The sequence below is a fragment of the Providencia sp. 2023EL-00965 genome (assembly GCF_033550225.1).
Lineage (GTDB): Bacteria > Pseudomonadota > Gammaproteobacteria > Enterobacterales > Enterobacteriaceae > Providencia > Providencia manganoxydans.
This window is the reverse complement of the sequence record NZ_JAWUEH010000016.1, coordinates 1-57,671: the sequence shown is the minus strand read 5'-3', so window position 1 is coordinate 57,671 and position 57,671 is coordinate 1. Positions and strand designations below refer to the sequence as shown.

Annotated in this window: 48 protein-coding genes, 7 tRNA genes and 1 other RNA gene (1 of these 56 running past the window's edge); 44 read left to right on the top strand and 12 right to left on the bottom strand. The window is 41.7% G+C overall.

From position 1 onward, the window contains the following. Positions 1-142, top strand: partial view of a nitrogen regulatory protein P-II gene (gene glnB, locus SC428_RS17995; protein ID WP_004921424.1) — the 3' end only. The gene continues 197 nt to the left of window position 1, outside the view; 142 of the gene's 339 nt are visible here — the last part of the coding sequence; the start codon falls outside the window, past its left edge; it ends in the stop codon at positions 140-142. A gap of 410 nt (positions 143-552) precedes the next feature. On the opposite strand, the gene hmpA is transcribed toward glnB, so the two are convergent. Further along, positions 553-1,752, bottom strand: a complete 1,200-nt coding sequence (hmpA, locus tag SC428_RS17990; protein WP_070930048.1) for an NO-inducible flavohemoprotein — start codon at positions 1,750-1,752, stop codon at positions 553-555. Between the two features lie 351 nt (positions 1,753-2,103). Here hmpA and glyA point away from each other — a divergent pair, with 351 nt between their 5' ends. Beyond that, positions 2,104-3,357 (top strand): serine hydroxymethyltransferase, encoded by a 1,254-nt coding sequence (gene glyA, locus SC428_RS17985; RefSeq protein WP_140186428.1) that lies wholly within the window; start codon positions 2,104-2,106, stop codon positions 3,355-3,357. Positions 3,358-3,428: 71 nt separating this feature from the next. Continuing rightward, positions 3,429-4,580, top strand: a complete 1,152-nt coding sequence (locus SC428_RS17980) for a 3-phenylpropionate MFS transporter (RefSeq protein WP_283125703.1) — start codon at positions 3,429-3,431, stop codon at positions 4,578-4,580. Between the two features lie 100 nt (positions 4,581-4,680). On the opposite strand, the gene suhB is transcribed toward SC428_RS17980, so the two are convergent. After that, positions 4,681-5,484, bottom strand: coding sequence for an inositol-1-monophosphatase (gene suhB, locus SC428_RS17975; RefSeq protein WP_070930050.1), 804 nt, complete (start codon positions 5,482-5,484; stop codon positions 4,681-4,683). Between the two features lie 125 nt (positions 5,485-5,609). On the opposite strand from suhB, the gene trmJ reads away from it, so the two are divergent. The 23 genes from trmJ to rluF all read left to right on the top strand — a co-directional run bounded on the left by trmJ (position 5,610) and on the right by rluF (position 34,216). Then, on the top strand, positions 5,610-6,341 hold the full coding sequence (gene trmJ, locus SC428_RS17970) for a tRNA (cytosine(32)/uridine(32)-2'-O)-methyltransferase TrmJ (RefSeq protein ID WP_070930051.1): 732 nt from the start codon (positions 5,610-5,612) through the stop codon (positions 6,339-6,341). 209 nt (positions 6,342-6,550) lie between these two features. After that, entirely contained in the window at positions 6,551-7,048 is a 498-nt protein-coding gene (iscR, locus tag SC428_RS17965; RefSeq protein ID WP_070930052.1) for a Fe-S cluster assembly transcriptional regulator IscR, read from the top strand. 106 nt (positions 7,049-7,154) lie between these two features. After that, complete coding sequence (locus SC428_RS17960) at positions 7,155-8,369, top strand: IscS subfamily cysteine desulfurase (RefSeq protein ID WP_070930053.1); 1,215 nt, start codon at positions 7,155-7,157, stop codon at positions 8,367-8,369. Between the two features lie 24 nt (positions 8,370-8,393). Further along, positions 8,394-8,780, top strand: a complete 387-nt coding sequence (iscU, locus tag SC428_RS17955) for a Fe-S cluster assembly scaffold IscU (protein ID WP_070930054.1) — start codon at positions 8,394-8,396, stop codon at positions 8,778-8,780. 161 nt (positions 8,781-8,941) lie between these two features. After that, positions 8,942-9,265 (top strand): iron-sulfur cluster assembly protein IscA, encoded by a 324-nt coding sequence (iscA, locus tag SC428_RS17950; RefSeq protein WP_140180323.1) that lies wholly within the window; start codon positions 8,942-8,944, stop codon positions 9,263-9,265. A 138-nt stretch (positions 9,266-9,403) separates the two neighbouring features. Next, positions 9,404-9,925 carry a co-chaperone HscB gene (gene hscB, locus SC428_RS17945; protein ID WP_283125705.1) on the top strand — a complete coding sequence of 174 codons (522 nt, stop codon included), beginning with the start codon at positions 9,404-9,406 and terminating at the stop codon, positions 9,923-9,925. An 11-nt stretch (positions 9,926-9,936) separates the two neighbouring features. After that, positions 9,937-11,787, top strand: a complete 1,851-nt coding sequence (gene hscA / locus SC428_RS17940; protein WP_283125706.1) for a Fe-S protein assembly chaperone HscA — start codon at positions 9,937-9,939, stop codon at positions 11,785-11,787. Positions 11,788-11,789: 2 nt separating this feature from the next. Continuing rightward, on the top strand, positions 11,790-12,125 hold the full coding sequence (gene fdx, locus SC428_RS17935) for an ISC system 2Fe-2S type ferredoxin (protein WP_070930058.1): 336 nt from the start codon (positions 11,790-11,792) through the stop codon (positions 12,123-12,125). 23 nt (positions 12,126-12,148) lie between these two features. After that, on the top strand, positions 12,149-12,349 hold the full coding sequence (gene iscX / locus SC428_RS17930) for a Fe-S cluster assembly protein IscX (protein WP_070930059.1): 201 nt from the start codon (positions 12,149-12,151) through the stop codon (positions 12,347-12,349). A 158-nt stretch (positions 12,350-12,507) separates the two neighbouring features. After that, positions 12,508-13,803 (top strand): aminopeptidase PepB, encoded by a 1,296-nt coding sequence (gene pepB, locus SC428_RS17925; RefSeq protein ID WP_070930060.1) that lies wholly within the window; start codon positions 12,508-12,510, stop codon positions 13,801-13,803. 101 nt (positions 13,804-13,904) lie between these two features. Continuing rightward, positions 13,905-14,363 (top strand): enhanced serine sensitivity protein SseB C-terminal domain-containing protein, encoded by a 459-nt coding sequence (locus SC428_RS17920; protein ID WP_140180329.1) that lies wholly within the window; start codon positions 13,905-13,907, stop codon positions 14,361-14,363. 409 nt (positions 14,364-14,772) lie between these two features. Next, on the top strand, positions 14,773-15,735 hold the full coding sequence (locus SC428_RS17915; protein ID WP_272581192.1) for an Rpn family recombination-promoting nuclease/putative transposase: 963 nt from the start codon (positions 14,773-14,775) through the stop codon (positions 15,733-15,735). A gap of 528 nt (positions 15,736-16,263) precedes the next feature. After that, a complete protein-coding gene (locus tag SC428_RS17910) occupies positions 16,264-21,312 on the top strand; it encodes an alpha-2-macroglobulin family protein (protein ID WP_283125707.1) in 5,049 nt (1,682 codons plus the stop codon). 75 nt (positions 21,313-21,387) lie between these two features. Further along, positions 21,388-23,709, top strand: a complete 2,322-nt coding sequence (pbpC, locus tag SC428_RS17905; RefSeq protein ID WP_283125708.1) for a peptidoglycan glycosyltransferase PbpC — start codon at positions 21,388-21,390, stop codon at positions 23,707-23,709. Between the two features lie 306 nt (positions 23,710-24,015). Then, complete coding sequence (gene ndk / locus SC428_RS17900; protein WP_070930065.1) at positions 24,016-24,441, top strand: nucleoside-diphosphate kinase; 426 nt, start codon at positions 24,016-24,018, stop codon at positions 24,439-24,441. 152 nt (positions 24,442-24,593) lie between these two features. Continuing rightward, complete coding sequence (locus tag SC428_RS17895) at positions 24,594-25,775, top strand: bifunctional tRNA (adenosine(37)-C2)-methyltransferase TrmG/ribosomal RNA large subunit methyltransferase RlmN (protein ID WP_318709386.1); 1,182 nt, start codon at positions 24,594-24,596, stop codon at positions 25,773-25,775. 195 nt (positions 25,776-25,970) lie between these two features. After that, positions 25,971-26,918 carry a cytoskeleton protein RodZ gene (rodZ, locus tag SC428_RS17890; protein WP_283125710.1) on the top strand — a complete coding sequence of 316 codons (948 nt, stop codon included), beginning with the start codon at positions 25,971-25,973 and terminating at the stop codon, positions 26,916-26,918. 163 nt (positions 26,919-27,081) lie between these two features. Continuing rightward, positions 27,082-28,203 (top strand): flavodoxin-dependent (E)-4-hydroxy-3-methylbut-2-enyl-diphosphate synthase, encoded by a 1,122-nt coding sequence (gene ispG, locus SC428_RS17885; protein ID WP_070930067.1) that lies wholly within the window; start codon positions 27,082-27,084, stop codon positions 28,201-28,203. Positions 28,204-28,416: 213 nt separating this feature from the next. Then, positions 28,417-29,709: a histidine--tRNA ligase gene (gene hisS, locus SC428_RS17880; protein WP_140180340.1), complete on the top strand. Its 1,293-nt coding sequence runs from the start codon at positions 28,417-28,419 to the stop codon at positions 29,707-29,709. Between the two features lie 10 nt (positions 29,710-29,719). Beyond that, the gene (locus tag SC428_RS17875) at positions 29,720-30,340 is read left to right on the top strand and encodes a YfgM family protein (protein WP_070930068.1); all 621 of its coding nucleotides are present in this window, start codon (positions 29,720-29,722) and stop codon (positions 30,338-30,340) included. A 33-nt stretch (positions 30,341-30,373) separates the two neighbouring features. Further along, positions 30,374-31,546 carry an outer membrane protein assembly factor BamB gene (bamB, locus tag SC428_RS17870; RefSeq protein ID WP_070930069.1) on the top strand — a complete coding sequence of 391 codons (1,173 nt, stop codon included), beginning with the start codon at positions 30,374-30,376 and terminating at the stop codon, positions 31,544-31,546. Between the two features lie 137 nt (positions 31,547-31,683). Next, positions 31,684-33,156, top strand: coding sequence for a ribosome biogenesis GTPase Der (der, locus tag SC428_RS17865; protein ID WP_318709376.1), 1,473 nt, complete (start codon positions 31,684-31,686; stop codon positions 33,154-33,156). A gap of 184 nt (positions 33,157-33,340) precedes the next feature. Beyond that, positions 33,341-34,216, top strand: coding sequence for a 23S rRNA pseudouridine(2604) synthase RluF (gene rluF / locus SC428_RS17860; protein WP_070930071.1), 876 nt, complete (start codon positions 33,341-33,343; stop codon positions 34,214-34,216). A gap of 79 nt (positions 34,217-34,295) precedes the next feature. Here the strand turns inward: rluF and SC428_RS17855 are convergent, their stop codons facing one another. Both SC428_RS17855 and hemF read right to left on the bottom strand, forming a co-directional pair. Beyond that, the gene (locus SC428_RS17855) at positions 34,296-35,456 is read right to left on the bottom strand and encodes a M4 family metallopeptidase (protein WP_283125711.1); all 1,161 of its coding nucleotides are present in this window, start codon (positions 35,454-35,456) and stop codon (positions 34,296-34,298) included. 290 nt (positions 35,457-35,746) lie between these two features. Then, positions 35,747-36,667: an oxygen-dependent coproporphyrinogen oxidase gene (gene hemF, locus SC428_RS17850; protein WP_283125712.1), complete on the bottom strand. Its 921-nt coding sequence runs from the start codon at positions 36,665-36,667 to the stop codon at positions 35,747-35,749. A 136-nt stretch (positions 36,668-36,803) separates the two neighbouring features. On the opposite strand from hemF, the gene SC428_RS17845 reads away from it, so the two are divergent. The 8 genes from SC428_RS17845 to cysM all read left to right on the top strand — a co-directional run bounded on the left by SC428_RS17845 (position 36,804) and on the right by cysM (position 44,118). Beyond that, the gene (locus tag SC428_RS17845) at positions 36,804-37,235 is read left to right on the top strand and encodes a GNAT family acetyltransferase (protein ID WP_070930074.1); all 432 of its coding nucleotides are present in this window, start codon (positions 36,804-36,806) and stop codon (positions 37,233-37,235) included. Between the two features lie 70 nt (positions 37,236-37,305). Continuing rightward, complete coding sequence (locus SC428_RS17840; protein ID WP_070930075.1) at positions 37,306-37,902, top strand: RpoE-regulated lipoprotein; 597 nt, start codon at positions 37,306-37,308, stop codon at positions 37,900-37,902. Between the two features lie 173 nt (positions 37,903-38,075). After that, positions 38,076-38,972 (top strand): Dyp-type peroxidase, encoded by an 897-nt coding sequence (locus SC428_RS17835; protein WP_070930076.1) that lies wholly within the window; start codon positions 38,076-38,078, stop codon positions 38,970-38,972. A gap of 254 nt (positions 38,973-39,226) precedes the next feature. Next, positions 39,227-40,249: a sulfate ABC transporter substrate-binding protein gene (locus tag SC428_RS17830; RefSeq protein WP_070930077.1), complete on the top strand. Its 1,023-nt coding sequence runs from the start codon at positions 39,227-39,229 to the stop codon at positions 40,247-40,249. Then, on the top strand, positions 40,249-41,079 hold the full coding sequence (gene cysT, locus SC428_RS17825) for a sulfate/thiosulfate ABC transporter permease CysT (RefSeq protein WP_140180350.1): 831 nt from the start codon (positions 40,249-40,251) through the stop codon (positions 41,077-41,079). Before SC428_RS17830 ends, cysT begins: the two co-directional genes overlap by 1 nt. Positions 41,080-41,097: 18 nt before the next feature. After that, positions 41,098-41,940 carry a sulfate/thiosulfate ABC transporter permease CysW gene (gene cysW, locus SC428_RS17820; protein WP_175442603.1) on the top strand — a complete coding sequence of 281 codons (843 nt, stop codon included), beginning with the start codon at positions 41,098-41,100 and terminating at the stop codon, positions 41,938-41,940. Between the two features lie 2 nt (positions 41,941-41,942). Then, complete coding sequence (gene cysA, locus SC428_RS17815) at positions 41,943-43,031, top strand: sulfate/thiosulfate ABC transporter ATP-binding protein CysA (RefSeq protein ID WP_140180352.1); 1,089 nt, start codon at positions 41,943-41,945, stop codon at positions 43,029-43,031. Between the two features lie 205 nt (positions 43,032-43,236). Next, complete coding sequence (gene cysM, locus SC428_RS17810) at positions 43,237-44,118, top strand: cysteine synthase CysM (protein ID WP_070930080.1); 882 nt, start codon at positions 43,237-43,239, stop codon at positions 44,116-44,118. Positions 44,119-44,194: 76 nt separating this feature from the next. Here cysM and crr read toward each other — a convergent pair whose 3' ends face one another. From crr to cysZ, 5 genes are all read right to left on the bottom strand, one after another. After that, complete coding sequence (crr, locus tag SC428_RS17805) at positions 44,195-44,704, bottom strand: PTS glucose transporter subunit IIA (protein ID WP_070930081.1); 510 nt, start codon at positions 44,702-44,704, stop codon at positions 44,195-44,197. A gap of 62 nt (positions 44,705-44,766) precedes the next feature. Continuing rightward, positions 44,767-46,494 (bottom strand): phosphoenolpyruvate-protein phosphotransferase PtsI, encoded by a 1,728-nt coding sequence (gene ptsI, locus SC428_RS17800; protein WP_070930082.1) that lies wholly within the window; start codon positions 46,492-46,494, stop codon positions 44,767-44,769. Positions 46,495-46,775: 281 nt separating this feature from the next. Then, entirely contained in the window at positions 46,776-47,033 is a 258-nt protein-coding gene (gene ptsH / locus SC428_RS17795) for a phosphocarrier protein Hpr (protein WP_008910625.1), read from the bottom strand. Positions 47,034-47,404: 371 nt separating this feature from the next. Beyond that, complete coding sequence (gene cysK, locus SC428_RS17790; RefSeq protein ID WP_070930083.1) at positions 47,405-48,358, bottom strand: cysteine synthase A; 954 nt, start codon at positions 48,356-48,358, stop codon at positions 47,405-47,407. 243 nt (positions 48,359-48,601) lie between these two features. Then, positions 48,602-49,366: a sulfate transporter CysZ gene (gene cysZ, locus SC428_RS17785; RefSeq protein ID WP_140180356.1), complete on the bottom strand. Its 765-nt coding sequence runs from the start codon at positions 49,364-49,366 to the stop codon at positions 48,602-48,604. A gap of 350 nt (positions 49,367-49,716) precedes the next feature. On the opposite strand from cysZ, the gene zipA reads away from it, so the two are divergent. The 4 genes from zipA to SC428_RS17765 all read left to right on the top strand — a co-directional run bounded on the left by zipA (position 49,717) and on the right by SC428_RS17765 (position 54,479). Further along, a complete protein-coding gene (gene zipA / locus SC428_RS17780) occupies positions 49,717-50,709 on the top strand; it encodes a cell division protein ZipA (RefSeq protein ID WP_070928814.1) in 993 nt (330 codons plus the stop codon). Positions 50,710-50,765: 56 nt separating this feature from the next. Further along, positions 50,766-52,781 (top strand): NAD-dependent DNA ligase LigA, encoded by a 2,016-nt coding sequence (ligA, locus tag SC428_RS17775; protein WP_318709357.1) that lies wholly within the window; start codon positions 50,766-50,768, stop codon positions 52,779-52,781. A gap of 231 nt (positions 52,782-53,012) precedes the next feature. Continuing rightward, positions 53,013-54,197, top strand: coding sequence for a NupC/NupG family nucleoside CNT transporter (locus tag SC428_RS17770; protein ID WP_283125715.1), 1,185 nt, complete (start codon positions 53,013-53,015; stop codon positions 54,195-54,197). A gap of 66 nt (positions 54,198-54,263) precedes the next feature. Then, on the top strand, positions 54,264-54,479 hold the full coding sequence (locus tag SC428_RS17765; protein ID WP_140180360.1) for a DUF3820 family protein: 216 nt from the start codon (positions 54,264-54,266) through the stop codon (positions 54,477-54,479). A 99-nt stretch (positions 54,480-54,578) separates the two neighbouring features. Here SC428_RS17765 and SC428_RS17760 read toward each other — a convergent pair. The 3 genes from SC428_RS17760 to gltX all read right to left on the bottom strand — a co-directional run bounded on the left by SC428_RS17760 (position 54,579) and on the right by gltX (position 56,369). Next, positions 54,579-54,654: transfer RNA gene (locus SC428_RS17760), tRNA-Ala, on the bottom strand. Positions 54,655-54,695: 41 nt separating this feature from the next. Further along, positions 54,696-54,771: transfer RNA gene (locus tag SC428_RS17755), tRNA-Ala, on the bottom strand. Positions 54,772-54,947: 176 nt separating this feature from the next. Then, complete coding sequence (gene gltX / locus SC428_RS17750) at positions 54,948-56,369, bottom strand: glutamate--tRNA ligase (RefSeq protein WP_070928811.1); 1,422 nt, start codon at positions 56,367-56,369, stop codon at positions 54,948-54,950. A gap of 473 nt (positions 56,370-56,842) precedes the next feature. On the opposite strand from gltX, the gene SC428_RS17745 reads away from it, so the two are divergent. The 6 genes from SC428_RS17745 to SC428_RS17720 form a co-directional block, all read left to right on the top strand. Beyond that, a tRNA-Val gene (locus SC428_RS17745) sits at positions 56,843-56,918 on the top strand. A 44-nt stretch (positions 56,919-56,962) separates the two neighbouring features. Then, positions 56,963-57,038: transfer RNA gene (locus SC428_RS17740), tRNA-Val, on the top strand. Positions 57,039-57,073: 35 nt separating this feature from the next. Then, a tRNA-Val gene (locus SC428_RS17735) sits at positions 57,074-57,149 on the top strand. A 42-nt stretch (positions 57,150-57,191) separates the two neighbouring features. Beyond that, positions 57,192-57,267: transfer RNA gene (locus SC428_RS17730), tRNA-Lys, on the top strand. A 161-nt stretch (positions 57,268-57,428) separates the two neighbouring features. Next, positions 57,429-57,504: transfer RNA gene (locus tag SC428_RS17725), tRNA-Lys, on the top strand. A gap of 44 nt (positions 57,505-57,548) precedes the next feature. After that, positions 57,549-57,671, top strand: a non-coding RNA gene (locus tag SC428_RS17720) — RtT sRNA; the annotation flags it as partial.

Below are 57,671 nucleotides of genomic sequence, written 5' to 3'. Positions count from 1 at the left end.
TGATGATATCGTTGAAAGCTGTGTTGAAACTATTATGCAAACAGCACAAACGGGCAAAATCGGCGATGGGAAGATCTTTGTGTATGATGTCGCCCGTGTGATAAGGATTAGGACAGGTGAGCAGGACGAGGAAGCCATCTAATCCTCGTCATACTTCGCACTACAGCGTTGTTGGCTACGCTCACTCGCCCTAGTCACATACTTATGTATGCTCCTAGGGTCTCTTTCACTTGCCGCCTAGCTGTAGCACGAATTATTTAGAGGATTTACCGCGTCATACATCGCGATATAGCGTTGTTGGTTACGCTCATTCGCCCTAGTCACATACTGATGTATGCTCCTAGGGTCTCCTTCACTTGCCGCCTAGCTGTAGCACGAATTATTTAGAGGATTTACCGCATCAAATTTGATGGAGTAGCGTTAGCCAATTCTTTATTTAAAACAAGCTATTTACTATTTCTCAGAAGGGAAAAAGCGGTAATGGTGTAAACACAAGAATGGGATTGATTAAAACTATGTTTACATGCAAAACCATTACCGCAAAATTGCCTATTAATTCAATGGCAGGGCTTTATGAGGGCCAAAGCATTCATAATGAATGTTATCTGCTGAAACACCCATCTCAATCAATTGCTTACCAATATATTGCATAAAACCCACTGGCCCACAGAAATAGAATTGCATATTTGGGATCATTAACCATTCTTTTACTGCTGATAAATCCATCAATCCACTGAATTGATAATCAAAGCCTTGCTTATCTTCAGGGCGAGGATGGTTAAACCATATCGCAGACTGACTATTTTTATGATGGGATAAATGCTTATTCACTTCCTGATGGAATGCGTGTACCGCACCATTTTCTGCTGCATGTAGCCAATTAATTTGTGCGTCATGGCCTTCGTGAGTTAATTGATTAAGCATGCTTAACATCGGCGTTAAGCCAACACCTGCTGAAATCAGGGTAACAGGGGTTTGATTATCAACATCAATGAAAAAATCACCACAAGGTGGGGCTAGCTGAACAATATCTCCTTCATTGAGTTCATGGTGAATATAATTAGAGACAACCCCATTTTGCTCGCGTTTAACCGCAATACGATAACTTTGACCATTAGGAGCGGTGGTGAGTGAGTATTGACGGATCTCTTGGTTAGCTAAGCTATCATCATTGATGTAAATGGTAATATATTGGCCTGGACGATAGTCTGCAACAGGTTGTCCATCGACAGGAACAAACTCAAAACTGGTGATCACATCGCTCTGTGCTTGTTTTACTGCAACACGGAATTCACGCAGTCCTTCCCATCCACCTTTTTTATCCGCATTTTGGCGATAAATATCTGCTTCGCGATGAATAAAAATATCAGCTAGCACCCCATATGCTTTGCCCCAAGCATCCAAGACTTCCTGACCCGGATCCAGTAACTCATCAATCGCAGCTAGCAAGTTTTCACCGACAATTGGGTAGTGCTCAGGTTTGATATTTAAACTTGCATGTTTTTGAGCAATTTTTTCAACCGCTGAAATTAGTGCTTCAGGGGTTTCAATATAGGTTGCGTATGCACAAACCGCATTAAACAACGCTTCACGTTGTGAACCATTGTTTTGATGAGTCATGTTAAAAATATCTTTGAGTTCAGGATGCTGTTTAAACATTCTGTCGTAAAAGTGTGCGGTCAGCTTAGGGCCTGTTGCCGCAATGGCAGGAATAGTAGATTTGACGATAGCGATAGTTTGTTGGTCTAGCATGGCAGACTCCCTTGAAAATTCTTCACTAGCAGATGAAATTTATAACATGTATTTTAAATGCAACTTATAACTTTTAACTCACAATGTAAATAGGTCTATTAAAAAAAGGCCTAAAAATAGAGTGTTTATTGATGTGATGATAAAAAAATAGCGTTTAATATCTTTACAATATGAATTTGTATGATTTTATTTTGATGCAACTTATGTTGATTTAGCGTCAATAAAATATATGCAAACGTTTGCGTATATTTTTTGTTTAGGGCTATCACCTCGAACAAAAAGAGTTTACACTGTGTGTTATTGCGTTAGTTTTATTACCAACTTATTGAATAGCTGAGGCAGGAGAAGCGGATGTTAAAGCGTGAAATGAATATTGCAGATTATGACCCACAACTGTGGGAAGCAATGGAGCAGGAAGTTGTACGTCAAGAAGAACATATTGAATTAATAGCTTCAGAAAACTACACCAGTCCACGAGTGATGCAAGCTCAAGGATCTCAGCTAACAAATAAATATGCAGAAGGCTATCCGGGGAAACGTTATTACGGCGGCTGTGAATATGTGGATGTTGTTGAGCAATTAGCGATTGACCGTGCAAAAGAGCTGTTTGGTGCGGATTATGCTAACGTGCAGCCACATTCAGGTTCACAAGCTAACGCTGCCGTTTATATGGCATTGTTACAACCAGGTGACACAGTTTTAGGTATGAACCTTGCACATGGTGGTCACCTAACTCACGGCTCTCCGGTTAACTTCTCAGGTAAACTGTATAACATCGTACCTTACGGTATTGATGAAAGCGGCAAAATCGACTACGACGATATCAAAGAACAAGCGTTAAAACACAAACCTAAAATGATTATCGGTGGTTTTTCTGCTTACTCAGGTGTGGTTGATTGGGCAAAAATGCGTGAAATCGCAGATAGCATCAATGCTTACTTGTTCGTTGATATGGCTCACGTTGCAGGGCTCATTGCTGCGGGTGTTTATCCGAACCCAGTTCCACATGCACATATCGTCACAACGACTACACACAAAACATTAGCGGGTCCGCGTGGTGGTTTGATCCTTGCAAAAGGTGGCGATGAAGAACTGTATAAAAAACTAAACTCAGCAGTATTTCCTGGTTCTCAAGGTGGTCCGCTAATGCATGTTATTGCAGGTAAAGCGGTTGCACTGAAAGAAGCAATGGAGCCTGAGTTTAAAGTTTATCAACAGCAAGTTGCTAAAAATGCGAAAGCAATGGTAGAAATTTTCCAGCAACGCGGTTATAAAGTGGTATCTGGTGGTACAGAGAACCACTTGTTCCTAGTTGATTTGGTTGATAAAAATATCACAGGTAAAGATGCAGATGCTGCGTTAGGCCGTGCTAATATCACTGTTAACAAAAACAGCGTTCCTAACGATCCTAAAAGCCCATTTGTTACCTCTGGTATTCGCGTTGGGACACCCGCTATCACTCGTCGTGGCTTCACTGAAGCAGACGCACGTGAATTAGCGGGCTGGATGTGTGATGTGTTAGATAATCTTAATGATGAAGCGACCATTGAGCGTATCAAGCAAAAAGTATTAAACATCTGCGCTAAGTACCCAGTTTACGCATAATTTAAGCTAGTGTTAAATTTACTTAAACCCGCTTCTGGCGGGTTTTTTGTATTGAAAAACAAGGAGGAATAATGGTAATCCCATCAACGCATTGGCTTGCGATTGACTATTTTACCTATTTTTTAGCTTACAGTATTTTCTTGCCGTTTTGGTCAATCTGGCTACAAGGGGAAGGTATTGATGCTGAAATGATTGGATTGCTATTGGGAATAGGGCTAGCTGCACGTTTTCTTGGTTCAATGTTTATCACACCGATGGTGAAAGATCCCTCAAAACTCATTACTGCGTTGCGAATACTGGCTGCACTTTCTCTGATATTTGCGATTGGTTTTGCTTTTGGATCGCATTGGGTATGGTTATTTTTTGTCATGATTGGGTTTAATTTGTTTTTTTCACCGATGGTTCCCCTTGGTGATTCATTAGCAGGGACGTGGCAAAAACAATTTCCATTTGATTATGGCAAAATTCGAGTTTGGGGTTCAATCGCATTTATTATCGGCTCTTCATTAATGGGCCATTATGCAAGTGTTTATGGCCATCAGTCCATCATGATTGGATTAATTATTAGCTGTTTGGCGTTGTTACTAGGCGCAATGCTTAAACCAATGGTTATGCCTGCGGGGGTATTTAAAACGGCAGGTGAGTCTAAAATTACCTTCAAACAGCTTATTGCAGATAAAAATATTATTCGATTTCTCGTTTGTGTCACCTTATTGCAGGGCGCACATGCTGCGTACTATGGCTTTGCTTCATTATTTTGGAAAGAAGCGGGGTATTCAGATTCAGTCATTGGTAATTTGTGGTCACTTGGGGTGGTGGCTGAAGTGGTGGTCTTTATGTTAAGTCATAAGCTATTCCGTCGTTGGAGTGCTCGCAACTTGCTATTGTTATCCGCTGTATGTGGCATTATTCGCTGGAGCTTAATGGGGGCTTTTACTTCACTTCCTGTGCTGATCGTTGTGCAAATATTGCATAGTGGCACGTTTACAGTTTGCCATCTCGCTGCGATGCGGTTTATTAGTTCACGTAAAGAAAACGAAATTATTCCGTTACAAGCTGTCTATTCCGCATTAGCAATGGGAGGCGGTCTAGCAATAATGACGATTGTGGCGGGCGCAATTTATAAACGTGTCCCTGATCAACATGGTGTTGTTTTTTATTTAATGGCATTGTTGGCAATACCTGCATTATTTATTCGACCAAAAGTTACTGCACAGTCATAAGCTGTTGTTATGGTGTTTTGCGATTACCAGTGCATTTATGACTTTATCAATAAAAAAGGCGCTGAAGGATTTCCAGCGCCTTTCAAGATGTATTGTTAGTTTAGCGTTTTAGCGCTTCAGATAGCTCTTCGCGCATCACGGATAGAATATCTTTAACAATTCGTGGGCTACCCGCAACGATATTACCTGAAGCCAGATAGTTATGGTTACCAACAAAGTCAGTCATAATACCGCCAGCTTCGCGCATGATCAGCTCACCACCTAAGAAATCCCATGGCTTTAAGCCAATTTCATAGTAAGCGTCAACACGGCCAGCAGCGACATAACATAAATCCAGAGCAGCAGAGCCTGTGCGGCGGAAATCTGCACAACTTTCAAACATTTTGCTCATGATATTCATAAAGACAACTGAATGTTGTTTTTGTTTGAATGGGAAGCCTGTTGCAACGATCGCGCCATCTAGTTCACGAGCGTCGGCGCCACGTAGACGGTAACCATTTAATTGTGAACCTTGACCGCGAACTGCGCTGAATAGCTCATTGCGCATTGGGTCGTAAACGACAGCAACTTCTGTGCGTCCCTTAATACGGACAGCAATAGATACAGCAAAGTGAGGGAAACGTTTTGTGAAGTTGGTAGTGCCATCCAGTGGATCGATTACCCATTGAATTTCATCTTCTTTACCTAATAATTCACCACTTTCTTCTGTGATGATAGTGTGATCTGGGTAAGACTTACGGATGACTTCGATAATCAAATGCTCTGATTCACGGTCAACGTTAGTCACAAAGTCGTTAGTGCCTTTTTGAGTGATTTGAACATTATCAGGCGTTTCATAGCTTTTAGCTATATGATTACCGGCCTTACGTGCAGCACGTATGGCGATGTTAAGCATCGGATGCATGGGCTTTTTCCACTGGAATGTTAAAGAACGAAAAACTTTGAGTGGGCGGATTATATAGATGTTCATCACAATAAGCAATTTTGTGTTAGACTCTTGCGATTATTTTTTATCAAAACGACTAAATCATGCTAGATAACATCCGCATCATCCTTGTTGAAACCTCACACACAGGGAATATGGGCTCTACTGCTCGTGCCATGAAAACCATGGGACTCTCCAATCTTTACTTGGTCAAACCACAAGTACAACCTGACTCACATGCAATCGCACTTTCTGCCGGAGCAAGTGATGTCATCGGTAATGCGACAATTGTTGAGACACTCGATGAGGCATTAGAAGGTTGTAAGTTAGTGATTGGTACCAGTGCTCGTTCTCGCACGCTTTCTTGGCCGATGGTTGCCCCACGTGAATGTGGTGAAAAATCGATCGCGCAAGCACAAACAGCACCGGTCGCTATCATTTTTGGCCGCGAAAGAATAGGGTTAACCAACGAAGAACTACAAAAGTGTCAGTATCATTTATATATCCCAACGAATCCTGAATATGGCTCGCTCAATTTAGCGATGGCTGTACAGCTGGTGAGCTATGAAATTCGTATGGCGTACCTAGCGATGGATGAAAAAAATACGCTTAATTCGTCAGTGGATGAGGTAGAATACCCGCCTTCAGAAGATGTTGAACGTTTCTATGTGCATCTTGAAAGTGTATTGAATGAATCTGGCTTTATCCGTAAAGCTCATCCAGGCATGATTATGAATAAGTTAAGGCGCTTATTTACACGTGCACATATTGAAACTCAAGAGCTACATATATTACGTGGCATTTTAACGTCGATGGAAAAATGGGCAAAAAAGTGAGTGCTACACTCTAAATGATCCGAGGTGCAACTAGGGACATAGAATAATTATGTAACTAGTGGAAGTCAGCGTATTCAACAGCGCTTCACCTTGAAGTATAACGTGTAAAACTCCGTGGATAATACCTGAGTGTTTTAGTCAGGTAAATAGTTGACTAAATTAGTCAGGAATGTCACAATTAGGCTATATTTTACCATGGAGTATATGTTATGAGACTCACTTCCAAAGGGCGTTACGCAGTAACCGCGATGCTTGATGTCGCGTTACACTCTCAGTCAGGTCCAGTACCTCTTGCTGATATTTCTGAGCGTCAGGGAATTTCCCTCTCTTATCTTGAGCAGCTTTTCTCGCGTTTACGTAAAAACGATCTTGTGGCGAGTGTTCGCGGTCCAGGTGGTGGTTACCTATTAGGGCGTGATGCAGACCAGATTTTCGTTGCTCAAGTGATTGCGGCGGTTGATGAATCTGTTGATGCAACGCGTTGTCAAGGTAATAAAGAAGGTTGCCAAAATGGTGATCGTTGCCTAACACATGCTCTGTGGCGTGACTTAAGTGACAGGATCACTAGCTTCCTAAGCAGTATTAGCCTTGATGAGCTGGTCAAAAATCAGGAAGTCATGGATGTTGCTGATCGACAAGATAACGAAAAACGTCGAGCTACATTAGGTGGTTTATCACCTGAAACTATTATCAATGTTCGTGCTTAATATAAAATAATTCTATAAATAGCAGTGGATGCAGTAGGCCATCAAATGAGGGTTACATGCGTCATTGGAAAATGAAGACAATTTTGTCTTTTGGAGTAAGTGAGCAATGAAATTACCGATTTATCTTGATTATTCAGCAACGACACCGGTTGATCCTCGTGTTGCTGAAAAAATGATGCAATGTCTAACTATGGACGGCAATTTTGGTAACCCCGCTTCGCGTTCCCACCGTTTTGGTTGGCAAGCAGAAGAAGCCGTTGATATTGCACGTAATCAAATCGCTGAGCTAGTGAATGCTGATCCACGTGAAATTGTATTTACTTCAGGTGCGACCGAGTCAGATAACTTAGCTATTAAAGGTGCAGCGAACTTCTATCAGAAGAAGGGTAAGCATGTTGTCACGTGTAAAACTGAGCATAAAGCAGTTTTAGATACTTGTCGCCAATTAGAACGTGAAGGTTTTGAGGTTACTTATCTCTCCCCGCAACGTAATGGTTTGATTGATCTGAAAGAACTCGAAGCGGCTTTACGTGATGATACTGTCCTTGTCTCTATCATGCATGTGAATAATGAAATTGGTGTCGTACAAGATATCGCCGCTATTGGTGAAATGTGCCGCAGCCGTAACATTATTTTTCATGTTGATGCGACACAAAGCGTCGGTAAATTGCCTATCGACTTATCTGCTCTGAAAGTTGATTTGATGTCATTCTCCGCCCATAAACTGTATGGCCCTATGGGTATTGGTGCATTATATGTGCGCCGCAAACCTCGTATTCGTATTGAAGCACAGCAACATGGTGGTGGTCATGAGCGCGGTATGCGTTCCGGTACATTACCTGTTCACCAAATCGTTGGTATGGGTGAAGCTTATCGTATCGCCAAAGAAGAGATGAGTGATGAATCCGCGCGTCTGCGTAAACTGCGCCTGCGTTTATGGAATGGTATTAAAGATATCGAAGAAGTTTACCTAAATGGTGACTTAGAAAATGGTGCGCCACACATTCTGAACGTCAGCTTCAACTATGTTGAAGGTGAATCATTAATGATGTCTCTTAAAGATTTGGCTGTATCCTCGGGGTCTGCATGTACATCCGCAAGCCTTGAACCTTCTTATGTTCTGCGTGCTTTAGGAATGAATGATGAGCTAGCACACAGCTCAATTCGTTTCTCCTTTGGTCGCTTTACAACCGAAGAAGAAATTGACTATGCAATCAAACAGATTCATGGCGCAATTGGCCACTTACGTGAACTGTCTCCATTGTGGGAAATGTTCAAAGACGGCGTAGATCTTAACAGCATCGAATGGTCTCACCATTAATCAGACAGCTTCAGGAGTTTAAAAATGGCATATAGCGAAAAAGTCATCGATCATTATGAAAATCCACGCAACGTGGGTTCATTCGATAATAACGACCCAAGTGTTGGCAGCGGTATGGTTGGTGCGCCAGCGTGTGGTGACGTAATGAAATTGCAAATCAAAGTGAGTGATGAAGGCATTATTGAAGATGCTCGCTTTAAAACTTATGGTTGTGGTTCTGCGATTGCATCCAGTTCACTGGTGACTGAGTGGATGAAGGGCAAAAGCTTAGATGAAGCAGAATCAATTAAAAACACAGCTATCGCAGAAGAGTTAGAATTGCCACCAGTGAAAATTCACTGCTCAATTCTGGCTGAAGATGCAATTAAAGCTGCCATCGCGGATTATAAAAGCAAACGCCAAGGCAAATAAGGCTTTTAACACAGGCCAACGAGCCGCATCAGGACTAATAAATAAATAAAACCTATGCGGCTACATTATAGGCCAGTATATACTCTAAATAATGATATTTTAGGGTGGGTACTAAGCGTAAAATAGTATCTGCCTTGTTTGTTTCTATAGTGAGGTTTGCAATGTCTATTTCTCTTACAGAAAGCGCTGCGCAACGTATTCAAGCTTTTCTAGCGAGCAGAGGTAAAGGCGAAGGTTTACGCCTTGGTGTTAGAACTTCTGGCTGCTCAGGTATGGCTTATATTCTCGAATTCGCTGATATGATCAATGAAGAAGATACCGTTTTTGAAGATAAAGGCGTGAAAGTCATCGTTGATGGTAAAAGCATCGTCTATTTAGATGGTACTGAACTGGATTTTGTCAAAGAAGGTTTGAACGAAGGTTTTAAATTTAATAACCCCAATGTCAGCAGTGAATGCGGTTGTGGGGAAAGCTTTCACGTATAATACTTTCTATATGCTCTGAGTGATTTATAACATGACGAGTATAGACAACATTTTGACCAATGCACTCTTCGTGACACTTTATAACAAGTCGTTTTCATGGATTTGCATTGGTATTTCAGTTCGAGAAACTAAATACTTATGGATTATTTTACTCTTTTTGGATTTACACCTAGCTATACGATAGACAGCGAGCAACTAGTTCAACGTTTTCAATCGTTACAGCGTCAATATCATCCAGATCGTTATGCAACCTGTACCGAACAGGAAAAAATGCAAGCCCTCCAACAAGCTGCAACAATCAACGCAGCTTATCAAGCTCTTCGTCATCCATTAAAACGTGCAGAATACATGTTGTTGTTACAAGGTATTGATATTAATAATGAACAGCATACGATGCATGACACCGCTTTTTTGATGGAACAACTTGAGCTACGTGAAGAACTCGATAATATCGAAAGCAACGCTCATGCTGCTGATTTGCTTGTGGATTTTATAAAAAATGTACAACAAATGCAAAAGACACGTTCGGCTATCATGGTGACGCAGCTTGATGAAGAGCAATGGGAGCAGGCCGCAGATACTGTGCGTAAATTACGTTTTCTTGACCGATTACAGCAGCAAGCTGAGCAGCTCGAAGAGCGATTACTGGACGATTTTTAAGAGAAATAATTATGGCTTTACTTCAAATCAGTGAACCAGGTATGACTGCTGCTCCGCATCAACGTAAGCTTGCTGCTGGAATAGATCTGGGTACCACCCATTCTTTAATTGCTACTGTACGCAGTGGCGAAGCTGCGGTATTGCCTGATCATGAAGGCCGTTATTTACTGCCATCAGTGGTGAATTATCAAGCTGATAACAAACAGGTGGGCTGGGAAGCTAAACAACGTGCAGAGCTTGATCCTGTGAATACGATTATTTCAGTGAAACGCCTACTGGGACGCTCATTGGTCGACATTCAAAAACGCTATCCTGATTTACCGTATCAGCTCACTGCGAGTGAAAATGGTTTACCATTTATGCAAACGGTCTGTGGGCAAGTTGATCCTATTCAAGTTTCTTCTGACATATTAAAAGCGCTTGCTAAAAGAGCTGAAGAGACGTTAGGTGGTGAAATGGATGGTGTTGTGATCACCGTTCCTGCTTATTTTGATGATGCCCAACGTCAAGGTACCAAAGATGCAGCTCGCTTGGCTGGATTACATGTATTGCGCTTGTTAAACGAACCAACTGCGGCGGCTATCGCCTATGGTCTTGACTCAGGGCAAGAAGGGGTGATCGCCGTTTACGACCTTGGCGGTGGAACCTTTGATGTCTCTATCTTACGTTTAAGTCGTGGTGTATTTGAAGTGCTTGCAACGGGCGGCGATACTGCATTAGGTGGTGATGATTTTGACCAAGTATTGGCGGAATGGATCGCTGAACAAGCGGGCATTGTTAGCCAAGGGGATCACCGTTTAAACCGTCAACTACTCAATGCGGCAACTGAAGCGAAAATTGCGCTGAGTGATACAGATAGCGTACAAATATCGTTGCCACAATGGCAGGGCGAAATTCATCGTGCACAGTTTGAGCAACTAATAGAAAAACATGTAAAGCGTACACTCATGGCATGCAGACGTGCGTTGAAAGATGCTCAAGTAGACGCCGAAGAGGTACTCAATGTTGTGATGGTTGGGGGGTCGACTCGTGTTCCATTAGTTAGAGATAAAGTGGGTGAATTTTTTGGTAAGTTACCTTTAACCTCAATTGATCCTGATAAAGTGGTTGCGATTGGCGCAGCAATTCAGGCTGATATTTTAGTAGGTAATAAACCAGATAGTGACATGCTACTACTGGATGTTATTCCGCTATCTTTAGGTCTTGAAACTATGGGGGGATTAGTGGAAAAAGTGATCCCACGCAATACCACGATCCCTGTAGCCCGAGCACAAGAATTCACCACATTCAAAGATGGCCAAACAGCAATGACGGTGCATGTGGTACAAGGTGAGCGTGAAATGGTTTCTGATTGCCGTTCACTTGCGCGCTTCGCCCTTCGTGACATTCCTGCTATGCCAGCGGGTGGTGCACATATACGAGTTACCTTTCAAGTTGATGCAGATGGTCTACTGAGTGTGAGTGCAATGGAAAAATCAACAGGTGTTGCCGCCTCTATTCAGGTAAAACCTTCATACGGTTTAACTGACACTGAAATTTCCAACATGATTAAAGACTCGATGTCTAATGCGCAAGATGATTTTAATGCGCGCCGTTTGGCAGAACAAAAAGTTGAAGCTGCCAGAGTGCTTGAAAGCCTGACTAGTGCATTAGAGCAAGATGCTAATTTATTGACTACCGACGAAGAGTCAGCGATTGATAATGCAGTCAATGCATTAATTGAAGCGGTAGAAGGTACAGACCCTACCACAATTGAAAATGCCATTAAACAACTGGATAAGCAAACACAGGGGTTTGCGGCTCGCCGAATGGATGCTTCTATTCGTCAGGCGCTGTCAGGCCATTCTGTGGATGAGATATAATTATGCCTAAAATAGTTTTTTTACCTCATACTGAATTATGTCCGGAAGGTGCGGTTGTTGATGCACTAGACGGTGAGTCAATTTTAGATGCTGCATTACGTATTGGTATTGAACTTGAACATGCATGTGAAAAATCATGTGCTTGTACAACTTGCCATTGTATTGTTCGCGAGGGATTTGATTCACTGGAAGAAAGTAGTGAATTAGAAGATGACATGTTGGATAAAGCATGGGGATTAGAGCCAGAAAGCCGTTTGAGCTGCCAAGCGAGAGTTTCAGATGAAGATTTAGTGGTCGAAATTCCTAAATACACGATTAACCATGCTCGTGAGCATTAATTCAACTGCACGGAGAAGCGAATATGAGCCTAAAATGGTCAAATAGCCGAGAAATTGGCGAAGCACTGTATGATGCCTATCCTGATGTGGATCCAAAAACAGTTCGCTTTACAGACATGCATCAATGGATATGTGATTTAGACGATTTTGATGATGATCCTCAAAAATCGAACGAAAAGATCTTGGAAGCGATTTTATTAGTTTGGCTGGATGAATTCGAATAACTATTCCGTTAAGTGAGTAAACCGGACTTGTAGTCCGGTTTTTCCATTTAATCAGCACTATATTGATATCTGTTTGACCGCGAATCGGTTAAGTTACTCATATCAGCGGGTAAAAATTGATAAAGTTACTCGCAACAATAGCTAAAGTGAGAGAAACGATGACAAAACAAATTATGCCAGTAATGATTTCATTTGAAGCAGCAGCACCGTGTTGGGGTGAAGGCGCTTTAATCAGCTCTGGTGATAAAGGGATCACTATCCACTTAAAACATCCGGGTAAGCTATGTGCGGTGCAAAGTGCGGGACGCAAATTAGATAGCCAAGGTATTCGCAACGTATCCCTTATTGGTGACGGTTGGGATCTGGAAAAAAGTTGGGCATTTTGGCAAGGTTTTAGAGCGCCAAAAGGGGCGAGAACGATTGAATGGCCAGTACTCGCCGATGCGGAGCGTAAAGAATTAGAAAACCGTATCCGTACCATTGATTGGGTACGCGATGTGATCAATGCGCCAGCGGAAGAATTGGGCCCTGAGCAGTTAGCACAACGTGCCATTGATTTGTTATGTCATGTGGGTGCAGAAAATATTAGCTATCGCATTATAAAAGGTGATGATTTAGTTGAACAAGGTTATGCGGGGATCCACACAGTTGGCCGTGGTTCAAATCGCCCACCGGCGTTGTTAGCACTAGATTACAACCCAACGGGGAATGCGAATGCGCCTGTATTTGCCTGCCTAGTAGGAAAAGGGATTACTTTCGATTCAGGGGGATACAGTATTAAACCTTCTTCCTCAATGAATTCAATGAAAGCAGATATGGGCGGAGCAGCAACATTAGTGGGTTCGTTGGCATTAGCGATTAAACGTGGATTGAAAAAACGTGTTAAATTGTTCCTTTGCTTAGCAGATAACATGGTAAGCAGTAATGCGTTTAAATTAGGCGATATTATTCGTTATCGTAACGGTAAATCTGTTGAAGTGATGAATACTGATGCAGAAGGTCGTTTAGTTCTTGCTGATGGTTTAATTGATGCATGTAAAGAAAAGCCATCCTTAATTATTGATGCAGCAACATTGACTGGGGCGGCAAAAACTGCGGTAGGTAATGATTACCATTCAGTTCTTAGCTTTGACGATAAATTTGTTGCGGAATTAATGGATTCCTCAGAATTGGAACATGAATTATTCTGGCGTTTACCATTAGCTGAGTTTCACCGTCAGCAATTGCCATCGGGTTTTGCTGATCTAAATAATATTGCTGCGCCATCTCATACCGCAGGTGCGAGTACCGCAGCGGCATTTTTATCTCATTTTGTTGAAAACTATCGCCAAAACTGGATCCATATCGATTGTTCTGCAACTTATCGTAAATCACCGGTGAGCCTGTGGGCTGAAGGGGCTACAGGGATTGGTGTTAGAACTATTGCGAATTTGTTAGTTAAAAAAGCAGGCTAAGCAGTATTAAAATCAATAAACAGGCATGAAAAGGGCGACTTTTTGTGCCTGTTTTTTTATTATAGTTGCCATCATTTTTATATTTCCTATAGGGCATCGATATGTCGCAGCAATCTGAAAATAATCATTTATCGAACGCTGACAATGAGATCGAATTTACTGAATTAACTATTCCCCAAGGTTCATCATTAAAGCTAAGTGCGCTAGAAAATGAACCCGCAGCATTGACTGAAGCATTAATAGCGTGTTTTAAACAACATAAAGTTGTACGTCGTGCTTTTATTGTGTCCGCTCAAGAAGAGAACCATGATAGTGGTGAAGCTATTTTAATGGTCGCGTTAGAGTTTGTTCCGGGGACTGAAAATATTGATGAAATTATTCATCAGGCTGGCACCTTAGCTTGTGATTACCTAGAAGATAATGAGTCTATTGATTTCTGCTTAGTCAATGAAGCAGAAAAAGGGATTAGCCATTTTATCACTGAGCATATTGAGCCTTTTTACCAACGTAAATTAGGCAGTTGGTTACGTGATACCATCCCAGTTAAAAATACCAAATAAATACAGTCATGGGTTCGGTAAGAACCCATTATCCCACCATCAGTTGTGATCCTCTATAAACGCCAAATTTAATTTTTTTCGGAGAAACTTTAGCGCTAAGTTAACTGAGCGATTAATGACTCTTTTATACTCCTAATGATACGCTTTTCGGGCAATGACAAGCAGTGGGGCACATCGTCTATACCCGTCATACTTCAAGTTACAGCGATGTCGATTACGTTCACTTATCGCCTAGCTGCAACTTGAATTATTTAGGGTATTTATCTATGGAAAATAGCGTTAGCAATAAATATTGCTGTATTACGAGATTAGCAGTCATTTGAAACACGATTACCCTTCTACAGTGATAACCTAAAGCAGCCACAAACAATATGCATTGTTGACTGGTTTGCGCAGATAAGGCTCAGTAATGAAGAAGGCACACAAACATTCAGTCCACGATGCAGCATTTAAAAGTTTTATGTCTCAGGTCGAGAATGCTAAAGATTTTTTTCACTTTCATTTACCAGAACACATTAGTACGTTATGTGATTTTAACACGCTCACATTAACGAACTCCTCTTTTGTCGATAAACAGTTACGCTCACGGTTATCTGATGTGTTGTACTCGGTGCAAACGACAGAAGGTGACGGGTATATTTACTTACTTGTTGAGCATCAATCAACTCCAGATAAGTTAATGGCATGGCGATTAATGCACTACGCTTTTTTGGCGATGAATCAACACTTGCAACAAGGGCATAAAGATTTACCGCTAGTTGTGCCTATCTTGTTCTACCATGGAGATACTTCTCCTTACCCTTATTCGCAACTATGGACAGATTGCTTCCCATTAGCGAGTGTCGCAAACCAGTTATATACAGGCTGTTTTCCTTTGGTTGATGTAACGGTGGTGGATGATAATGATTTTATCAATTTCCGTAAGGTGGCGATTATGGAATTGGTGATGAAACATAAACATTTGCGAGATAAAAATGAACACGTAATATCTTTAATAGCCCAAGCGATCAATCGCAACTATAATACTGATAGCGATGTCATCACTATTCTCAATTATTTATTTGCTACGATAGATACACCAAATGTTGAGGAAGTGGTTCAACAATTATGTGATCAGGTTGAAAAATATCAAGAGGCTATTATGAGTATCGCACAACGTTTGCAAGATAAAGGCATAAAAGTGGGCTGGGAGAAAGGGCATCAGCAAGGTCTAGAAGAAGGAATTGAAAAAGGAATCGAAAAAGGAATTGAGAAAGGTAAATATGAGGCGAATCTCGCTACAGCCAGAGCCCTTTTAAAAAATGGTATTAGTCTTGAACTCATCATGGAAAGTACTGGGTTAAGCCGAGAAGATCTTATTTCGCTACAATAATATGAATAGTTATGCTTTGTTTAGCTATTGCTAAGAAAGTAAGGTTTAAGCATAAGTTTTTGTTATGCAAGGCATAATTAAAATTACAGTCGGTATTGACTACATTTTTTCGCACTAGTCACATCGTTTTCTAGGGTTCTCTAGCGTCACACTCACTTGCTGCCTGCTAGCTAAACCCCGAGTTATTTTGAGTATAAATAGGATGCTTATGTGTTACTTGATTTAGAGGCTGAGTCTTTGTAACTGGCTTAATTATTTTAAGTGCAATGAATACAATATACAGGCTGTGAGTAATAATAATTTATTTAATTTAAAGAAATATAATAACTAATTACACAGAATATCACGCTATTTTTCCGTTTTGTCTGATAGGTGCTAGGTCCCCTCTCTGTTAAATTATACAACCGATTGATACAAACTATTTCAGTCTTCGCCTATTTTTATTATCAGGTCAAAATTTTTGTTGCTTTCAACATATTGATTGGAAGTACAGCTCAATAAATTTAACTATAAAAGGAAGAGTCGGTCATGAATCAACATTTTAGTTGGGCTTCATTGGCGGGTTTAAAAACAAAAAAACGTTATATTGCAGCGGCTCTTGCATCTGTCATTGCATTAACGGGTTGTGATAATACAGACGATACAAGCAAAAAAGAAACCAATGTCGCGACTGAAAAAAATTCAGCGGCAGAAAATCAAACTAAGACCGCACCAGTTGCGGCAGAAAACAAAACGGCAGCGAAACTTTCAAAAGAAGAGATGATCAAACGCTATGCTGGTAAAGATGTGACCATCCTCGATGCATCTGAACTGCAATTAGACGGTGCCAGCGCAATGGTGGTGACTTTCTCTGTGCCTCTAGAGCCAAACCAAGATTTTAGTCAGTTTTTGAATCTCATTGATGTAAAAACAGGAAAGCTAGATGGAGCATGGGAACTCTCTGATAATCAGATGGAGTTACGCTTTCGCCACTTACCTCCTTCAAGAGAGCTAAATTTAACCGTTAATACGGGGATCAAAGCGGTTAATGAGCGTACAATCACTGCGCCATTTGAGAAAAAAATCCAAACTGCTCAAATTATCCCTACCGTGGGTTTTGCTAGCAAAGGTTCTTTATTACCAAGTAAAGTTGCGCAAGGGCTACCTGTGATGGCGCTTAATGTTGATAAAGTTGATGTTAACTTTTTCCGCATTGATGAAGAGCAGCTCCCGCAATTTTTAGCAATGTGGCAATACCGTAGTAATTACGAATATTGGTATTCAGAAGAGTTTCTCGATAAGGTCAAATTAGCCTATACAGGCCGTTTTGATCTCAACCCAGAAAAGAATACTCGCCAGAATATTTTATTACCGTTAAAAGATATCAAAGAATTGCAACAAGATGGTGTCTATTTAGCGATCATGCAAAAGGCGGGTAGCTATAGTTATCAATTCCCTGCAACGGTATTTACACTGAGTGATATCGGTGTGTCACTACACAGCTATCAAGACCAAGTTGATGTATTTACACAATCATTGGCAAAAGGCTCCGCATTAAAAGGGGTTGAGTTACGCATACTGGATGAGAAAGGCCAGTTAGTGAATAAGGCGACGACCGATGGTGAGGGCCACGCCAAATTAGATAAATTAGCTGGAGGGAAATTACTTCTGGCAACTTTAAATGGTCAAACAAGTATGATTGACCTGACCCAACCTGCGCTTGATTTATCTGAATTTGATATTTCAGGTCCAGTGGGTTATGCGAAACAGTTTTTTGTATTTGGTCCTCGTGATCTGTATCGTCCAGGTGAGCTGTTACTGGTTAATGGTTTATTGCGTGATGGTGATGGAAACCCAATCAAAGCACAGCCAGTCAAAGTCGATGTATTAAAAACCGATGGCCAAGTGGTTAGAAGTTTTGTGTGGCAGCCTGAAAAAGATCAAAATGGTTTGTATCAATATCAGTATGAGATCCCAAAATCAGCAGAAACAGGTAATTGGTCATTACGTTTTGATTTAGGTGATGGCTCACCTCTGCGTTACTACAAGTTTAATGTCGAAGATTTTATGCCTGAGCGTATGGCATTAGACATTACGGCACAAGACAAACCGATACTGAACAACCAACCTGTCGAATTTGATATTCAAGGGCGTTATTTATATGGCGCACCAGCAGCTGGTAATGAATTACAAGGGCAAATATTGATCCGTCCTGATCGTGAAGCTGTTGCTAAATTACCGGGCTTTGAGTTTGGTTTTGAAAGTGAAGAAGGGCTGCAACGCAAGTTGGATGAATTCGATCTGACCTTGAATGATAGCGGGGAAACCGTCATTGCCGTTCCACAAAGCAATTGGGAATCGCTGCGTTCACCAATTAAGGTTGTCGCTCAAGCGAGTTTGTTGGAAGCGGGTGGTAGACCTGTCACGCGTCGTGCCGAACAGTCAGTATGGCCTGCAAATGCCTTAGTGGGTATTCGCCCTCTGTTCAATAAAAAAGAAATTTATGACTATCGTACAGGTCGTTATAGCAAACGCTACAATGTTGATGAAAACTCACTTGCTGAGTTCGAATTGGTCTTTGCTGATGCCGCAGGAAATAAATTATCAGCTGAAAATTTAACGACTCGTCTTGTCTATGAGCGTCGTGACTATTTTTGGAGTTGGTCAGAAAGTGGCGGCTGGACATCAAATTACGATCAAAAAGATTTGGTGATGGCAAATGAAAACATCAAGATTGAAAAAGAGGGTACTGCAAAAGTCTCGTTCCCCGTTGATTGGGGCTCTTTCCGTCTTGAAGTGATAAATGAAGATAACAAATTAGTCAGCAGCATACAGTTTTGGGCTGGATATTCGTGGCAAGATAACGTAGGTGGTAATGGTGCCGTACGTCCTGATCAGGTCAAACTCAGTTTGAATAAACCGGCTTATTTACCGGGAGAAAAAGCAAAAGTTCACATTGAATCGCCTAAAGCAGGTAAAGGTTATATTTTACTTGAATCAAGTAGTGGCCCACTGTGGTGGCAAGAAATTGATGTGCCTGAAAAAGGCATGGAAATCGACGTTCCTGTAAACAAAGAATGGGCACGTCATGACCTCTATATCACAGCCGTAGTTGTACGTCCGGGAGATGATTCAAAAGAGGCGACAGTGAAACGTGCGATCGGCGTACTTCATGTGCCATTGGCAGATGAAAACCGTAAAATTGGTTTAACGTTGAATGCACCGACTAAGATGCGACCAAATCAAGATCTGACTGTGAAAGTGAAAGCAACGGCGCAAGATGGTAAGCCTTTGCCTGAACAAGTTAACGTCTTATTGTCTGCTGTTGATACAGGTGTATTAAATATCACTGATTTTAAAACCCCTGATCCGTATGATGCCTTCTTTGGCCGCAAACGCTATAGCGTTGACCAATATGATGTATATGGTCATCTGATTGAAGGACAAGGCAAATTAGCGAGTTTACGTTTTGGTGGTGACAGTGAAGATGCGGCGTTAGAACGTGGTGGCCTAAAACCATTGACCGAAGTCCAAATCATTGCAGAGCAAGCTAAACCTGTAACATTAGATAAAAACGGTGAAGGTGAAATTACACTGGCAATTCCTGATTTTAATGGCGAATTACGTGTAATGGCACAAGCGTGGAATGAAAAAGACTTTGGCCATGCGGACAGTAAAGTGGTTGTTGCTGCACCATTAGTAACACAAATGTCTATGCCGCGTTTTATGGCTGGTGGTGATAAATCATACTTTGCTTTAGATTTAACCAATACCACGGATAATACGCAAAATGTTACGGTAACCTTCAAAGCATCAGGTATGGTGAAATTAGAAGGGCCTACATCAAAAGAACTGTCATTAGTTAAAGGCAAGCGTACCACTATCACTTTACCTGTCAGTGCTGATTATGGGTATGGCGAAGGTGAAGTTTCAATGACAATCAATGGTATTAATTTGCCGGGTGAATCATTGAAAGAATACAGCAATAGTTGGAAAGTGGGTGTTCGCCCAGCACAACCAGCAGAAACGATTTCTTATGCGATTGCGGTTGAACCGGGTGAGCAGTGGTCATTACCAATAGAGGATTTACGTGGCTTATCAACGGACACCCTAGAAGGGCAGGTTCTGTTAACTAGCCGTCCGCCATTACAAATTGCTCGTTATATTCGTGAGCTATTTGCCTATCCATATGGTTGTCTTGAACAAACCATCAGTGGTTTATATCCATCATTGTATTCTTCACAGGCAGAGCTGTCTAAGTTGGGTGTGAAGTCGCAAACGGATGAAGACCGTCGTAAGGCAATTGAAGTTGGTATTCCACATTTATTAAGTATGCAACGTACCGATGGGGGATTCGCTTTATGGGATCGTAATGGCAATGAGGAATATTGGCTAACTGCATATGCAGCAGATTTCTTAAATCGAGCAAACCAACGTGGTTATTCAGTACCTCAAGACGCTATTGCTAACGCAAACAACCGCCTCTTAAGCTATTTGCAAGATGGCAATCAAATTAACTATCCATATACTGATAACCAAGCCGCATCGCGTTTTGCCGCGCAATCTTACGCTGGTTTAGTATTAGCAACTCAACAAAAAGCACCTTTAGGCGCGTTACGTCAACTGTACTCAAGAGCCAATGAAGCTAATAGTGGCTTATCACTGGTTCAATTGGGTGTTGCACTGAACTTGATGGGAGATAAAACACGCGGTGATAGCGCAATTGTTGATGGTTTGAAAAAACAACGAGCTCGTTACAGCTATGATGGTGATTATGGTTCAATAATTCGTGATGATGCATTGATTGTCGCCTTACTGAATGAACATCAATTGATGCCGAAATCACGTGACCAAAAATTGCAAACATTGTCAAATAACCTAGTATCACAGCAATACTTCTCAACTCAAGAAAGTAACGCGTTGTACTTAGCAGGTCGTTATTATGTCAATGATACGGAGTCACCATGGAAAGCGGTGATCAACGGTCAACAACCACCGATGTCTTCAGACAAACCAGTCAATGAATTTTTAACTAAAGAGCAACTGCAAACAGGTTATAGCATTGAAAATACGGGTACCAACACATTATATAGTCGTGTGAACGTCGTGGGTTATCCGATGTATACACCGAGTCCAAGTTCTAACGTACTGAATGTAAAACGTACCTATTTAGATTTACAAGGTAAGCCAATTTCACTTGATCGTTTAAGAACGGGTGAAATGGTGGTGGTTAAATTAGACGTCAGTGCGACTCAAAGAGTACCTGATGCATTAGTGGTTGATTTACTGCCAGCAGGTTTAGAATTAGAAAATCAAAACCTTGCTAATAGTAGTGCTAATCTCAGTGAAACGGCACCGAACTTACAAGAAGTGATTGATGACATGCAGCAAGCACAAATTAGTCACATGGAATATCGTGATGACCGTTTTGTTGCTGCTGTTGAAGTTCAGCAATATAAGCCAACGACATTAGTGTATTTAGCGCGTGCAGTAACCCCAGGCGTCTACAATGTTCCAGTTCCACAAGTGGAATCAATGTATGTTCCTGAATGGCGTGCTGTTGGTAATGCTAATGGTCAACTAGAAATCGTTCGTTAATCTTGAGCAAGCCCTTATACTGTGAGTTATAAGTATGACGAGTATAAGGGCTATTTCTTTGCGGTACATCCATCTATGAAAAAAGGGTTACGACGCACTGGGTTGACTTTGCTCTTCTTGGTGATTTTTTTGCCTCTCTTGTTTGTATTGGCTGATAAAATATGGCCATTACCCATCAAACAAATTGAGATGGCACGCACGGTAGTTGCCGCAGATGGCACACCGCTTTGGCGCTTTGCGGATAAAGAGGGAATATGGCGTTATCCGGTAAAATTAGATGAGGTCTCACCTGAATTTATTGAAGCGTTACTCACCTACGAAGATCGTCACTTTTATAACCATCCGGGGGTTAATCCTTTCTCATTACTCAGAGCATTATGGCAGGACGTCAGTTCTGGGCGCATTATTTCGGGTGGTAGCACGATATCGATGCAGGTGGCGCGGCTAGTTGATCCTCACGATAGAACAGTCACGGGTAAATTAAAGCAACTATGGCGAACAGCTCAGCTTGAATATCATTATTCAAAAAATGAAATATTAGAAATGTATCTCAATCGTGCACCCTATGGCGGAACGATTGAAGGAATAGGTGCGGCGAGTTGGGTATATTTGAATAAAGCACCTGATAAATTAACCTCTGGGGAGGCGGCATTGTTTGCTGTGCTACCTCAAGCACCAAGTCGTCTAAGGCCAGATCGCTATCCCTTAAGGGCTCAAGCAGCGCGTGACAAAGTACTTGATAGATTGGCTGAGTATCAAGTTTGGCCGATAGAGAAAATAACGGATATTAAACAAGAACAAATTTGGTTGGCACCGCGTAAAAGTCCAAATTCAGCGCCATTACTGGCACGACGCGTCGTCAAAGATGTTCAAGACTCAATCATTGAAACAACTATTGATGCAGGGCTACAGCGTCAATTAGAAGATATGGCAATGAATTGGAAAAATCAGTTGCCAAAACAGACATCACTGGGGCTGCTGGTGGTCGATCATACCGATATGAGTGTAAAAGCGTATATTGGCTCAATTGATTTCCAAGATAATAGCCGTTTTGGCCATGTTGATATGATCACGGCATGGCGTTCACCAGGCTCTACGTTAAAACCATTTTTATATGCATTGGCAATGGATGATGGTTTGATCCATGCAGAGTCATTACTGCAAGATGTGCCGCGGCGTTTTGATGATTATCGACCGGGCAATTTTGATACTGGATTTAATGGTCCAGTAAGTGTCAGTGATGCATTAGTACGCTCCTTGAACTTACCCGTTGTACAAGTACTTGATGTTTATGGCAGTAAGCGTTTTACGGCTAAATTACGTAACGTAGGTACTGAATTACGTTTCCCATTAGCGAGTGAACCTAATTTATCACTGATTTTAGGCGGAACAGCGGCTCGCATGGATGATTTAGTGTCTGCTTATAGCGGCTTTGCTCGTCAAGGTAAGGTATCGCCTTTACGTTATCGACCCACAGACGTATTGCGTGATCGCCAATTAATGTCACCGGGGGCAGCATGGATTATTCGTCGTATTATGGGCGGCGAAGCGCGTCCTGTGCCGGATAGTAGTTTAACCGCGCAAGTCAATTTAGCGTGGAAAACGGGAACGAGTTATGGCTACCGCGATGCATGGGCTATCGGTGTGAACCCTCGCTATACAATAGGCGTTTGGGTGGGGCGGCCTGATGGCACGCCTGTAGCGGGGCAGTATGGTTATGCAACCGCGATCCCGATTATGAATCAAGTCAATAACCTATTACTGGCTCGTTTATATCAATCTCATCTATCGATGCCAAAAGATCCGCGGCCAGCTAGTGTCAGTCAAGCGGTGATTTGTTGGCCAAGTGGCACTACACTGCCAAAAGAAGATAGCAATTGCCGGCAGCGTCGCTTGAGTTGGATTTTAGATAATACTATTCCACCGACATTGATGGCTAAGGATCAAGAATCTTTGCTTGGTTTACGCCAAAAGGTGTGGGTTAACAGTCAAGGTTTGCAAGTTGCTTCAGATTGCCCAAATGCAACCGAAAAAGAGATCCATTTATGGCCGATAACCTTAGAGTCATGGTTGCCTGTTGGTGAAAAAAGGATAAATCGTTTACCAAAAGCAGATCCTGAATGTCCTCCGTTACGGGCTGAAATGCCACCACTACTGATATCAGGCGTTCGTAGCGGAGAAGTGTTACAGCGATTACCGGGAAAAACGAGTTTAGATCTGCGTTTAGTCACTCAAGGTGGGCAAGGTCGTCAGTGGTGGTTTTTAAATGGAGAACAAGTTCAAGAAACTAACCATAATGGCACTATTTTATTGACACTGGAGAAATCGGGTAGCTATCAGATATCGGTTTTAGATTTGGGTGGACAAGTCACGTCAGTGGACTTTAAAGTGAAGTAGCAAATTAAAAGTGTGACTTAGCCAAAAAAATAGTGTTTTTTGCTATAAAAAGTTTAACAAAATGTTGATGTGACTGTAGGAAATTGTAATCGTAGCCCCTATAATCAACGCCTTATTTTCTGGTGCTGGTCATCAGAATATAGATGCTCTAAAGTATTCAAGATGCAACCAACAAGGCTGCAACTGGAAGTATTACGAGTATACATTATAAAAAACTACAACTGACATCTACTTTCCGTTTTGATTTACTTGAAGAAAAGTTGAGAACGCAGGGTAAAAGTCACGATATCGCTAAAGAGGTTATTTATGACGGTTCAACGTACATTTTCTATTATTAAGCCAAACGCAGTGAAGAAAAACGCAATTGGTGCAATTTATCACCGCTTTGAAAGCGCTGGTTTTTCAATCGTTGCCGCCAAAATGCTGCATTTGACCCGTGAACAAGCAGAAGGTTTTTACGCGGAACACAAAGGCCGTCCTTTCTTCGAAGGTCTGGTTGAGTTCATGACTTCTGGTCCAATCATGTTGCAAGTTCTTGAAGGTGAAAATGCAGTTCAACGTCACCGTGACCTAATGGGTGCAACTAATCCAGATAACGCGCTAGCAGGTACACTGCGTGCTGATTATGCAGATAGCTTCACTGAAAACGCCGTTCACGGTTCAGATTCTATCGAATCAGCAAACCGCGAAATCGCGTATTTTTTTGCAGAAGATGAAATCTGCCCACGCTAAGTGATAAACTGGTGTAATGCATTAGCATTATTCCTATAAAGTTTGTACAATGCGTCGCCCTGTTAATATAATTGTTAACAGGGCGATTTTATTATTAACGTTGTGCTATTTTAATAGCACTCGCCGAAAGTGTAACAACGAGGCAACTCAAAATGTCCGACATGACTACTAGTGCACAATGTGCAACTTCCTCAGCTATTTCTGTCATACCAGAAACTAACTCACAAAAAATTAACCTGCTGGATCTAAATCGTAAGCAGATGCGTGAATTCTTCGCGCAAATGGGTGAAAAACCATTCCGTGCTGACCAAGTAATGAAATGGATTTATCACTACTGTTATGACGATTTTGATCAAATGACAGATATCAACAAAGTTCTAAGAGCGAAACTGAAGGAAGTCGCTGAAATCCGTGCACCGGAAGTTGCCGAAGAACAGCGTTCTGCGGATGGCACAATTAAGTGGGCGATCACTGTGGGTGACCAACAGGTCGAAACGGTTTATATCCCAGAAGATGATCGTGCAACCTTATGTGTTTCTTCACAAGTAGGTTGTGCTCTGGAATGTAAATTCTGCTCAACCGCACAGCAAGGGTTTAACCGTAACTTACGTGTCTCAGAAATTATTGGGCAAGTTTGGCGTGCTGCAAAAATTATTGGTTCGTTGAAATCCAGTGGTCGTCGTCCAATCACCAATGTAGTGATGATGGGAATGGGCGAACCATTATTGAACCTAAATAATGTCGTGCCAGCAATGGAAATCATGATGGATGATTTCGGTTTTGGCTTATCTAAACGTCGTGTCACCTTATCAACCTCGGGTGTTGTGCCTGCTTTAGATAAACTCGGCGATATGATTGATGTGGCTTTAGCAATTTCATTGCATGCGCCAACCGACGATGTGCGTGATGATATTGTGCCAATTAATAAAAAGTACAATATTGAAACCTTTTTAAGCAGTGTTAGGCGCTATCTTGCAAAATCGAATGCTAATGGTGGCCGCGTTACTGTGGAATATGTGATGCTTGATCATATTAATGATAGTACTGAACAAGCGCATCAATTAGCGGAATGCTTAAAAGATACGCCAAGTAAAATCAATTTGATCCCTTGGAACCCGTTCCCAGGAGCACCTTATGGTCGCAGCTCAAATAGTCGTATTGACCGTTTTTCTAAGGTGTTAATGGAGTATGGTTTTACAACGATAGTGCGTAAAACTCGCGGTGATGATATAGATGCCGCGTGTGGTCAATTAGCGGGTGAAGTGATTGACAGAACAAAACGGACATTGAAAAAACGCATGGCTGGGGAACCTATCAAGGTTAAAGCAGTCTGATGTTAATAGTTGAGTGTTAAACATTTGGTCTAGTTATCATTTAGATCATTTTATGGATAGGCAAAATGCCCCTCATCACCTACAATGTTTTGTAGGTGATGATATTAATTTAATTGTCACATTAGGATTATTACGAATAAAGCTTAGGATAAATAGCTTTATATTTCATTCACTCGGAAACAGTGTTGCCAGCAAATGACTATCGATAACAATACCGAACAAACCCCAATCACTGTAGGAAAACTATTATCTCAGGCTCGTGAGCGTATGGGGCTCACGCAAGAGGCGGTCGCTGAGCGTCTTTGTCTTAAGGTGAGTACGGTAAGAGAAATCGATGAAGATATAAAGCCTGCTGGTGTTGAACCCACGTTTTTGCGCGGTTATATGCGTCTGTATGCGCGCATGGTAAATGTCGCTGAAAGTGAATTAAACGCGTTATTAAAAACCGATGAGCCGATTGCAGTGTCAACGGTTTCATCTATGCAAAGCTATTCGTTAGGTAAAAAACGTAAGAAACGTGAAGGCTGGCTAATGAAAGTCACTTGGCTGATTGTGATTTTATTAATTGCAATGGTCGGTGTGTGGTGGTGGCAAGATCATCAGGCACAAAAAAGTGAGTTAACGACGATGGCAAATCAAAATGATTTGATCCTTTCTCAACAAAACAATGTTGAAAACTCAACCGAATCGCCGAGCGACGTTCCTGATAATTCTGCAATTAATGCGCCACTGACCGCGGAAAGTACACCGATTGATTTAGCACCCGCACAACCTATCGATACTCAAGTCATGGAATCGCAGCCTGTTAAAACAGTGCCATTACCAAACGCACCCAATACAACTGTCACAGTCGATCGCGCTCAAACTCATGATGAGCCTGAAGCCGCTCCTGTGGTTCAAGATGCATTAGTGATGAGTTTTAAAGGCCCATGCTGGCTTGAAGTCCGTGATGCTAATAATAAAATTTTGTTTAGTGGCACAAAAAATAATGGCGATAAGCTCGACTTACAAGGTACTCCTCCTTACCGTTTAAATATTGGTGCGCCAGCAAACGTGGATGCACAGTTCAATGGTAATGTTGTTGATTTAAGTCGTTTTATTAAGGCAAATCGCCCTGCTAAATTGAAAGTCCCTGAAGCATAAGGCCAAGGTATAAAGCGAAGAATTGAAGACGTAAACTGTATCCTAAAACATCAAATGTGATAGTTTGCAGTTTGCGTTTTTGTGTATAGTGATAATTGAAGCAATGATTATTACTACACAACAGTGTTTAAGAGCACATGGATGTCCGGAGAGTTAAATTAAAATGCATAATGAATCACCGATTAAAAGACGTAAATCCACCCGAATATATGTAGGTAAAGTCCCTATTGGCGATGGTGCACCTATCGCCGTTCAATCTATGACCAATACCCGTACGACAGATGTTGATGCAACGGTACGCCAAATACAGTCATTAGAGCGTGTCGGTGTTGATATCGTACGTGTTTCTGTTCCGACGATGGATGCTGCCGAGGCATTTAAGTTAATTAAGCAACAGGTTAATGTACCTTTGGTTGCCGATATCCACTTCGATTATCGTATTGCATTAAAAGTGGCGGAATATGGGGTTGATTGTTTACGCATCAACCCGGGTAACATTGGTAGTGAAGAGCGTATCCGTCAAGTTGTTGACTGTGCGCGTCATTACAATATCCCTATTCGTATTGGTGTTAATGGGGGGTCTCTTGAAAAAGATATTCAAGAGAAATATGGTGAACCCACACCTGAAGCATTAGTTGAATCGGCAATGCGCCATGTGGATATTTTAGATAGATTAAACTTCGATCAGTTTAAAGTTAGTGTTAAAGCATCCGATGTTTTTCTTGCCGTTGGCTCATATCGTCTTCTTGCCCAGAAAATTGACCAGCCGTTACACCTAGGTATTACTGAGGCCGGTGGCGCTCGTTCTGGTTCAGTAAAATCAGCAATTGGTCTTGGTATGCTGTTATCTGAAGGGATCGGGGATACGCTGCGTATTTCTCTGGCAGCCGATCCTGTTGAAGAAGTCAAAGTTGGTTTTGATATTCTTAAATCACTGCGTATTCGTTCTCGTGGAATTAACTTTATCGCTTGTCCAACTTGTTCACGCCAAGAGTTTGATGTTATTGGTACTGTGAACGCATTAGAACAGCGTTTAGAAGATATTATTACCCCAATGGATGTTTCAATCATCGGTTGTGTGGTCAATGGCCCCGGCGAGGCAGAGGTATCCACTCTTGGTGTCGCTGGTGCTAAAACGAAAAGTGGTTTCTATGAAGACGGTAAACGTCAGAAAGAGCGTTTCGATAATGATAATATTATCGATCAGCTTGAGGCGAAAATTCGCGCAAAAGCAGCAATGCTGGATGAAAGTAATCGCATAGAGATAAACCAAATAGAAAAATAGTTGTCAAATAACTGGCTCTTTGCGAGCCAGTTTTTGTTTTTATCTCTATTTAGCCTATTAAATCCGCATATTGTAGAGTAAAAACTAACGCTATCTATCGCAAAAGCACAGATAATTCCCGATTGAGCAGGAATATTGTTGTTTGTCGATTGAACCCAATGACATTTCGCTTTTATAATCGAGTTTATTCGATTCTGAAAATAGAGACATAACGTGGCAAAAAATATCCAGGCCGTTCGTGGCATGAACGATTACCTGCCGGCAGACACTCGAGTCTGGCAGAAAATTGAAGCAGTTCTTAAAAATATCTTACAAGGATATAGCTTTAGTGAAATTCGTACCCCGATTGTAGAGCATACCCCGCTATTTAGTAGGGCAATTGGTGAAGTGACCGATGTGGTTGAAAAAGAGATGTATACCTTTATCGATCGCCAAGAAAGCGATAAAGAGCCAATCAGCCTCACTTTGCGCCCTGAAAATACTGCCGGTTGTGTCCGCGCAGGTATAGAGCATGGTTTGCTGTACAATCAGGAACAGCGTTTATGGTATCTTGGGCCAATGTTCCGTCATGAACGTCCGCAAAAAGGGCGTTACCGTCAATTTCACCAGCTGGGGGCAGAAGTTTTTGGTCTAGCCGGTCCTGATATTGACGCTGAAGTGATTATGATGACTGCGCGTTGGTGGCGTGCTTTAGGCATCAGTGAACATGTCACGTTAGAGTTGAACTCGATTGGCTCTTTAGAAGCACGTGCACGTTATCGCGAAGCATTAGTTGAGTTCCTTGAGCAACATAAAGATAAACTCGATGAAGATTGCAAGCGTCGTATGTACACCAACCCAATGCGTGTCTTGGATTCGAAAAATAAAGAGGTGCAGACATTACTTAATGACGCACCTGAATTGTTTGAATATTTAGATGATGAATCGCGAGAGCATTTCGATGGTTTATGTAAATTATTGGATGCGGCAGGTATTGGATATCGTGTCAATCAGCGCTTAGTTCGTGGTCTTGATTATTATAACCGCACCGTGTTTGAATGGGTAACAACGGCATTAGGTTCACAAGGTACAGTATGTGCCGGTGGTCGTTATGATGGCCTAGTTGAACAGTTGGGTGGTCGTGCAACACCAGCAGTTGGTTTTGCAATGGGTATGGAACGTATGGTTTTATTAGTTAAAGACCTTAACCCAAGTTTTACTGCTGATGAATCAGTGACCGATGTTTATTTGGCATCATTTGGTGAAAATAGTCAAAAATCAGCGTTAATGTTAGCAGAACAAGTCCGTGATGCGTTACCAACACTGCGTGTGATGACAAACCACGGCGGCGGTAATTTTAAGAAACAATTAGCGCGCGCAGATAAACAAGGCGCTAAAATTGCCTTGATTTTAGGCGATGATGAAATCTTAAATAACCAAGTTGGTGTTAAAGATTTGCGCACAGGTGAGCAAGAAACGATTTCACAACAGCATTTAGCCCAGCGTTTAGCTGAACTGTTAGGTTAAGGAGAGACAAGTGGAAGTCTATACAAACGAAAATGATCAAGTTGATGCGATTAAACGCTTTTTTGCTAATAATGGTGTTGCGTTAGTTGTTGGGCTTGTTTTAGGTGTTGGTGCTGTTTTTGGGTGGAACTATTGGCAGTCTCATAAAACGAATGTACTGCAAGAAAGCGCACAAAAATTTGAAAACGTTAGCACTCAACTGCACTCAGGTTCAGCTCAAGGGATTGAGGCTGCACAAAAATTTGCAGCAGAAACCAATGATGTTTATAGCGCGATGATTGGTTTAGAACTGGCTCAGGTCGCGGTTGATAAAGGCGACTTAGCAATGGCTGAAAAGTCATTAGCAAATGCTTTAGAGAAAGCCAAAACGGAAGATATGGCAGATTTAATTAATTTGCGTTTAGCTAGAGTACAACTTGCGCTTGGTAATGCAGATGCAGCGCTAGCGTCTATTGGTAATATTAAAGCGAAATCATGGCAGGCTGCTGCACAAGATGTTCGTGGGGATGCATTACTTCAAAAAGGTGATATAGCAGGCGCTAAAGCTGCATATACACAAGGGCTAGATAGTGAAGGATCACAGACCCTTAAAGGTCTCCTTACCCTTAAACTGAATAACGTGTCTAATTAATTCATAACATAACGTAGAAAGGAAACGATTAACATGCAGTTGCGGAAAACACTTTTGATTGGCCTAGTCGCTTCAGCTTTACTTGCCGGTTGTTCCAGCGAAACTGATTCTATCGTTATGGCACCACTCCCACAGGTTGAAAATCAATTTACGCCATCTATCGTTTGGGATAAATCAGTCGGTAATGGTGTGGAACAATTTTATTCTGATTTATCGCCAGTTTGGGATGGTAGCTCAATCTATGCGGCTGATCGCAAAGGGTTAGTGAAAGCATTTGAACTGGATAGTGGTAAAGAAATTTGGTCTGTTGATCTTTCTAAGCGTACAGGTTTTCTTTCTGCCAACTTATCTGCACTGCTATCAGGTGGGTTAACCGTTTCTGGTGATCATATTTATATTGGCACTGAGCGTGGAACCGTCATTGCTCTAAACAAAGAAGATGGATCAGTTGTTTGGGATGTGGAAGTTGCAGGTGAAGCACTTTCTCGTCCGGTCGCCAGTAACGGTTTTGTGATTGTTCATACCAGTAATGGAATGTTACAAGCACTTGATGAGAACAACGGTGAAATCAAATGGACAGTGAATATGGATACCCCATCACTGTCCGTGAGAGGCGAGTCAGCACCAAGTGTGGCATATGGTGCAGCAATTGTGGGTGGTGACAATGGTCGCGTGAGCGCGGTATTACTGTCACAAGGCCAATTAATTTGGCAGCAACGCATTTCTCAAGTGACCAGCTCTACTGAAATTGGTCGCTTGGATGATGTGGATATGACGCCAGTTATTGATGACGGTATGATCTATGCAATTGCTTATAACGGAACGTTAGCCGCATTAGATATGCGTTCAGGCCAAATCAAATGGAAACGCGATCTCGGTTCTGTCAACAATATGGTGTTGTCGGGTGAAAATCTTTACCTTGTTGATCAAAATGACCGCGTTCTATCCGTTCGTAAGAGTGATGGTGTGACATTGTGGACGCAAGAAGGTTTATTAAACCGTAATTTGAGCGCTCCAGAAATGTACAATGGCTACATTGTTGTTGGTGATAAAGAAGGTTATCTGCATTGGTTGGATATGAGCACGGGTGGTTTTGTGGCACAAAACAAGCTCAACAGCTCAGGTATCCATAGCCGTCCTGTGGTAGCCAGTGATAAACTTATGATCCAGACAAGAAACGGCACAGTTTATCTGTTGACGCGTTAATTTTCTGACAAGTCACCAATTTCTCTATAAAATTAACGGTTCCTGATGTAGGAGCCGTTTCGTTTTTTGTTTTTTGTGTTTATTTTAGTCACGACACAAAATTCTTTTAGTTAATTAAAGTAGTGAGGCATCAAATAATGATACCCGTCGTAGCGCTGGTTGGGCGTCCAAACGTAGGAAAATCCACGTTATTTAACCGATTAACCCGTACCCGTGATGCACTGGTAGCGGATTTTCCCGGTCTGACTCGTGATCGTAAATATGGTCGTGCTGAAGTAGAAGGGCATGAATTTATTATTATCGACACCGGTGGTATCGATGGCACCGAGGAAGGTGTCGAAACCCATATGGCTGCGCAATCATTGCAAGCGATTGAAGAAGCTGATGTGGTTCTATTTATGGTCGATGCACGAGCAGGGTTAATGCCTGCGGACGAGGGGATCGCCAAGCATCTACGTAGCCGTAAGAAAAAAACTTATTTAGTTGCCAATAAAACAGATGGTATCGATGCTGATAGTGCAATTGGTGATTTTTATTCTTTAGGTTTAGGTGAAATCCATTCTATTGCCGCATCGCATGGTCGTGGTGTAACACAGTTAATTGAAAAATCACTGAAGCCTTTTATTGAAGTCGAAGAAGACGTTAAGCTGACCGAAGAAGAAGAAAATGCCGCTTACTGGGCAGCCCAAGAGGAAAATGCGCAATTCGAGGACGAAGAAGATGATTTCGACCCAACCACATTGCCAATCAAATTGGCGATAGTGGGGCGGCCAAATGTCGGTAAATCTACACTAACAAACCGTATCCTTGGTGAAGATCGTGTTGTGGTATTTGATATGCCAGGTACAACACGTGATAGCATCTATATCCCAATGGAGCGTGATGAACGCGAGTATATTTTGATTGATACGGCAGGGGTCCGTAAACGCGGTAAAGTGACTGAAACTGTTGAAAAATTCTCAGTGATTAAAACATTACAAGCGATCGAAGATGCTAACGTTGTATTGTTGGTTATCGATGCACGCGAAGGGATTTCTGACCAAGACCTATCGTTATTAGGTTTTATTTTGAACGCAGGTCGTTCTTTAGTTATCGCCGTTAATAAATGGGATGGTATGAAGCCTGAAGATCGCGATCATGTAAAAGACATGCTCGAATTACGTCTTGGCTTTGTTGATTTTGCACGTATCCATTTTATTTCTGCATTACATGGTAGCGGTGTTGGTAACTTATTTGAATCTGTTCAAGAAGCTTATGAGTCAGCCACCCGCCGTGTAGGTACGGCTTTACTGACACGTATCATGAAAATGGCGGAAGATGAGCACCAACCACCATTGATCCGTGGTCGTCGCGTTAAAATGAAATATGCGCACGCAGGTGGCCATAACCCACCAATTGTTGTGATCCATGGCAACCAAGTTTCTGATTTACCAGATAGTTATAAACGTTATCTGATGAACTACTTCCGTCGTTCATTACAGGTGATGGGAACACCGATTCGTATTCAATTTAAAGAGGGCGAAAACCCTTATGCAAACAAAAAGAATCAGTTAACGGCTACTCAGCTGCGTAAACGTAAGCGTTTAATGCAGCATTTGAAAAAACGTTAATAATATATACTCTAAATAATTCGAGGCGTGGCATACCTTAACGAAATGCTTGCATCTTGAAGTATGAGGAGTATAGAAGTCACAGAGAATGTGCGCTTCTAACAAGCCGTAATGGTATCCACTGTTACGGCTTTCTAATATTGGGAGAAAAGAGCTCCTGCGATGCAGATTACAGAGGGTAACCATGCAAACTCAATCTTCTACACGTCTTAACAAATACATTAGTGAAAGTGGTATTTGCTCAAGACGTGATGCAGATCGCTACATTGAACAAGGTAATGTTTTTATCAATGGCAAACGCGCGGCTATTGGCGATCAAGTTTTTAGTGGTGATGTTGTCAAAGTGAATGGGCAACTTATTGAACCAAGAAATGAAGAAGATTTGGTGCTAATTGCACTGAACAAGCCAGTTGGTATAGTGAGTACCACCGAAAGTGGCGAAAAAGATAATATTGTCGATTATGTGAACCACAGTAAACGTATCTTCCCTATTGGTCGTCTAGACAAAGACTCACAAGGCTTGATTTTTTTAACTAACCACGGTGATCTGGTTAATAAGATCTTACGCGCTGGCAATGAGCATGAAAAAGAGTATTTGGTTACCGTCAATAAACCCGTGACAGAAGAGTTTATTCGAGGGATGGGAGCTGGCGTACCGATCCTAGGAACGATGACCAAGAAATGTAAGGTGAAAAAAGAAGCACCATTTGTATTTCGTATTACCTTAGTTCAAGGACTTAATCGTCAAATTCGCCGTATGTGTGAACATTTTGGTTTTGAGGTCACGAAATTAGAGCGTGTTAGAATTATGAATGTGGGTCTTTCGGGGATCCCATTAGGGGAATGGCGAGACTTAACTGATGATGAGTTAATTAAGTTATTTGAAATGATTGAAAAATCAGAAGCAGATGCCAAGCCGAAGAAACCTGTAAAAGCTAAAACACCCGCGAGTGGAAAAGGCAACAGTAAGCCAAACGCAGGAAATAAATCAAAAGCAACAACGGATACTGCATCTCGTAAACGCTTTACGCAACCAGGGCGTAAAAAGAAAAAACGTTAATACGATTAACTGTCAGCCGTATCTTATGCTTATGGCTGACAAGTTTTGCCATTACTGGCAGACTAACTTATTTAAAGGATTAAACAAACAGACCAACATCTTCCCAGCTTTTTCTCGTGATATTAGCAACACGATGACCAAATTTTTGATTTGCAGTGTTAATTGTTGCTTTAGCAAACTCTTTAAATGTTGCATTTGATCTCAGTGTACTGTCATACATAGTTTGAACCCAAATTTGCCCTGCGACTTCCCATGAATAACCTCCCAGTGCTGTAGCAAGTAAGTAGAAGGCTTTGTTCGGGATCCCTGAGTTAATGTGTACACCACCATTATCTTGATATGCTGACAGATGCAGATAATCTTGCATATGACCAACTTGCATATCTTTCATATATTTTCCACCAGAGATTGGAATATTATACCCAGTGCCCGGCTCTTTCATTGAACGTAATGCAGGTGCATGATACTTATCAAGGAACAGATTTTCCCCTAATAGCCAGTTAGACTCATTAGCTCGTTCATTTTGAGCATATTGTTTCACCATTATACCAATAACATCAGCAACAGATTCATTGAGTGCGCCAGATTGGAACCAATAGTCAAAATCAGTTGTGAAGGTTACGAAAGCATGGCTGAGTTCATGGCCAATAATATCGATGTCATTATAAAAGGCGCCCATATAGACTTGATCACCATCACCAAAGAAAATGGCTTGTGAATTCCAAAATGCGTTCGCGTAATCTTCACCGTAGTGGATCACCGCATTAATTTGCGAATCACAACCAAATAACTTATCAATGCCTAATTTTTCTTTGTAAAAAGAGCGCACTTTACCAACAGAATCATACACAGTGCGCGCGGCGGTTGAAGGTGCATTAATGTCACCTTCTTTCATAATGATTGAAAAATCTTCATGTGGCATGTGTAGGACATATGGATTTGGTGCTGAGTTATCTAACGATAGATCAGAGCGTGAACAAATAGGTAAATTAGAATGTGCATGCCAACTAGACTCCTCATTTTGCTGTGCATCTCTAATGATACGTTCATACCGATTACCTGGGCTTGCCACATTCGTAAATAAAGATCTTAATAGTTCCTTATCTTCTAAACTGTATGCTTTGCTCATTAATTCATTAACATGAAGTAACGTTGATTTTTTACTTGGTGAGGGTGAATCTTGATACATCTGAGCAACAAGGTAAGGGGGAAGGTAAGAACGACCAAGGATATGACTCATAATAGACTCCATTTTGTTTGTGAGAATGGAATCATAGGCGATGAAGTTGATTATGTAACTAGTTGATAGTTAATCATGTTTATTAAAATTTGCTAATTTTTATCACAAAAGCCGCCAAGCATTTTAGCGACTTTAATGATAGTAATCACTGTCACTATTTATACTCGTCATTTTTCAAGTTGCAGGGCTTTCGTTGAGGTATAAGTGACTACGCTACGCTCGCCGAGTCACAGAGTTTATCTATGCTCCCCGTCTATCTTCGCTTGTCGCCTACCTGCATCTTGAATTATTTAGAGTCTATCTAGCCAATTTTTTTTAGTGACTAAAAAATCACTGTATAACTTAGCTTCGGGGCTATTAGGTTCAGGATGATAATCATATTCCCAACGTACGAGTGGCGGCATGGACATTAAAATAGATTCAGTGCGTCCACCGCTTTGCAGACCAAATAATGTGCCTCTATCCCACACTAGGTTAAATTCTACATAGCGCCCGCGTCGATAGAGTTGGAATTGACGTTCTCTGTCTCCCCAAGAATGATGTCGGCGCTTTTCGACAATAGGAACGTAGGCCTCTAAGAAGCCATTACCGACAGCTTGTGTAAATGCAAAACAAGTCTCGAAATCAGGTTTGTTCAAATCATCATAAAACAATCCACCAACACCTCTTGGTTCATCGCGATGTTTTAAATAGAAATATTCATCACACCAATCTTTATAGGTTTGATAAGTGTCAGTGCCAAATGGCTTACACAGATCGCGAGCAACACGGTGCCAATGAATAACGTCTTCTTCAAAACCATAGTAGGGTGTTAAATCGAATCCACCACCAAACCACCAAACAGGGTCATGACCTTCTTTTTCGGCAATAAAAAAACGTACATTGGCATGAGTTGTTGGAATGTATGGATTAAGAGGGTGGATCACTAAGGAGACCCCCATTGCTTGGTAGCTACGGCCGGCGAGTTCAGGGCGATGCGCTGTTGCTGAAGCAGGCATCTGGTTACCTTGTATATGGGAGAAGTTAACGCCCGCTTGTTCAAAAATAGCGCCTTGCGTTAATACGCGGCTGCGACCGCCACCACCTTCAGCTCTTTCCCATGTTTGCTCTAGGAAGGTTTCCTTACCATCCAGTTCAGTTATTTTTTGGCAAATAGTTTCTTGTAGTTCGCGTAAAAAGGTTTTTACGCGAAAAATATCTGGGTAATTCATTGTGTTCCAATTGAACGGTTGGTAAAAAAAAGTGAGTAAAGTATACCTTTTTGAATTAAAAAAGGCATATTGAATATTGCTTGTGCGCCAAAAGCAGTGATAATGGCAGAAATCTCAGTTAAAACGGGTCATTAATATGGAAATACGTATTTTCCGCCAAAGTGATTTTGAGGAAGTCATCACACTGTGGGAACGCTGCGACTTAAATGAGTTCGGAGGCGATCCTGAACTTGATATTGAACGCAAGTTACAATGTGGTGCCGATTTATTTCTGGTTGCTGAAGTGACAGGAGAGGTCGTTGGTACTGTCATGGGAGGCTATGATGGTATTAAAGGCTCCGCTTGTTATTTAGCGGTTCATCCAGAGTACCGTGGTCGAGGCATTGCAAATGCTTTAATTAGTCGTTTAGAAAAGAAATTACGTGCTAGAGGCTGTGGCAGAATTGAATTACTTGTCAATGAAGAATCCGATTCAGCGATTTGTATGTTTGAAAAAATGCTTTATGAAGAAGAGCAACCTGCACGCCTTATTTACACTAAAACATTAACAAATGATTTAGATTTTTAGTGTCGGCTGGAATGTTTTTAAAAATAGGTTGTCACAGTAAGCATCAAGTAAATCATTAATAGAGGATGTTATGCCTAAAAGTGCAATTGTGAAGGTTTCTCAGATAACCGCACTGACGAGCGTATTGTTATTGTCTGGTTGCGCAGGCTCAGGAGGATTCTGGTCTTCACTTTCACCGATGAATTGGTTCAGTAGCCCAATAACGGTTAAAGCGGCGGGGGTTGGTGGGATCACCGCTTTTACGCCGATGCAAGCAGATATCATTAAAGAGCGTTTGGATAACCGTTATACCATTCGCAGTGGTATGCAAACCGAGCAAGGTGAAATTGTCACTGTTTTCCAAGGCATTGATGATGATACGGTTAAGGTTGAGGTGATTGGGCCTGAAAAAGGGCACGTTTCACGGGTTATGATTAACGATCCTAAAATTGTCACTGAATGGGGAACAGAAATCGGTTCGCAGTTTAGCGATATTTATGAGAAAGCGTTTGGTGCTTGTAAAATAGCTGAGCCGATTAATGACCAGCCAACAGTCGAGTGCGTTGCGCCGGAAACATCACATATTGTCTATAGCTTTACTGGTAAATGGCAAGGGCCTGAAGGTTTAATGCCACCTGACGATGAGTTAAAAAGCTGGACGATCTCGCAAATAACTTGGAAAAAATAATACAAATATTATTTAATCGCGTGCTTTATGGACCAAATAGGAATAAAGCACGTAATTTTATCTTCACTCAATAGTGAGTTAATCAAATCAATCCCATCTATTTCTTACCTGCTGGCAATTATTTGCGTTAAAATAGTCTGAGAATTACTTACATATAATAAGAGGTTGATTACATGTCTCATTCTCAGAGCGGTATTCTGAAAGATCACAGTCGTTTCGGCATTTTTATTGAAGCAATGGTGCAAGGAACTTTGGATGAAATTAAATTAGGTTGCCAGCACTTTGTGGATGCGTTGACGCAATTACAAGAACAATATCCAGCCGATCGTTTGGGTGCTGTTGTTGCATTTGGGTCGGATATCTGGAAGCAACTTTCATCATCTGAAAGTGCGCCTGAATTGAAACCATTTCGTCAACTAGGGAAAGGGTTAGCACCTGCAACCCAACGTGATTTATTTATTCATATTCAATCTCAACGTCATGATATTAACTTCTCGTTAGCTCAAGCGGCGTTAAAAGCATTTGGCTCAGCGATTAAAGTTGAGGAAGAGACTCACGGTTTTCGCTGGGTAGAAGAGCGCGATTTGAGTGGATTTATTGATGGTAGTGAAAATCCACAAGGTGAAGAAATTGCTGAGGTTGCTCTGATTGCCGATGGTATTGATATGGGCGGCAGCTATATTCTTGTTCAGCGTTATGAGCATAGTTTGAAAAAATGGGAGCGCTTCTCTGAGCATGAGCAAGAAAAGATGATTGGTCGCACTAAAAAAGATAGCGTTGAGCTTGATGAAAGTGCCCGTAATGTGACTTCCCACGTTTCACGTGTTGTGGTCGAAGAGGATGGTGAAGAGCTATCTATTATGCGTCATAGCCTACCTTATGGTACCGCGAGTGGTAAGCATGGTTTGTTCTTTGTCGCTTATTGCGCGCGTTTACATAATATTGAACAACAGCTATTAAGTATGTTTGGTGAAAAAGACGGTAAATATGATGATTTGCTGCGTATGACTAAAGCGGTATCAGGTAGTTACTACTTTGCTCCTTCTATTGATAGATTACTTGCACTATAAGCCTCAATGATTGTCGCAAGGAAGCGGCAACTCAATTTTGACACAACCTTCCTGTTCCCATTTCACGTTTTCATGAATAGCACTCATCTAACTAACTTTATGATAAAAAACACTATTTCATTGCTTATTGCCATAATGTATTGATTATATCAATTTGATATATTAAATGGCGATTGATAACTACACAGTTATAACCAAAGCAGATAAAGTAAGTTTAACGATGTAGTTTGGGTTTAGTGATAGGTAGGTGTTTAATGAAAAAAGCTTTCTTAAAAAAAACCGCTTTAGCCGGGTTAGCAACCATTTCAGTGATGGGCAGTACACCCTTAGTTGCCGCTGAATTACTTAATAGCTCCTATGATATTGCTCGCGAATTATTCGTGGCTTTGAACCCAGAGTTTGAGAAACAGTGGAATGAATTACATCCTGATGACAAAGTGACAATTAAACAGTCACATGCAGGTTCATCCAAGCAAGCACTGGCTATTCTACAAGGGCTAAAAGCCGATGTAGTGACCTATAACCAAGTCACGGATGTACAAATTTTGCATGATAAGGGCAATTTGATCCCTGAAAATTGGCAAGCCCGTTTGCCAAATAACAGCTCACCTTATTATTCCACGATGGCATTTTTAGTACGCAAAGATAATCCAAAAGGGATCAAAACCTGGGATGACCTAGCGCGCTCAGACGTTAAATTAATATTTCCTAACCCAAAAACATCAGGTAATGGCCGCTATACCTATTTAGCTGCTTGGGGGGCTTTCGCACAAGAAAATAAAGGCGACGAGAAGAAAACTCGCGAGCAAATGAAGCAGTTTTTAAAAAATGTCGAAGTATTTGATACAGGAGGCCGTGGTGCAACGACATCTTTTATTGAACGTGGCCTTGGTGATGTATTAATCAGTTTTGAATCAGAAGTGAATAATATCCGCCAGCAATATGGCGAATCAGATTATGAAGTTATCGTCCCGCCAGTGGATATTTTAGCAGAGTTTCCAGTGACGTGGATTGATAAAAATGTGCAGAAAAATGGCACAGAGGATTTAGCAAAGGCGTATCTATATTATTTATATAGCCCAAAAGCCCAAGAAATCATTACCAGTTTTAATTATCGCGTTAACGATAAACAAGTTATGGCTGCGAATAAAGAAAAATTCCCTGAGACACGTTTATTTACTGTGGAATCCCAATTTAAAAGCTGGCCTGCGGTGATGGAAACCCATTTTGCAACTAACGGCGAGTTTGACAAATTGATGGCAGAAGGGCGCCGTTAATGCGTAATTCAGGGAAGCGCTTTTTGCCTGGGTTTGGCCTGACACTAGGCAGCAGTTTGTTCTATACCTGTTTGATCTTACTGCTGCCGTTAAGTGCCTTAGTGATCCAGTTGTCAGAAATGACATGGCAGCAATATTGGGCTGTAGTCAGTTATCCACAAGTCGTCGCAGCATATAAAGTGACTTTGTTGGCAGCGTTAGTGGCGAGCCTATTTAATGCGGTTTTTGGTATGTTGCTAGCATGGATTTTAACCCGTTATCGATTTCCGGGACGGACTTTTTTAGATGGCTTAGTTGATCTGCCTTTTGCATTACCAACGGCAGTGGCTGGTTTAACATTAGCGACTCTATTTGCGACATCGGGTTGGTATGGACAATATTTGCACCAGTTTGATATTAAGGTGGTCAATACTTGGTTAGGTATTGCGGTAGCGATGGCATTTACGAGTATCCCGTTTGTCGTCAGAACGGTACAACCTGTTTTGGAAGAGCTAGGCCCTGAATATGAAGAGGCCGCGCAAACGTTAGGCGCAAGTCGTTGGCAAACTTTTCGTCGGGTAGTATTACCAGAAGTTTCACCTGCATTACTGGCTGGAACGGTACTCTCTTTTACCCGCAGTTTAGGGGAATTTGGCGCTATCATTTTTATTGCAGGTAATATTGCTTGGCAAACCGAAGTCGTTTCATTGATGATTTTTAGCCAATTACAACAGTTTGATTATCCAGCGGCGAGTGCAATCGCATCCGTGATTTTAGCAGCGTCATTATTACTGTTGTTTAGTGTCAATATCGTGCAAAGCCGTTTTGGCAAGCGATTAGGGGGTAAATAAGTGGCTCAAATTACACCAATGACGGCAACTTCACGTCAACCTATTAATTGGGCTAAATGGTTCCTGATCGCTGTTGGCGTATTATTTTCAGTATTATTGCTGGTGGTACCTATTATTTGGATCTTTATGACTGCATTTTCGAAAGGGCTCGATGCAGTTTTACTTAATTTAAATGATTCAGATATGTTGCATGCAATTGGTTTAACCGTACTGATTGCCTTGATAACCGTTCCAGTAAACTTAATTTTTGGCACTATGCTTGCGTGGCTAGTGACTCGTTTTCAGTTTCCGGGAAGGCAGCTATTACTCACATTGGTTGATATTCCTTTTGCGGTATCGCCAGTGGTTGCAGGTTTACTGTATTTGCTGTTTTACGGGTCTAATAGTTGGTTTGGTGGTTGGCTTGAAGGCTATGACATTCAATTAATGTTTTCGTGGCCAGGTATGGCATTAGTGACTATTTTCGTCACTTGCCCATTTGTAGTCAGAGAATTGGTTCCCCTGATGCTAAGCCAAGGGAGTCAAGAAGATGAAGCCGCTGTTTTATTAGGCGCATCCGGCTGGAAAATGTTCTGGCGGGTGACATTACCGAACATTCGCTGGGCACTGCTATACGGGGTTGTTCTAACCAATGCGAGAGCAATTGGTGAATTTGGTGCAGTTTCTGTGGTATCAGGTGCAATTCGTGGGGAAACCTACACATTGCCATTACAAGTTGAATTACTGCATCAGGACTATAACACCGTGGGCGCATTCACTGCTGCGGCGATCCTTGCTGTAATGGCAATTATCACTTTGATTATTAAAAGTGCATTGCAATGGCATTTGAGCCGGCAGCAATCCGAATCAGGAGTTCATTAACAATGAGTATTCAAATCGAAAAAATCGGCAAATTATTTGCTAAAACGCAAGTGCTGAAAGATATCTCATTAGATATTGCTTCCGGAGAAATGGTGGCTCTACTTGGTCCATCAGGTTCAGGTAAAACAACACTGCTGCGAATTATCGCAGGTTTAGAGCAACACAGCTCAGGTGCTTTACGTTTCCATGGTCAGGATGTCAGTCGCATTCATGCTAAAGATCGCCATGTTGGATTCGTATTTCAGCACTATGCCTTATTCCGTCATATGACCGTATTTGATAATGTTGCTTTTGGTTTAACTGTTATGCCAAGAAAGCAACGTCCATCGTCACAAGCTATTACACAAAAAGTGATGCAATTATTGGAGATGGTACAGCTTGCTCATCTAGCGACACGTTATCCTTCCCAGTTATCTGGAGGGCAAAAACAGCGAGTTGCTTTAGCGAGAGCACTGGCTGTAGAGCCACAAATTTTATTACTTGATGAGCCTTTTGGTGCCTTAGATGCGCAAGTTCGTGTTGAGCTACGTCGTTGGTTGCGTCAATTGCATGATGAATTGAAATTTACCAGTGTGTTTGTGACTCATGATCAAGAAGAAGCAATGGAAGTTGCTGATAGAATTGTGGTAATGAGCCAAGGCCATATCGAGCAAGTTGGTACACCGGATGAAATTTGGCAGCACCCTGAAACTCGTTTTGTATTAGAGTTTATGGGGGAAGTTAATCAACTTCACGGTCATATCAAAGGTGCTCAGCTACAGATCGATGGTTATGATTTTCCATTACATCATACGAGTGCTCATCAAGGCGAAGTGGATGTATTCTTACGCCCTTGGGATATCAGTTTAGTTAAAGAGGCTGATGAGCAACATCGTTTACCAATTCGCGTAATTGAATCAGGTCCTAGAGGTCATTTTTGGCAGCTAACCGTCCAGCCGATAGGTTGGGGAAATGAACCTTTATCCGTAGTGTGGCAATCCTCTCACTCAATTCCAATGAGGGGGGAACAATATTTCCTTGGTAGTCATAAGGCCAAAATCTATCAAGGTGAAAATGAACTGTTTTTTCCCCAGCTAGCCCAAAGCGCTTAATATCCAATCAGTTACAATTGCGCCAATAAAACGATTTTATTGGCGCAATCCTCGTCTGTTATCTAAATTAGTTGTAAGCCCAATCGATTTTATTAATTATTGATATCTAAGTGAATTTTTTTCATGCGAACTATTTAAGCATAATAGGATATCATTTATAACCATAAGAAAGCGCATTAGAGATAAATGAAATAAGGAATCGATAGTGGCAACTCTGGAACAATTTATTGGTAACACGCCTTTAGTTAAACTTCAGCGCTTAACTGATGGGGTAAATGCTGAAATTTGGGTAAAACTAGAAGGCAATAACCCTGCTGGTTCAGTAAAAGATCGCGCTGCGTTTTCAATGATCACCGAAGCAGAAAAACGAGGTGAAATAACACCCGGTGATACATTGATAGAAGCGACAAGTGGTAACACCGGTATCGCACTTGCCATGATCGCAGCTGTTAAAGGTTATAAACTGAAACTATTGATGCCTGAAAATATGAGTAAAGAGCGCCAAGCATCCATGAAAGCATATGGCGCTGAATTAATTTTAGTCAGTACAGCAGTGGGTATGGAAGGGGCTCGTGATTTAGCTCAGGAAATGGAAGCACGTGGAGAAGGGAAGGTGCTCGACCAATTTAATAATCCTGATAACCCTCTGGCACACTTTAACACCACTGGGCCAGAAATTTGGCAACAAACACAAGGGCGTATTACGCACTTTGTTTCAAGTATGGGGACAACAGGTACCATTACGGGTGTGAGCCGTTATTTAAAATCACAGTCGCAAGATATACAAGTTGTTGGATTACAACCCGCAGAAAAAAGCCAAATCCCAGGTATTCGCCGCTGGTCACCAGACTATCTTCCGGGTATTTTTGACCAAAATTTAGTTGATAGTGTGTTAGATATCAATCAGCAAGAGGCTGAAGACACGATGAGGGCGCTTGCCAAACGTGAAGGTATCTTTTGTGGTGTTAGCTCTGGTGGAGCGGTTGCAGGGGCGCTGAGAGTCGCTAAAGCGGAGCCTAATGCCGTGATTGTGGCGATTATTTGTGACCGAGGCGACCGTTATCTCTCAACAGGTGTGTTTGATTAGTCGCTGAATATCATAAAAAAACCATCAGTAGCATAAGCTATCTGATGGTTTTATTCTATCGTCAAAGACGATGAGATTATTTCTTAACGCGCATCACAACGGTTTCACCAACAGTCACGGTACCGCTAAGCTTAGTCAGTTCTTTAATTTCATCCATGTTAGAAATAACGACAGGGGTTAAAACTGATTTTGCTTTCTCTTCTAGTAATGCGAGATCAAACTCGATAACTAAATCGCCTTTTTTAACTGTTTGGCCTTCTTCAGCAATACGCTTAAAGCCTTCACCTTTTAGCTCAACAGTATCAATACCGAAGTGAACAAATAGTTCAATGCCATCATCCGATTCAATGGAAAACGCATGGTTAGTTTCAAAAATCTTACCAATAGTCCCATCTACAGGAGCGACAATTTTGTTACCCGCAGGTTTGATAGCAATACCATCACCAACAATTTTCTCAGCGAAAACAACGTCGGGAACGTCTTCAATATTGACGATTTCACCTGATAAAGGTGCGATAATTTCAATACTGCCACTGCTATTTTTATCATCCGAAACCAGTGATTTCAGTTTGTCAAACAGACCCATGGATCTTCTCCTAATCGTTTATATGGGACCGAAACTAATGTGCTGTTTCTATTGTGCTACCCCTAGCATAACGTTTTTTCTTGGATAAAGGTATCGACAAGTTTCATTAATTCATCCGCAGTAGGTTGAGCAAGTGCCTGTTCAGCTAATGCTTTAGTATCTGCAAAGTTTGCATTACGAATTAATTTTTTAATACGAGGGATTGCAATTGCACTCATACTAAACTCATCTAATCCCATGCCAAGCAACAATAAGGTTGCACGTTCGTCTCCTGCTAGCTCGCCACACATTCCTGTCCATTTACCTTCCGCATGTGATGCGTCAATAACCTGTTTAATTAGGTTTAAAACCGCAGGTGACATCGGATTGTAGAGGTGAGAAATCAGCTCATTACCACGGTCAACAGCTAGAGTATATTGAGTGAGATCGTTCGTCCCAATACTGAAAAAGTCAACTTCTTTTGCTAAATGATGAGCAATTACTGCGGCCGCTGGTGTTTCCACCATGACACCAACCTCAATTGATTCATCAAAGGCTTTGCCTTCTTCACGTAATTGACCTTTTAGCATCTCAAGTTCTGCTTTTAGTTCACGCACTTCCTCAACGGAAATAATCATCGGGAACATAATACGCAGTTTACCAAAACTTGAGGCTCTTAAAATAGCTCTTAACTGAGAATGTAGAATTTCTTTACGATCAAGGCAAATACGAATTGCACGCCAACCTAAGAATGGATTCTCTTCTTTAGGTAAGTTCATGTATGGTAAATCTTTATCACCACCAATATCCATGGTACGTACAATGACCGCTTGGCTGCCCATGGCTTCAGCAACCGCTTTATACGCTTGGAACTGCTCTTCTTCGGTTGGCAGAGAATCTCTGTCCATAAATAAGAATTCTGTGCGGTATAAACCAACACCTTCAGCCCCATTACGTTCTGCGCCCGCAACATCACGTACCGTACCAATGTTTGCACACACTTCGACTTGATGGCCATCAAGTGTGATTGCTGGCAAATCTTTTAGCTTAGCAAGCTCATTTTTTTCTTGTTGGTATTCTTCATTGAATTTTTTCAGTTTATCAATTTCTTGATCTGATGGATTCAAATAAATGTGGTTATTTACGCCATCAAGGATGATGTAGTCGCCATTTTTAATTTTCGTTGTGGCATCTGAAGTACCAACAATTGCAGGTAGTTCAAGTGAACGCGCCATAATAGAGGTATGCGAGGTGCGGCCACCTAAATCAGTGATAAAACCGAGCACTTTATCAAGATTCAGTTGCGCGGTTTCAGAAGGGGTCAAGTCAGCAGCGACAAGGATCACTTCTTTATCGATAGCGCTTAAATCAACAATTGGCATGCGCAGGATGTTTTTTAATAAACGCTTACCAATATCACGTACATCTGCTGCACGTTCTTTCAAATACTCATCATCAAGTGCTTCAAGGGCTTGTGCTTGATCTTCAATCACAGAATGGACAGCGGCATCCGCTGTTTTTTTGTCACTTTTAATTAGCGTAACAATTTCTTGCTCAAGCTCTTCATCTTCCAACAGCATAATATGGCCTTCAAAAATCTCAGCTTTTTCTGCACCAAGGTTTTTTTCGGCTTTTTCTTTGATGAGGCTGAGTTGTTCGGCTGATTTGTTGCGTCCATCAATAAAGCGTTGGATCTCGGTTTCTATCTGGTCATCAGCAATTTTTTTAGTGCTAACAATGATAGGGTCTTCTTTGAGGAGTAAAGCCTGACCAAAAGCAAAACCTGGGGATACTAAAATTCCTGAAATCATATTATTACCTTACTACTGCGGCTCGGTGTTCTGATGTTGAAGAGATAACAGCAAGCTTGTCAATCTGTAAACTGATATCCCTAAATGTAGACTCGCAATACTTCAAGCTGCGGCGTCTTGCTTTAAGATATGGTGGCTATGCTTATTGGGACTAGTCACATACTTGTCGATGATCCTAGGTCGTTACGCACTCGCCACCTCGCTACATTGCAAATTATTTAGAGCTAAATATTTAGGGATGGAGAATTAACTCAGTAACACTGGTTCTCTTGCTCGCAAGATTATTCCAGCTCACCCATCAGTTTAACTAAATGTTCTACTGCTTGTTTTTCATCTTCACCTTCGGCTGAAATGGTTACAACAGTACCTTGAGTTAACCCCAGAGTTTGTAGCTTGAATAGGCTTTTTGCGCTGGCTGATTTGCCACCTGAAATCAAAGTGATATCAGAAGTGAATGCTTTAGCTTCTTTCACAAATTGAGCGGCAGGGCGTGTATGTAAGCCATTTGGTGCTGTAATAGTGACTTCTTGCTGGAACATATTATTTCCTCAATAACTTAGTTTTTTATTAGTGTAGTTGATTTAACTTAGGTTTGTATACTCGCTTGTCATACGACAGTTTCAAGTTGAACTGTGCATGACTGAGTGTGCCTAGTTAGATTATTAACGGTTAAAAAGGTTTCCGACTTTGTCGAATATCAACCTTTTTTCAGTTTACAGCCTAAATAATACCAGTTCGACAATCAAATTTTTTGATTTAAATTGGATTAATTTCGAGGCTCAAAATAATTACTATGTTTAATACTAGACCCTCGATTAGAAATCATCTCAATACGTGCTAAAGTTTGATCCATACCACAAAAAAAGCACCAACAAGGTGCTTTTTTAACGAATAGTTAACGCTTTTAAAATTAATCTGCTGCAAGATCGGCGAATAAGACCGTTGAAAGATAACGCTCACCCGAAGAAGGTAATATCACAACGATATTTTTATCTTTAAACTCAGGTTCTGCTGCCAATTTAACGGCGGCAGCAACAGCAGCGCCAGAAGAGATCCCCGCAAGAATGCCTTCATTTTCCATTAACGCGCGTGCAGTTTTGATAGCTTCGTCATCACTGATTTTAAATACTTTATCAATCAGTGAAACATCCAAGTTACCAGGAATAAATCCAGCCCCAATGCCTTGAATTTTATGAGGACCTGGTTTCACCTCTTCACCCGCTAGCGTTTGGCTGATCACCGGTGAGGTTTCTGGCTCAACAGCAACGATAGTGACATCTTTGCCTTTAGTTTTCTTTAAATAACGGCCAATTCCTGTGATAGTTCCGCCAGTTCCAACGCCCGCGATAACGGCATCTACTTGACCGTCGGTATCTTCCCAAATTTCAGGTCCGGTGGTTTTTTCGTGAATTTCAGGGTTTGCTGGGTTATTAAACTGCTGTAGCAAAATATATTTATTTGGGTCACTTTTAACGATTTCTTCTGCTTTTTCGATAGCGCCTTTCATACCTTTAGCGCCTTCAGTTAAAACAAGGTTAGCGCCGAGTGCTTTTAGCAGTTTGCGTCGTTCAATACTCATCGTTTCAGGCATGGTTAGGGTTAATTTATAACCTCTTGCAGCTGCAACATAAGCTAATGCAATACCTGTATTACCACTGGTTGGTTCAACGAGTTCTTTATCTTTAGTTAGAATTCCTTTTTTCTCAGCATCCCAAATCATATTCGCACCAATACGACATTTGACGCTAAAACTTGGATTGCGCGATTCAACTTTCGCTAAAATATTGCCATTTCCGAAATGTTTTAAGCGTACTAATGGGGTATGACCAATGGTTAGCGAATTATCATCATAAATTTTACTCATGGGATATCCTTATAATAGTCAATTAGGGCCGAGAATTGGATGTAAGGTTGATCCCAAAATACGCGAACAAACCTTTATTGCAAATATGAATTACCTATATGCTTATATCTTTAAGTTATTTTGAACAGATATATTTTAGTAAAAGGTTATGACAAAAATGGCGAATATAGCAAGAGAACAAAGGGAGGAATGAGTAAAAACGCGAGCTATTTATCAATAACATCGCGTTTTATTGTAGAGAGATTAGTAACGTGCATAGCGAGCGCGATAACGGTCAACCCACATTAAGGTTGCGCCACATACAGCGACAGGCATGATCAGCAAGTTAAGGATTGGGATCATCATCAATACGCTAACTGCACCGCCAAATTGAATATTATTCATACGGTCTTTTGACAACGCTTGTTTCATATCGTTAAAGCCAACACGATGGTTATCAAACGGGTAGTCACAATACTGAATTGACATCATCCAAGCGCCGAATAGGAACCAAAGAATTGGTGCAACGGTTTGCCCGATACCAGGGATGAAAAACAAAATGAGTAAACCAATAGCGCGGGGAAGGTAGTAGCCAATTCTCACGAACTCACGTTTTATCATTCGTGGAACGTCTTTTGCGACATCAATGATGCCCCCATCAGGTGCAGGGATACCGGTTAACTCAGACTCAAGTTTTTCAGATAGCCAACCGTTAAATGGTGCTGCGATAATATTGGCAACAGTACTAAAAAAATAAGTAAATATGAGCAAGATTGATATAACAGCAATTGGCCAAATGAGATAATCAAGCCATTGTAGCCAGCTTGGGATATAACTCATGACTTGAGCAATCCAGTCACCGAGCTTGCTATATAACCACCAAAATGCGCCACCAAGTAAAATAATATTGGCTAAAAGCGGCAAAATAACAAAACGTTTAATTCCTGGGCGCGTGACTAAGCGCCATCCTTGTGCGAAGTAGTAAAAGCCTGAATGGCTTTTTTGTTGCGGATCTGTCGATTGGATCATACTTCTTCTTCTCTCCTTTACGGTTGACCATGTATCATATAGGTAGGATTTTAGGCTGGCTAGTCAGTATTTGCTTAAAAAAACAGCAAACGAAAGCAGAATTGTCTCTTTCTTATAAGAAAATCGTTCAGAGGGTTGCACTTAGCACGTTTGCCAAATAATCTTAAGGTATATCCGTCATATTTTAAGTTGCGTTTATGTTGACGGTACTTAGCTGTATGAATGCCTTAAAATTATAAATTACTGTAGTTTTATGGTAGATTTTACAGCTTGTTAGCTCGCAGCTTAAAATATTTGGGCTTCGTTTTTGCCGTGGTGGCATTATCATTCAACAACTAGAGATAGCAGCGATGCAGGATTTGCGTCTGATATTAGTGGTCGTAGGTGCGATAGCCATAGTTGCGCTGTTACTGCATGGTCTATGGACCAGCCGTAAAGAGCGCTCAAAGTTATTCCGTGATCGTCCCGTAAAACGCCGAAAACATGACAGTCAGGAGAAATCGTCAGATTATGATGATGATTCTGCATTATTCAATGAAACTGAAGCACAAGAGAAACCTATCTCTCAGCCTGCGGTTTCTGAACCTGTGCGTCAGGTAAAGGAAGAACGTCGTGTCGAGCCTGATTTGCCACCCATTACACCTTCTGCTCATGATACCGAACCTGTATTAAATATTACGCCAGCGCGTTCAGAACCTATTGTGTCTGATGTCGCTCCACAGGTCGATATTGTGAACGAACAATCTGCTGCGAAAGTCACACCTTCCCAGCCATCTGCTGCTGTGCGTACCCCGCATACGCCAGAGCAACCCGAATTCGATTTCGATATTAATGACAATCAAGAGGAGCAACAGCCGATACACCATGAACAGGAACAGGCGCACACTGAGAAGAAAACTGAACAACCGCAAAGTGAATCTCCAACGAACAACAAGGAGACGGTTCTGGTTCTTCATGTAGCTGCTCATCAAGGCCAAGTGTTACAAGGTGAAGTGCTGTTACAAAGTATCTTACAAGCAGGGTTCCAGTTTGGTGAAATGCGTATTTTTCATCGCCATGTGCACCCTTCGGGGACTGGTCCTGTGCTGTTTAGCCTTGCAAATATGGTTAAACCGGGTTCATTTGATCCTGAGACCATGTCTGAGTTTACGACGCCGGGTGTCTCCATGTTTATGATGGTGCCATCTTATGGTGATGCAAGCCAAAACTTCAAGTTAATGCTACAGGCAGCACAACGCATCGCTTCAGATGCGGGCGGTGTTGTCCTTGATGATGAGCGTAAAATGTTAACACCTCAAAAAATAGAGGTGTATCATGCTCGAATTCGCAATACACTAAATTAATTATCAGAACGACCGAAACCCCCCTTAATTGGGGGGTTTACATTTATGGGTGAAACATGACGACAAAATCACATCTCGATGCGCTCAAACAGCAATTACGTTATCACGAATATCAATATCATGTATTAGATGCGCCTGAAATTCCGGATGCTGAATATGACAAACTCATGCAAGAACTCAAAGCCATCGAAGCAGAGCATCCTGAATGGATAACTAGCGACTCGCCGACACAGCGTGTTGGTGCAGCACCACTAGCTGCATTTGATACTGTTCATCATGAAATACCGATGTTATCGCTTGATAATGTGTTTGATGAGGAAAGCTACCTTGCGTTTGATAAACGCGTTAAAGATCGATTGAAAGACCAACAAGAGCAAACTTTTTGCTGTGAATTAAAACTCGATGGCCTCGCGGTAAGTTTATTATATGAAAATGGCGAGCTGACCCAAGCAGCAACGAGAGGCGATGGCACTGTTGGCGAAAATATCACATCGAATGTGAGAACCATCCGTACTATTCCACTGCGTTTAATCGGAGATAACATTCCTGCCCGCGTAGAAATTCGTGGTGAAGTGTTTATGCCACAAAAAGGATTTGAAGCCCTCAATGAGGAAGCTCGCCGTACAGGTGGTAAAGTGTTTGCTAACCCCCGCAATGCAGCCGCAGGCTCATTACGTCAGCTTGATCCTCGCATCACCGCAAAAAGACCACTGACTTTTTATTGTTATGGTGTAGGTTTAGTGGAGGGGGAAACATTACCAGATACCCATTATGAGCGTTTGATGCAATTTAAAGCGTGGGGCTTACCTGTTAGTGATTATGTTCAACTGAAAACTGGCCATAAAGCGGTATTAGATTTTTATCATGAAATAGAAAGAATTCGCCCATCGCTTGGTTTTGATATTGATGGGGTCGTGATCAAAATTAACTCGATTGCGACTCAAGAGCAATTAGGCTTTGTATCTCGTGCTCCTCGTTGGGCTACCGCGTTTAAATTCCCTGCGCAAGAACAAATGACCTTATTAAAAGACGTTGAATTTCAAGTAGGGCGTACTGGAGCCATTACACCCGTTGCGCGCTTAGAACCTGTTCAGGTTGCTGGTGTGATAGTCAGTAATGCGACACTACATAATGCAGATGAAATAGAACGTTTAGGCGTACATATTGGTGATACAGTGGTGATCCGCCGAGCAGGTGATGTGATCCCGCAAATTGTTAGCGTAGTTGGATCAGAACGACCAGCAGATAGTCGTGAAATCGTATTCCCAACTCATTGTCCAGTCTGTGGTTCAGATGTCGAACGCGTAGAAGGCGAAGCTGTTGCGCGTTGTACTGGTGGTCTGATTTGTGGCGCCCAGCGCAAAGAAGCATTAAAACATTTTGTGTCACGCCGTGCTATGGATGTCGATGGCATGGGAGACAAAATTATCGACCAACTGGTTGAAAAAGAGTATGTAAAAACACCCGCAGATTTATATCAATTGAGTGCAGGTATTCTCACTGGGCTGGATAGAATGGGGCCTAAATCGGCACAGAATTTAGTGGATGCTTTAGAGAAATCGAAAGCAACGACACTCGCACGTTTTATTTATGCTTTAGGTATTCGTGAGGTTGGAGAAGCAACAGCGGCGAATCTCGCGTCGCATTACGGTACCCTTGAAGCCGTGATGGCAGCAGATGAAGAGTCACTAAAAACAGTACAAGATATTGGTCACGTTGTGGCTAAGCATGTGGTTAATTTCTTCCGTGAAGAGCATAACCAAGCGGTGATCCAAGATTTGCTAAATAAAGCGAATATTCATTGGCCACAAGCAGTTGCGATAGATGTCAGCAGTATTGATAGCCCATTTGCAGGGAAAACAGTGGTATTAACCGGATCTATGAGCCGCTTAACCCGCGATGAAGCAAAAGATAAGTTGGTCGCATTAGGGGCTAAGGTTGCTGGTAGTGTTTCGAAGAAAACTGATTTAGTGATTGCAGGGGAAGCGGCAGGCTCCAAACTGGTTAAAGCAAATGAATTGGGTATTCAAGTCATTGATGAAGACGAGCTTATCCGTTTGCTAGGTTCTTGATTTTCTACTATAGTTTTTGAATGTCATCACCTGAAAATAGGTGATGACATGACCTATATCAACTTATAGGTTAACAGTCAGTATTTCCGCTTAAAGTGTGATCGGCATTAGCTTTCTACAAAATACAATGTATCCATTTTCATGCTAATGTGACGGTTGTCGCATTTAAATGTCGCCTATTACATAGAATATACACATAAACCGCTTTGTTTAAATTTGTTGGAGTCGCATATGACCTCGATCCTGCATTTTGTTTTATCTCTTGTTGTAATTGGCGCTCTTGCGACATTAGCAAGTAGTAACCGTAAGGCAATCCGACTACGTTATGTTGTACAATTACTGGTTATTCAAGTTGCATTAGCTTATTTCTTCTTGCACTCTGATGTAGGTTCTTCGTTTGTATTAGGCGTCGCAGGTGTCTTTGAACACTTATTAGGATATGCAGCTGAAGGGACTAAATTTATCTTTGGTGGCATGATCGAAGGCCATTTAGCGTTCTTCTTCTTGCAAGTTCTTTGCCCTATCATCTTTATTTCAGCACTGATCGGTATTTTACAGCATATCAAAGTGTTACCTATTGTGATCCGCATCATTGGTACCGTGCTATCTAAAGTGAATGGCATGGGAAAATTGGAGTCATTTAACGCGGTTAGTTCATTATTACTTGGACAGTCTGAAAACTTTATTGCTTATAAAGACCAACTAGGCAAAATGTCAGAACGCAGAATGTACACCATGGCGGCGACTGCAATGTCGACAGTTTCAATGTCAATTGTAGGTGCTTATATGACAATGTTAGAACCCCGCTATGTAGTTGCAGCGTTGGTGCTGAACATGTTTGGTACTTTCGTTGTACTTTCACTGATTAACCCATATCCACCAGAAGCAGAAGAAGAGTTGCAAATGAACAACATTCATGAAGGTCAAAGCTTCTTTGAAATGCTGGGTGAATATATTCTTGCTGGTTTTAAAGTCGCGATTATTGTTTCTGCTATGCTGATCGGTTTCATTGCTTTGATTGCAATGGTGAATGGTATTTGTGTTGCGCTGTTCGATATTAAATTCCAAACAATGCTAGGTTATGTATTTTATCCTTTTGCTTGGATACTCGGCATTCCTGCTGATGAAGCTTTACAAGTAGGTGGTATCATGGCAGTGAAAATGGTGACGAATGAATTTGTTGCTATGGGGGATTTACAAGCAGCGGCGGCGGCACTTTCTCCTCGCTCCGTGGGTATTCTATCGGTATTCTTAGTTTCTTTTGCTAACTTCTCATCAATTGGTATTGTAGCAGGCGCAATCAAAGGCTTGAATGAGAAGCAAGGTAATACCGTTGCTCGCTTTGGTTTAAAACTTCTGTTTGGTTCAACATTAGTTAGCTTCTTATCAGCGGCGGTTGTTGGGCTCATTCTATAACGCTAATAAAAATGTTAAAATGACTAACGGCATTCATTATGAATGCCGTTTTTGCTTGGAGAGAAAATGGAAAAACAAGATCTTATCGATATAGCAAATACGCAAATGCCATTTGGGAAATACAAAGGTAGAACCTTAGTCGATCTCCCTGAGGAGTACTTGTTGTGGTTCTATAAGAAAGGTGAGTTCCCGAAAGGGCGACTTGGGCAATTAATGGAAATGGCATTAGGGCTTAAAATAGAAGGGCTGGATAGCCTTGTAAAGCCGTTAAAACGTGTCTGACTTACTCGTCATACTTCAAGTTGTTATGTTCAATCACATTACTCGCCTAATGGTAACTTGAATTCTTTAGAGTAGTGATTGAAATTGGATATGAGGATTTGGTGGAGCTAAGCGGGATCGAACCGCTGACCTCTTGCATGCCATGCAAGCGCTCTCCCAGCTGAGCTATAGCCCCAATAGATTTGATTTTGGATAAACACCTAACAGGGAATTAGGTGGTGGAGCTAAGCGGGATCGAACCGCTGACCTCTTGCATGCCATGCAAGCGCTCTCCCAACTGAGCTATAGCCCCAACAAAATCTATGGACGGAGGGCATGATATTCAAGCAATGTCAGGGTGTCAATCAAATAATGTGGTTTTGAGTTTAACTGCTGAATTATAGAGCATTTAAACAGCAAATCAGTGGGATGGGTTGGATTTTGAGAGATCCCTATGCCGCCATATACAGCATAGGGAAGTGCTGATAATTATTGAGCTGATGCTTCACGTTCAGCGATAAAAGCAAGTGCTTTATCAATACGAGCAACAGAGCGTGCTTGACCAATAGCATGGACAGTCACATCTAAAGCAGGGGATTGGCCTGCACCTGTTACTGCAACGCGCAATGGCATACCCACTTTACCCATACCGACTTCAAGCTCAGTCGCAGTCTGCTCAATAGCTTGATGAACGTTTTCAGCCGTCCACTCAGTGATTGCGGCCAGTTTTTGTTTCACCGTTTCTAATGGCTGGCGAGCAACTGGGCGCAAATGTTTTTTCGCAGCATCTGCATCGAACTCATTAAACTCTTCATAGAAATAATGGCAAGACTCGGCCATTTCTTTGAGTGTTTTACAGCGTTCGCCGAGTAATTTCACTAGTTCAGCCAATTGTGGCCCATTTTGTGTATCAATATTTTGTTGCTCAATATGCCATGCAAGGTGAACAGCAACTTCTTCAGCTGGCAAGTGGTTAATATAATGGTGATTTAACCAAAGCAATTTATCTGTATTGAATGCACTTGCTGATTTGCTAATGGCATCTAAGCTGAAGTAGTTGATCATTTCTTCACGGGTGAAAATTTCCTGATCACCATGTGACCACCCTAAACGCACTAAATAATTAAGTAGAGCTTCAGGTAAATAGCCTTCATCACGATATTGCATCACGCTAACTGCGCCATGGCGTTTAGACAGTTTTTTACCGTCGTCACCTAAGATCATGGAAACGTGAGCGTACTCAGGTACAGGTGCCCCCAAAGCTTTTAGGATATTGATCTGGCGAGGAGTATTGTTGATGTGATCTTCACCGCGGATCACATGGGTAATTTCCATGTCCCAGTCATCAATAACGACACAGAAGTTATAAGTTGGTGAACCATCAGTGCGGCGAATAATAAGGTCATCAAGCTCTTGGTTACTAAATTCGATAGGGCCACGAATGTTATCATCAAAGATAACAGAACCTTCTTGTGGGTTGCGAAAACGCACCACATGAGGCTCATCTGCTGTGTGATTATGAGCATGGTCACGGCAGCAACCATCGTAGCGAGGTTTTTCACCTGAAGCCATTTGCTGGTCACGTAGCGCTTCTAAACGTTCTTTTGAGCAATAGCAACGATAGGCAGTGCCTGCATCAAGCATTTGATCAATGACATCGTTATAGCGATCAAAGCGCTTAGTTTGGTAGTAAGGGCCTTCATCCCAATTTAAATTTAACCAGTTCATACCATCCATAATGGCATCGATAGCTTCCTGAGTTGAACGTTCTAAGTCGGTATCTTCGATACGTAGAACAAACTCGCCTTGATTATGGCGGCTGAATAACCAGGAATAAAGCGCGGTACGCGCTCCACCAACATGTAAATAACCTGTTGGACTAGGTGCAAAACGGGTTTTAATTTTACTCATCGAGATTGCCTTAATTGCGATACGGGTTTCTAACGTGCCTATACTCTAAATAATTCGAGGTGCAGCGAGGCGACAAGTGAGCGAGTCGCTGAAAGCATACATGGGTATGTGACTAGTAAAAGAGGGCGTAGTCACCATACCTTAACGAAAAGCGCTGCAACTTGAAGTATGACGAGTATAAAATGTAGTTCTATTCTATCACTCTACAGTGATACCTCAATAAAGTTATCTGTAGTTAGATAAATAAAATCTGTTTAAAGAAGCAAATAACCATTTTTTACCAGCATAAAAATAATTTTCGACTAATATTGTTTTTGTTAGGTGGTATAAATTAACCTGATTCTGGTTAAATAAGATTCTTTTCTGATGAATATTGGTACATCTTGCTTATTTTTACAACGAACAGAAAAAATCTATTCAAAAACCGTTGACTCAGAACGAGGGATCCCTATAATGCACCTCCATCGACGACAGGGCGATTAGCTCAGTTGGTAGAGCATCTCCCTTACAAGGAGGAGGTCACTGGTTCGAACCCGGTATCGCCCACCACTGTCGACGATAAAGAAGTACTTAGTAGTAAGCAGTAAATAAATGGGCGATTAGCTCAGTTGGTAGAGCATCTCCCTTACAAGGAGGAGGTCACTGGTTCGAGCCCGGTATCGCCCACCATTTATTTACCCAATATGTGAAACTTGTCATGAAGTGGGCGATTAGCTCAGTTGGTAGAGCATCTCCCTTACAAGGAGGAGGTCACTGGTTCGAACCCGGTATCGCCCACCACTTCATTAGTTAGTTGCATTATGTCAATTTAGATTTATAGATGGGTCGTTAGCTCAGTCGGTAGAGCAGTTGACTTTTAATCAATTGGTCGCAGGTTCGAATCCTGCACGACCCACCATCTAAAGATACAAAACCAATCATTTTTAAGATGGGTTGTTAGCCCAGTCGGTAGATTATTGTGTTTTACAAGATGGTTGCAGGTTAGACCCGTAAGGGTAAGTCCGAGAGACTAAAATCCTGCACGTATATCAAGCATTTTTAGTATCAAAATTCAACGATGGGTCGTTAGCTCAGTCGGTAGAGCAGTTGACTTTTAATCAATTGGTCGCAGGTTCGAATCCTGCACGACCCACCATCTAAAGAAACACTCCGTTCTTAATCCCAAAAAAAGATCCTTGCATGTTGCACGTAGAGTGCGGGTGAGAAGCTGCGTTCAGGTTCGAGCCGAGCGAAGCGAGACAGCGTTGCGCTTGCGCAACGACCCGAAGGGCGAGGCCATCGGCCGAGTCATCCTGCACGACC

Coding starts and splice junctions, on each gene's coding strand:
- hmpA (WP_070930048.1), bottom strand. CDS start 1,752: ATGCTAGACCAACAAACTATCGCTATCGTCAAATCTACTATTCCTGCC.
- glyA (WP_140186428.1), top strand. CDS start 2,104: ATGTTAAAGCGTGAAATGAATATTGCAGATTATGACCCACAACTGTGG.
- SC428_RS17980 (WP_283125703.1), top strand. CDS start 3,429: ATGGTAATCCCATCAACGCATTGGCTTGCGATTGACTATTTTACCTAT.
- suhB (WP_070930050.1), bottom strand. CDS start 5,484: ATGCATCCGATGCTTAACATCGCCATACGTGCTGCACGTAAGGCCGGT.
- trmJ (WP_070930051.1), top strand. CDS start 5,610: ATGCTAGATAACATCCGCATCATCCTTGTTGAAACCTCACACACAGGG.
- iscR (WP_070930052.1), top strand. CDS start 6,551: ATGAGACTCACTTCCAAAGGGCGTTACGCAGTAACCGCGATGCTTGAT.
- SC428_RS17960 (WP_070930053.1), top strand. CDS start 7,155: ATGAAATTACCGATTTATCTTGATTATTCAGCAACGACACCGGTTGAT.
- iscU (WP_070930054.1), top strand. CDS start 8,394: ATGGCATATAGCGAAAAAGTCATCGATCATTATGAAAATCCACGCAAC.
- iscA (WP_140180323.1), top strand. CDS start 8,942: ATGTCTATTTCTCTTACAGAAAGCGCTGCGCAACGTATTCAAGCTTTT.
- hscB (WP_283125705.1), top strand. CDS start 9,404: ATGGATTATTTTACTCTTTTTGGATTTACACCTAGCTATACGATAGAC.
- hscA (WP_283125706.1), top strand. CDS start 9,937: ATGGCTTTACTTCAAATCAGTGAACCAGGTATGACTGCTGCTCCGCAT.
- fdx (WP_070930058.1), top strand. CDS start 11,790: ATGCCTAAAATAGTTTTTTTACCTCATACTGAATTATGTCCGGAAGGT.
- iscX (WP_070930059.1), top strand. CDS start 12,149: ATGAGCCTAAAATGGTCAAATAGCCGAGAAATTGGCGAAGCACTGTAT.
- pepB (WP_070930060.1), top strand. CDS start 12,508: ATGACAAAACAAATTATGCCAGTAATGATTTCATTTGAAGCAGCAGCA.
- SC428_RS17920 (WP_140180329.1), top strand. CDS start 13,905: ATGTCGCAGCAATCTGAAAATAATCATTTATCGAACGCTGACAATGAG.
- SC428_RS17915 (WP_272581192.1), top strand. CDS start 14,773: ATGAAGAAGGCACACAAACATTCAGTCCACGATGCAGCATTTAAAAGT.
- SC428_RS17910 (WP_283125707.1), top strand. CDS start 16,264: ATGAATCAACATTTTAGTTGGGCTTCATTGGCGGGTTTAAAAACAAAA.
- pbpC (WP_283125708.1), top strand. CDS start 21,388: ATGAAAAAAGGGTTACGACGCACTGGGTTGACTTTGCTCTTCTTGGTG.
- ndk (WP_070930065.1), top strand. CDS start 24,016: ATGACGGTTCAACGTACATTTTCTATTATTAAGCCAAACGCAGTGAAG.
- SC428_RS17895 (WP_318709386.1), top strand. CDS start 24,594: ATGTCCGACATGACTACTAGTGCACAATGTGCAACTTCCTCAGCTATT.
- rodZ (WP_283125710.1), top strand. CDS start 25,971: ATGACTATCGATAACAATACCGAACAAACCCCAATCACTGTAGGAAAA.
- ispG (WP_070930067.1), top strand. CDS start 27,082: ATGCATAATGAATCACCGATTAAAAGACGTAAATCCACCCGAATATAT.
- bamB (WP_070930069.1), top strand. CDS start 30,374: ATGCAGTTGCGGAAAACACTTTTGATTGGCCTAGTCGCTTCAGCTTTA.
- der (WP_318709376.1), top strand. CDS start 31,684: ATGATACCCGTCGTAGCGCTGGTTGGGCGTCCAAACGTAGGAAAATCC.
- rluF (WP_070930071.1), top strand. CDS start 33,341: ATGCAAACTCAATCTTCTACACGTCTTAACAAATACATTAGTGAAAGT.
- SC428_RS17855 (WP_283125711.1), bottom strand. CDS start 35,456: ATGAGTCATATCCTTGGTCGTTCTTACCTTCCCCCTTACCTTGTTGCT.
- hemF (WP_283125712.1), bottom strand. CDS start 36,667: ATGAATTACCCAGATATTTTTCGCGTAAAAACCTTTTTACGCGAACTA.
- SC428_RS17845 (WP_070930074.1), top strand. CDS start 36,804: ATGGAAATACGTATTTTCCGCCAAAGTGATTTTGAGGAAGTCATCACA.
- SC428_RS17840 (WP_070930075.1), top strand. CDS start 37,306: ATGCCTAAAAGTGCAATTGTGAAGGTTTCTCAGATAACCGCACTGACG.
- SC428_RS17835 (WP_070930076.1), top strand. CDS start 38,076: ATGTCTCATTCTCAGAGCGGTATTCTGAAAGATCACAGTCGTTTCGGC.
- SC428_RS17830 (WP_070930077.1), top strand. CDS start 39,227: ATGAAAAAAGCTTTCTTAAAAAAAACCGCTTTAGCCGGGTTAGCAACC.
- cysT (WP_140180350.1), top strand. CDS start 40,249: ATGCGTAATTCAGGGAAGCGCTTTTTGCCTGGGTTTGGCCTGACACTA.
- cysW (WP_175442603.1), top strand. CDS start 41,098: ATGACGGCAACTTCACGTCAACCTATTAATTGGGCTAAATGGTTCCTG.
- cysA (WP_140180352.1), top strand. CDS start 41,943: ATGAGTATTCAAATCGAAAAAATCGGCAAATTATTTGCTAAAACGCAA.
- crr (WP_070930081.1), bottom strand. CDS start 44,704: ATGGGTCTGTTTGACAAACTGAAATCACTGGTTTCGGATGATAAAAAT.
- ptsI (WP_070930082.1), bottom strand. CDS start 46,494: ATGATTTCAGGAATTTTAGTATCCCCAGGTTTTGCTTTTGGTCAGGCT.
- ptsH (WP_008910625.1), bottom strand. CDS start 47,033: ATGTTCCAGCAAGAAGTCACTATTACAGCACCAAATGGCTTACATACA.
- cysK (WP_070930083.1), bottom strand. CDS start 48,358: ATGAGTAAAATTTATGATGATAATTCGCTAACCATTGGTCATACCCCA.
- cysZ (WP_140180356.1), bottom strand. CDS start 49,366: ATGATCCAATCGACAGATCCGCAACAAAAAAGCCATTCAGGCTTTTAC.
- zipA (WP_070928814.1), top strand. CDS start 49,717: ATGCAGGATTTGCGTCTGATATTAGTGGTCGTAGGTGCGATAGCCATA.
- ligA (WP_318709357.1), top strand. CDS start 50,766: ATGACGACAAAATCACATCTCGATGCGCTCAAACAGCAATTACGTTAT.
- SC428_RS17770 (WP_283125715.1), top strand. CDS start 53,013: ATGACCTCGATCCTGCATTTTGTTTTATCTCTTGTTGTAATTGGCGCT.
- SC428_RS17765 (WP_140180360.1), top strand. CDS start 54,264: ATGGAAAAACAAGATCTTATCGATATAGCAAATACGCAAATGCCATTT.
- gltX (WP_070928811.1), bottom strand. CDS start 56,369: ATGAGTAAAATTAAAACCCGTTTTGCACCTAGTCCAACAGGTTATTTA.